Genomic DNA, 57,671 nt, shown 5'->3' on the forward strand with positions numbered 1-57,671 from the left:
AGCCATCCGGCCGCTCCTCGATGCATTTGCCGTCTTCCATGTAGTGCGTCGACACCCCTTGGCGATGCATCTCCAGCACCACTTTTCGCGTCTCCTCGCGGAGCACGCGATTAATTGCTGCGGCAGCAGCAATAAGATCGTCGCGGTTACGTTTCATCATTGCGTGGTTGAGAGGTCAGCTGAAGATTCCGTGGTCAATTCGACCAAGTGCCTGCAATACATTGTTCCGTCGACCTCGAGCGACGGCGCGTAACGGTGATTCCCCGTTGGGCATGACGCGCTTGGGTGTTGCAAACCAGCGTGCGGCCCGATGTCGATCCCCTAAAACACTCACGGCGTGGTTGACGATCTCTGGATCCAGCATTTCTAGGTCAGCAAGAACGCGCTCGAAGTGCGCCTCACGCTGAGCTTCATTGTGGTCAACGAGATCGGCAAGAACTTCCAGACGCGAAGCGCTAGCTTTCGAAGTATGTGATGCCTTCTTACGCTTTAGCTTCTTGGGTGTCGTTGAGGATGACATTGCTTAGTCGTTGGCCAGCTGCGCGTAGGTGAACCGTTGCTCCCGGTGAAGGGATTCGGTCTTGTCGTTCAGCCGGTATTTCGCGGATATGCCGATACGGATACTGCGCGACTTGGCCTGCTCGGCAGTCAATGTTACGGGGACGAGCTCAGCCGTACCTGCTGGCGCTTCCATGACGTCGAACGTTGTTTGACCATTTGGCGGAATGGAGCGACTTGCCGACACACTCCTAATGCTTTGGTTGATATGAACCGCAACCGCTTCGACGTCCACATATCGATTCGTTAAGTTTTGAAGCCGATAGCGAACCGAGGTGCCGTCGATGCTGGCGATCTCGATTTGTAGATTTTGGTCGCCGAAATGCTGCGGTGGATGCAGATCGTGAAGCCGAATCGATCGAATCGTAACGGTCGGCGTCAACGTGACGCCTTCTGGCTTATACGCTACTGGAAAGTATTCGAACTTGTCGACATCGTAGGTAAATGATTGTTCGGCGCTTGACCGCTTGTTGATCGTTACCTGGTACGTCACGTCGCTGAGAGTGGTCGGGCACTGGGAGACGATCTTCTTGGATACTTCGATAAACCCACCCGAGTTCCACCGCTTGTTGAAGCCGCTGCGATCATCGATGCGAGGAACAACGTTCAGCTTATTGCGTAGGAAGTCTTCGGCGGCGGCCAGCGTTGTCTTTGCTTCTTCGGTGTAGCAGGAAGTTAGTGCAATAACGGCGGTGCTTATCTCTCGGGCCTGGAGCTTTACCTGGTAGTCGTTTCCCGGCGAGCTGCCGAAAAGGACTGCGGTCGGTCCTTCATACTTCGCCGGCCCGGTGGGGCGTATATCGACTGCCCATAGCTTCGTATCGCCTTTACGGCACAGGAATTCGCCGAGATAGGGTTCGGCGGCCGGCGCGTAGACCTCAGGAAATCTGGTCTTTGATGTTCGTTCGAGATTGCCGCCTTGGGTTTGGCAGTAGGTCTGCAGTTTGTCTCTCGGCATGGAGAGATTCTTTGGATCGGGGTTGGTGTACCGGACGATCAATACATGGTCCGGCCTGTGTAGATTGGCAGCGATGAAGTCTTCGACCGTTAGCGATTTCGCGGCTTCGCTGCTGTTAACGGTTCCTGATACGCCAGTACATCCATATCCGAGAACCGTGATCGCTATCGATATCCCTGTCACTTTCCAACCGGCCATGGTCGTCCCTCCGACATCGTTATCGTGATCTACGAACGCTTGGTGCGCCGCTTCTTGATCGGGCTGCGGAATACGAGGCGGCGATCGAGTAAGTCGGTCTCTTTGGTATCGAATCCGGAGACGACTAACCGGTTACCGTTCTTGAGCACGTAGACGTAGGCTTTTTGCCAGTTGGCTTGGGGCTCGACGCCTTCCCAGATCTCTGCCAGCGGCTCCATCGTCCAGCGATCTGCACCGGTCATGTGATGGGGCAGTACGATTTGGACTTCCTTAAGTTCGACCCCTTCCTCTTCTTGGAACTGGCGCAGTTGATCGATCTCGCTGAGAAAGGCGGGCTGGCGCAGCCGGACGCTGTCCTCAGCTTGAAATTGGTAAACGAGATGAAACCAGGGGACGTGGAGTCGACGGAAAACGTAGGACCAGGCGCGGTTTCCGTCTTCCCGGAATGCTGCTGGCAGATCTATCTCGGCGTAGTCAGTTGTTTCGAACATTTTTGCGCCCCGACGTTTGTCGGGACCATCTTTTTAAGCTTATGTCTTTTTTGCATTGAGCCGGCATTGCTGGCCGCGCCCGACAAAATGAACACTATAGATTGTACTCCTATAGTGCGCAATGCACTTAATTGGGTGTCCTTTTTAGCTTGGGACATCCTCGTGAAAACAAAACTTGCGCTTGGTCGGGCTCTTAAGGAAATACGAAAGGCGAGGGAGCTAACACAGGAAGACTTTTCAGTCGTGTCCAGCCGGACTTACATGAGCACGCTGGAAAGAGGCATGAAGAGCCCTACGATTGAGAAAATTGAAGCAATAGCGGAAACGATGAAGGTTCACCCGCTTACACTTTTAGCCTTCGCGTATGTAAAAGCAGGCAACTACCGCAACGCCGATGAACTTTTCAAAAAAATTCGGGCAGAGTTGGTTGCCTTTTCGTAGTCGGATCTTGCATCCAATAAAGATGCTTAGATTCGTCTTCCCAGTACACATTTGCCGCTGTAGAACTTATGGAAGTGAAACCCCAATAAGAGCTAGCGCTTCTCTCAACGCGTCATAAGCGGGCCGCATGCTAGCAATGGTCTGAATCGAGGCGCCAATTGCAGATAAGCCTCCTCGTAGTTTTGTGAGGTTGGGTTTTTCCTTACATAGTTCCTCGCGACTTTCATGCACCAGCTCGATAATTTCTGCTTTCGGCATCTCTCCGAAAATCAGTTCGTTTCCTAGATCAACCTGAATCTTTCTCAGTGCCTCATGTAAACGATCCTTGGTGCCCATATCAATACTTTGAATTACGCTGCTGATCGAGCCACTGCCAGTTTGTATAGCGCCAACGGGAGAATAAATATTGAAAATAGTCGATCTCGATTCTGCGCTCTTCTCCTCGCGCTTTTTAAGAGAGTGCACAAATAGATCAATCTCTGTTCCTACTTTTGCAAGTGTCGTGTCACGCGCCGCATCGAGCGATGCTTCGAGCTGAGCCGCCAAACCACCTTCACTCGATCCGCCCAGTTGAGCCGCTTGCTTTACGTGTTCCCTCAACACCGCGAGTTTTTCGGGAACATGGTAAGCGACCAGCTCTTTCAGTTCGCCACCCAAGTTTGAAGAGTAAAGAACGCCAGCGGTACTAATAAAACGGAAATAAATTAGCCAGGCAAGATGCGCTCTGTAATTAACTGCGTCGACACATAGGTCCGTAATACGCATCACTGTATTGCCGGATCGCAGCCGTCCCTGAGCACTCATCTCGGCTTTTACGCGTTCGATTTCGAGTCGCAGCTTGGTGTTCGCCTCGCTGATTTCAAGCTCAACGCGATCTCGTGCAACTTTGACGAGTTCTCTATCGAGCATGGGTCATATCTCTAAATAATCTAAATATGCGAGGCCGATCAGCGCTTCGATAACACGATAAGCAAAACCATCGACACGGCAGCCCAAATCCACGCGGGAATTTTCCGAAGCAGCTTGAGCCAAGGTTGTGACGTCTGACCGCGCGTCCCAACAGGAGCAAACGGGATCTGGATTGGAGCAGCTGGCGAAATATTTTGTTGTTTAATCTTCGCAAGGATAGCGGCATTTGGCGTACTTGCAGTAACGTTTGAGGATGATTTGGCTGATGTCGATGGGGACTGAGTCGAATTTCTAGCAATGCTGGCAAGTATTTCTCTGTTACCCGGTCGCTCTGCCGGTTGCCGCATCTTGGAAGCAACGCTCTCAAGCCGATAACGCGCTTCCTTCTCGCCTATAAAGTTAATCTGACCGCCATCCGTAATTGTAATGCCGACATGGGTGTACCGAACGTTGTAGTGTTGCCCTTGATACGGCGGATCAATAAGACCCACAACACTAACCCACCGGCCTACCCATGCCTCCGATGGTGCTTCGGTCAGTTGCAACAATCCTTCTGACCAAATCGTGATTTTCACAATATTGCTTCGCCACGAACCAAAATTAATAAAGACAAAACGCTTTCCTTTGCCTCTACCGCGCTTTCCGACTCCGTCCTTTATTGAATGAATTTTTCCTATCAACTCGACACGGTTGTGGATCTGGCGGGAAGCGGCTAGATAATCGGTTGCATCAACAACTTCAAAGGCGGGTATATACCCCGCGGGTTTTTGTGTTGTTGATGGTGAAATAACCCGAACAGATGCGAGTCTCGCACTCGGTATATTTTTTCCGGCGAGGAAATCCGATAACGACGGTACATTTTGGATATCAGCACTGCATACGGAAATAAAGCGCTCGACATACAGCCGTAATGACTCCACACCCACCAGACGCTGCAACAGCTGGGAACTTTGGGGATCGGCAAAATCGTTCGCTTTGAATATTATCGTTTCGCCGCCCTCCCGATATTTTTTGTAGAGCGACTTTTCTTCAATTAGCGCCTGAAGACTTAGGTCGATGGCGATAAAGCTGAACCTATCAATCGTTGGCCCGAAATTATTGGTCGCAGCGCGTCCAGGGTGCTGAAAATGTTTGTGGCCAACTTCTGTGCCGGAATTCGGTGAGAGCCCTTCTACATACATCCCATCGTAATCAATCAGCCGAACGACGTTGTTAGAAATAATTACATTGCCGTTCTGAATGTCCCCATGCGCGATGCCGCTAGATTCCAGAAACGCCGAGAGCGCCTGAAAATCACTCCGCAGCTTTCGCAACTTCGACGCATCGCTATAATTTTTATCGAGATATACCCCTAGTGTGTCGCCATCTACCCAATCCATTCGAACGATAGGGTAGGTACCATCCTTTACTCGAATGCCGTTGTGCTGATAGTCGAAAGCAACGAAGTAGTTGCTATTAAGCGCTTTAACTTTCTTTCCAATTAATGCGTACTTGTTTTCTACTCCAGGCACCTGTCTGTGAAAGCATCTGACGGCCGATTTTCCTCGACGAGTGGTGAGCAGGTAAGTAAGGGCAAAACCTCCGCTTAGGACAAGCGGGAGACCTTGGTTGTTTTCCTCGATTTTTCCCTGCTTCAGCTCTTGATCAAGAAATGCGGTGCTCGGATTCTGGATCGCTTCGTTGTATTCAATAGGCGCCGGATAGGACATACGCGTTTCTACCACAATGCCAATAGTGTGGTGTCGTCGTATTTCATGCGCTTTGCAGCACGCTCTGCTTCAACAAAATTTAAAAATTGTTTTTGAGTCTTTTGGGCAACGTCGCGAAGAGTTGCAACCGGCGACAGGCCTGCATTGCGATGCTCGAAAAACCATCGACCGAGAGCATCTATCATACAGAAAACTGTCGGTTTGGAAAAATCGGTTAGCGACAATTCAACGACATGCTCGAATTTAAGATGACCTTCTTCGAAGAAACTATTTTTAGCCGAATTCGTAGAAAGCAGATAGGGATCGAGATCAAATTGTTCCGGTGCGTGATAAGGGAAGGTTGCCTTTATCTCGTCGCCATCGCAAAGAACTGCTATGGAATCTCCGATAGCAGTAATCAATAAATTTTCAGTGTGTTTGTCGTAACGCACGCCTAACAAGGAAGCAAAGCTTCCTCTATCGAAAGCAGATTGCTGTATCCAATCCATGGCGTCGCGGTTGTGCAGCTTGTCGAAATCAGCGATTGCTTGGCTGAGCCATTCCTGATCGATTATTGGAAAACGTGCAAAACGTCGCGTTAGTATCTGCGACCACGACGCCGAGTCGTATGAAATCGATGCGCCGTCGCTCAGTGCATAAACACCACGTCGATCTGAAGATTGAAAACTGTCCTCATTACGATAACGGGAGTCTTTGGCGACAGATAATTCGCATCGCAGCACCAGCTGCAAATCCGTGGCGACTCTTTCCATCGTATCATCTATCGGCTACCAACTTGGGTCGCGTTCCAATCTCGAAGAAATCAACGATTGCCGCCGGGTCGCCATTATAAATAAAACCTCGAGAACCTTCGCTCACGCTATAACCCTTATCGCGGGCCAGCCTCGACAAGTGCGGAGGAAGAATATTCGACATACGAAATAGTATTTTTGAATATTCGTCTGGTGCCTGGCTTTCCATACCAGGAAAGAAAACTTCCTGGCCACCATTTGTTGTGACATGAAGGTTGAATAGGAGGCACTGCCCATCGCGCACTGATATCTGCCGCAACCCATCAGCAATCGATTCGGGGGAACCGTCGGTAGATTGACCGTCTGTGACGTGAAGAATGGTAGGTGGATAGCTATTTGGGTGAGAGTCACACCACTCGACCATGATCTCGGCGGCTTTAGTTAGTGCCGCGCACATTGGGGTGCCCCCCGATGCCTGAGGATCGAACCACACGGGGAACTTGATCTTCTGCTCGACGATACCACCTGCACCGTCGTCGGCCTTCTTCCTTCGCTCTTCGATTCGAGCCGGAGAATCGCTCACCGACTTAATCGAATGCATAATTCGATTTGATAGTGCTCCGCCGAATCCTGTTCCAACACCTGCACCACCGTAACCGATTACGCCAACATCAAAATAACTGCGTACGCCGTCGGATTTCGCGCAACTGATGATCAACGTTTGAAGTGTTTTGTTTAGAACATCCGCAACAATTTGTGCCTTTGAGCGACCACTTTCTGTCGTGTCCTCCATCGATCCCGATTGATCGATTACAAATAAAAAACCGGTAGGATTATCACGACTGATTTCAGCTGAGTACGACATAATTCCTCCATGATTTTTGCTGCTTGGCGCAGCTTTATTAACGATCGTCCCGGTCATCAAAGAATTTTGAAGAATTTATCATGTTGTCGAAACAAAAGTGGGAGGACGTAGCAATACAGCACCAACCAGTTTCTCAAATGGTTGTGTTAGTTAACTGGCATTGAGCCCCAGACAACATGGGATCGTCAAGACGATAGTTGCGGGCGACGTGATCGCAATATCGACACTAACTGTCCGTTGATGATTTTAGTAAGCGGGCTTTAGTTCCGCCGCTTCATTCCACAACCGTTGCCATTCGCCCGCATATTTCGCGGCGAGTGTTGGCACATGCGAAAGCAGTAGTACATTTTCTGCGTTCTTCTCAGCTGCCGCCTTGCTGTAGTTGAAGCTGCCCGTCTCCAATGTGTCGTTGTCGATCACCATGAACTTATGATGAAAGATAGGGTAGTTGCCATTAAGCCGTACCGGTACACCTTGGTTGGCGAGAAATTTCGTCGCCGAATAGTTCCGATTGCTTTTCTCGTCGGCAACCACTTTTACGTCGATCCCACGCCGTTGCGCCTCGAGCAATGCCTCAGCGATCGGCTTACTCGAAAAACTATACGCGGCCACTCGAATAGATCGACGCGCGCTGTGTATTCCGTTTAGCACTAGATCCAGCGCGCCGCCATATGGCGAAAGCCCGACCTCATACGTAGCGCCGGCTGGCAAGGGCTGTGCGTCTTCAGCTCTCGCTGTCACATGGGCGACGTAAAGAGCCAACAGCGCTATCGCGACGCGAGACGGTAAACGGTGTAGGACTTTACCAATGGTACCCAGGGACGGAAACGACGATGGCGATCGATATGTGCACATAAAAATGTAAAACCTTTTTTCGAAAGTCCTAACCATACCTCGTTTTAGTACTTTCATTACCTAGCTTTTTCGCTCGAGTCAGGAACGATCACCATCTCGCGCGCTGCCCGGCAAGCGGAATTTCCGGCGCGCTTTCAGCTGGTGGCGGCGATGAACCCCTGTCCTTGTGGTTATCTCGGCGATACCAGCGGCCGTTGTCGCTGCACCGAAGAACGCGTGCGCCAATACCGTGCACGCATCTCCGGGCCATTACTCGATCGCATCGATATGCATGTCGAGGTACCGGCCGTGCCACGCGAGGTGCTGCTGGCACGCGCGACGGAAGCTGGGGAGACATCGGTAACGGTGCGTCAGCGCGTGCAGGCGGCGCGCGAGCGACAACGGGGCCGTTATAACAGCAACAACCAGATGCTGACGAACAAACAGTTGGAAGAGGTTTGCCAGCTCGATGCTGCCGGTCAAAGCTTGCTGGAGCAGGCAATGAGCCGTTTAGGCCTAAGCGCCCGTGCGTATCATCGAATCTTGAAGGTGGCGCGAACGATTGCGGATTTGGCGATGGCGGAAAACGTGGCAGCCGCTCATTTAGCGGAGGCCATTCAATACCGCACGCTCGATCGACCGATGATGACCCCATAAAAAAAGGGCGACCATTGGCCGCCCTTTTACGACTACTACTCGGACGATTACTTCGCCTTCGACACCATGTAATCGACCGCCGCTTTCACGTCGGCATCGGCCAGACCGGCATTACCACCCTTCGATGGCATAAAGCCGCTCTTACCCTGAAAACCCTTAAGCGCGTGCTCGTACAGCTTGGCGGTACCTTGCGCAATGCGCGGCGCCCAAGCGGCCTTGTCGCCCGCTTTCGGCGCGCCCGCTACACCCGCTCCATGGCAAGCATTGCAAGTACCGTCGAAAACCGATTTGCCTTTGTCGGCACCGGCCGCATTGGCGGTTGCGATCAGGTCGACGCCGGAGCCGATAGTCACTTCGCCAACCGGCTTGATCCGCTCGGCCACCGCGACCATGTCGGCACCCTCGGGAACCACCTTACCCCCGAGGATGTTGGCCAAAACAAAGAGCACTACCGCCAATACGGCGAGCGAGCCCATCAGGCCGGAAAATATCTTTAGAAATTCACGATCACTCATGATCTGCCTTTAAACATTTGCTTGAGTTGAAATTCCCGCCGATCGGCGGCCCAATAATCGCGCGCTAGTATAGCGGCGAAGGCGCTAGGCGAAAATGCCGAAATCCCGTCGTAGACGCTCGACGACACCCCGGGTATCCTTAGCGCCTTCGTATTTCCTCAGTGTTTCGCGCCCTTAGCTCAGCTGGATAGAGCGTCAGCCTCCGACGCTGAAGGTCAGAGGTTCGAATCCTCTAGGGCGCACCATAACTTCTCTTCGCCTGCGGTCTTGGCAAGATGCCGTACCGTACGTCCGTATATGGGCGCAGCGGTATGAATCCCGGCCTCGCTCTCAACATCATAGCCAGCCGGCAAACGTCCGCCGCTCAAAGCTGACGCAGGAACGCGACCAAATCTTTCTTCTCTGGGTCGGCCAGCTTTAACTCCAGGACCAAGTTGAAGAACTCGACGGTATCGTCCAGCGTTAACAGTCTGCCGTCGTGCAAGTACGGCGGCGAGTCTTTGACACCCCGCAGCGGGAAAGTCTTAATCGGGCCATCGGCGCTCGCCATCATCCCGTTGATCAACCGCGGTTGGTAGAAACGTTCCACTTTCAAGTTGTGCATCAGATTGTCAGTGTAATACGGCGCGGTATGGCAGGTGGCGCACTGGCCTTTACCGAAAAACACCGCCTGACCACGCATCTCTGCCGCGGTTGCCTTACGGGCATCGAGCTTGCCGTCGATACCAAGTTTGGCTGCCGGCGGAAAATCCAACAACTCCTGAAATTCCGCCATGGGATGCACTTGGCTACCGCGGTCGAGCACGTTGATGCCTTTTTTGGTAGCAATGACCGGGTCACCGTCGAAATAGGCCGCGCGCTGCTCGAACTCGGTGAAATCTTCGACGGTTTTCAAGGCGCGCTGCGAACCAAACAACCGCTGGATGTTTACACCACGCAAGCTCGGCGTATCGATGCGATGCCGAAATTCCTGTGGGCGAATATCGCCGACTAAATGAGTGGCGCCATTGCTGTGGCCATTCGCGTGACAATCGAAACAGGCGACGCCGCGGCTTGGCCGCGCCGAGCGCCGGTCTTCGGTCATGTTGAATTGTTGTTGCGGGAATGGCGTCAATAAAAGTCGCAAGCCATCGAGCTGCTTCGGATTCAAGATACCGTTGAACAGCTCATAGAAATTATCGATTGTGAGCAACTTGCCTTGCGACACATCGCCGAGATCCGGTCGCGTCGTTAAAAAAATCGGCGCCGGAAATTCTGGCAAGAAGCGATCCGGTAAATCCAACTCGAGATCGAACCGCGTCAGGTCGCGCGTTTCCTGCTTCTTGATTTCATCAATGTGAAATTGCGGGAACAACATTCCGCCTTCGGGATGATTCGGATGCGGCAACGGCAGGAAGCCGGCGGGGAACAGATTCTTCTCTTTAATTTCTTCGGGGTTCATCGACGCGATCTTGCCCCAGTTCGTGCCCGCCGGCAGTTTGACGCGCACACCGTCTTGCACCGGTTTTCCGCGCGTCATGACGACACCGTTCGCCGGACGATCGCTCAAGTCGTAGCGTTCTTCGAGTAAATCCATTTGTCGTTTCATGACGGCTGGCTTGGCGGCTTTCATGCGCGTGATGACCGACGCGAACTCTTCGTCGATCACGACCGGCATGTAGCTCGATTTCTTGCTGGGCTGTTCACTCATGACAACGACGGGGAACATGAGAGTCGTTGCCAATAATAAAAACACTAGATGACGCCTTGCGACTTCCTTGCGCATGATGATCTCCAATGGGTTTATTGGCGCCCCACTATCCTTGGGCGTAGTTGTTAAAGAGCCAAGATTTTGCGCGGCGCTCCTCGACGACGCATCAGCAAAAACACTGATCGTAACCACACAACGGAAGCTCTAATTGGTAGAGCTTCCGTTATTTCTAGGAGGGAATATCAGCAGTGCGGGCCGTACGAGCGACGCGCTGAGCCACATGCAACGGCCGGCCAAGAACCGACAAAGCGGCCTCGTGGAACGATTCTGATAGCGTCGGGTGCGCGAACATTGTCATGGCGATATCTTCGCTCGATGCACCGAACTCCATGGCCATCACACCAAGAGCGATGAGCTCCGCCACTTGCGGGCCAACCATGTGCACACCGAGCACGCGGTCGGTGTGGGCATGCGCCAAAATTTTGATGAAGCCGGCGGCCGCACCAAGCGCCTTGGCGCGACCGTTAGCGGCGAACGGAAAGCTACCCACTTTATATTCAACACCGGCGGCCTTGAGTTGCTCTTCGGTCTTACCCGCCCAAGCGACTTCCGGAAACGTATAAATAACCGAGGGCACGATGTCGTAGTTCACTTCCGCGTGATGGCCGGCAATGGTCTCGGCAACCATGACGCCTTCTTCCATGCCTTTGTGCGCCAGCATCGGTCCGCGCACGACGTCACCGACCGCATAAACGCCCGGCAAATTGGTACGGCAATGGCCATCGACATAGACGAAGCCCCATTCGTCGAGCAGCAACTCGGCCTCGGGAGCGAACAATCCGTCGGTGTTCGGCCGCCGGCCGACAGCGACGATCAAACGATCGAAATCGATGCTGTGCGTTCCGTTCTTGTCTTCATATTCCACCGTCACCTTCTTGCCATTCAGCTTCGCGCTCTTAACACGCGCGCCGAGGCGAACGTCGAGACCTTGAGCGGTGAATTGCTTGAGCGATTCGCGCGCGACTTGCGCATCGGCGATTGCCAAGAAACGCTCTTGCGCTTCGAGCAGCACGACTTCGGAACCGAGCCGGCGCCAGACGCTGCCAAGCTCGAGACCAATGACGCCGGCGCCGATCACACCGAGACGCTCGGGCACGGAATCGAACGACAGCGCGCCGGCGGAATCGACGATACGATCGCCGGCGAGCGGCGCTACTTTCAATTGCACCGGGCTCGAACCGGTCGCGAGGATCACGTGCTCCGCTTGCAGCACGCGCTTGCTGCCGCTGTGCTCGGTGACTTCGACATCGCGGTTAGCGAGCAATTTACCTTTGCCGGCGTAGCTGACAATGCCATGCGATTTGAACAGCGACGCGACACCGCCGGTTAAATCGCCGACGATCTTTTCCTTATGACCCATCATCTTTTTTAAATCGAGCGCGACGCTTTGCACGCGAATACCGAAGTTGGCAAACGCGTGGCTCGCTTCGACATAGCGTTCCGACGCTTCGAGCAATGCCTTCGACGGAATGCAGCCGACATTGAGACAAGTGCCGCCGAGCGCCGGCTTGTTGGCCGGCGTGAGCCAGTCGTCGACGCAAGCGACGCGTAGGCCGAGCTGGGCGGCACGAATGGCGGCGATATAGCCGGCCGGGCCGGCGCCAACAACGATGACATCAAAGCGATCTGACATACGCCGGGTTCCTTAAATAATAACTCCGTCCTAAACCGAGGCGGCGGAGGCGCTTCTTGTGGGGGACGCGAACCGCTTAAACACCGAGCAGCAGACGCGCCGGGTCTTCGAGCATTTCCTTGATCGTGACGAGGAAGCGTACCGCTTCACGGCCGTCGACGATGCGATGATCGTACGACAACGCGAGATACATCATCGGTCGAATCACCACCTGATCGTTCTCTGCGACCGGACGATCTTGGATCTTGTGCATACCCAAGATGGCGCTTTGCGGCGGATTCAAAATCGGCGTCGATACCAGCGAGCCGAAAACACCGCCGTTGGTGATAGTGAACGTGCCGCCGGTGATCTCTTCCAGCGACAGTGCTGCGGTCTTGGCCTTCTCGCCAAAATCTTTGATACGCATTTCGATGTCGGCCATCGATAACCGATCGGCGTCGCGCAGAATCGGTACGACCAAACCGCGCGGCGAGCTGACGGCGATGCCGACGTCTTGATAACCGTGATAAAGAATGTCGTCACCGTCGATCGATGCGTTGACCTCGGGGAAACGCTTCAGCGCTTCGATCGCCGCCTTCACGAAGAACGACATGAAGCCAAGCTTCACCTTGTGCTCGCGCTCGAATGTCTCGCGGTAACGATTGCGCAGATCCATCACCGGCTGCATGTTGACCTCGTTGAACGTGGTCAACATCGCCGCCGTGTGTTGCGCTTCGACTAAACGTTCGGCGATACGCTTACGCAACCGCGTCATCGGTACGCGCTTCTCCGGGCGACCGGCGCTGCCGGCGCTCGGCAATTCAACCACCGCCGGCGTCGGTGCGCCGGCGACTGGCCGTGGTGATGGTGTCGGTGCTTCCGCCTGCTTCACTACGTCTTCTTTCAATACGCGCCCGCCCTTGCCGCTGCCGGCAACCGTAGCGACATCGATGCCGCGCTCGACCGCCGCTTTGCGTGCCGCTGGCATCACTGCCGCGCCGATCTTGGGAGCAGCGGCTGCCGCTGGCGCCGACTTTGGCGCTGTTGCTGGCTTGCCGTTACCAGCGGTGATGCGGCCGATGACCTGGCCAGACATCACGGTCGTGCCTTCTTGCGCAACGATCTCGTCGAGCACGCCGTCTTCGGCCGCCGGCACTTCGAACACGACCTTGTCGGTCTCGACGTCGGCGATGATTTCGCCGCGACTGACGGACTCGCCCGGCTTCTTGCGCCAGGCGGCTAACGTGCCGTCTTTGACCGATTCGGGAAATGCCGGGACCGTGACTTCACCTGCCATGTTGCCTCCTCACTGGTCGCGACTTACGGCGACCCGAGCGCCTCGTTGAGAAATTCTTGAAGTTGTTTTGTGTGCAAATCGGAACTGCCGACGGCCGGCGCCGCCATCGTCGGCCGGCCGACGTATTCGAGTTCAATGCCCGGCGGCAATGCCCGACGGAAACGATGTTGCGTCGTGTACCAAGCGCCCTGGTTCTTCGGTTCTTCCTGGCACCAGATGAACTTCTTCGCCTTCGGATAACGCCGCATCTCGGCCGACAGCTCTTCGTGCGGGAACGGATAAAGCTGCTCGACGCGGATGATCGCCGTATCGGTTTGCTTGCGCTCACGCCGCTTCTCGACCAAGTCGTAGTACACCTTGCCGCTGCAGAGGACCAGACGTGTGACCCCGTTCGGATCGATCGGATCCATATCGGGCAGCACCGGCCGGAAACTTTGCTGCGTTACATCTTCGAGCGTACTGAACGACAGGCGATAGCGCAGCAAGCTCTTCGGCGTCATCACGATCAGCGGCTTGCGACAGTGCCAATGCATTTGTCGACGCAGCATATGGAACATCTGCGCCGGCGTCGTCGGCGCGCACACGATCATGTTGTTCTGCGCACAGAGCTGGAGAAAGCGTTCGGGTCGGCCGGACGAATGCTCCGGGCCTTGGCCTTCGTAGCCGTGCGGCAGGAACAAGGTGATGCCGGCCAGACGGTTCCATTTTTGCTCGCCAGCGCTGATGAACTGATCGATCACCACCTGGGCGCCGTTGACGAAGTCACCGAACTGGCCTTCCCAAATTACTAACGTCCTCGGATCGGTGGTTGCGTAACCGTACTCGAACGCCAACACCGCTTCCTCGGATAACAGCGAGTTGATGATGATGAAGTTCGGCTGACCCTCGTATAGACCACGCAACGGTACATAACCGGCGCCGTCTTTGACGTTGTAGACCACGGCGTGCCGATGACCGAAAGTGCCGCGACCAGAGTCTTGTCCGGAGATGCGCACCGGAAAACCATCCTTGAGCAAGGTCGCATACGCCATGATTTCGGCGAAGCCCCAATCGATTGCCAACGCGCCGGCCGCCATCTTGCGCCGCGCCTCGAGGAGCTTGGCGACTTGCGGGTGCAGCTCAAAACCTTCCGGCAACGAACTCAGCCGTTCACCGAGCTCACGGATCGTGTCGAGCGAAATGCGGGTGTCGACAATCGCCGGGTAATCCTTGCCGACGTAGGGCAACCAGTCGGCGTAATACGAGTAACCCACTTCTTCACGCGGAATGAAGTGCGGCACCACGCAATCGCCCGCATCCAACGCCCTTTGGTACGCGTTGGCGTAACCCCGGGCAATATCGGCATCGACCACGCTTTCAGCGATGAGCCGCTTGGCATATAGCTCGCGCGTCGTCGGTAGCTGGCGGATGTGCTGGTACATGATCGGCTGCGTCATCGCCGGCTCGTCGGCTTCGTTATGGCCATGGCGCCGATAGCAAACGAGATCGATGACGACGTCTTTGCGAAACGTCATGCGGTAGTCGAGCGCGATCTGGGTAACGAACATCACCGCTTCCGGATCGTCGGCATTCACGTGCAAGATCGGCGCGCCGACCATTTTGGCGACATCGGACGCATACATCGTCGAGCGCGCGTCTTGCTGCACGCTGGTAGTGAAGCCAATTTGATTGTTGACGATGATGTGTACCGTGCCGCGCGCGGTGTAGCCGCGCGACTGCGACATGTTGAACGACTCCATTACCACACCTTGGCCAGCGAAAGCGGCATCGCCGTGGATCACGATCGGCATAACGCGGGCGCCGTACTTATCGCGCATGCGCTGTTGGCGCGCGCGCACGGAGCCTTGTACGACCGGGCCGACGATTTCGAGATGCGATGGGTTGAACGCGAGTGCGAGATGCAGCGGGCCACCCGGCGTCTTCACGTCGGACGAGTAGCCGAGGTGGTACTTCACGTCGCCGGTGCCGTCGCCGCTCGACTTAGCCTTGCCGTCGAACTCGGCGAACAGGTCGGACGGTTTCTTGCCCATGACGTTGACCAGTACGTTCAGCCGACCGCGATGGGCCATACCGATGACGACTTCCTTCATGCCGTAGGAGCCACTACGCTGGATCAGCTCGTCCAACATCGGGATCATGCTTTCGCCACCTTCGAGGCCGAAGCGCTTCACACCGACGTATTTGATCGCGAGGTACCGCTCCAATCCTTCCGCCGCCGTCAGCCGTTCGAGCAAATTGCGCTTCACGTCCGCCGGATAATTCGGTACACCGTGCACGCTCTCCAAGCAGCTTTGCAGCCAGCGCTTCTCGGCGGTGTCGGTGATATGCATGTACTCGGCGCCGATGGTGCCGCAGTAGGTGCGCTTCAGCAGATCGAGAATTTCTCGCAGCGTCGCCGTGCGCGGGCCGACCAGTGAGCCGGTATCGAACATGGTATCGAAGTCGTATGGCGTCAGACCGTGGAAATGCAGTTCCAGATCGGGCGCTTCTGGGCGGCGCCACAAGCCAAGCGGGTCGAGGTTGGCACGTTGATGGCCACGGACGCGATAGGCGTCGATGAGCTGTAGGACTTTGACTTGCTTGCGTTCTTTGTCGGTCGGCGCCATCCCGGCAACCGCTGCCGGCGCGTTGACTTGGACGATCCCCGGCGTCCGCGCCAGCCGGCGGAAGGCAGCGCGTACCGGCGAGTGCGGCGTTTCGGCGCTGCTACCGTTGACCCGCGGCAGCTGATCGAAGTAAGCGCGGAAACTGGGATCAACGGAATTGGGGTCTTGCAGGTAAGCTTCGTAGACGTCTTCGAGATAAGCGGAATTGCTGCCCGCTAGCGGCGACGGGGTCAGCGGCGCTAGTGGCCGGCGATTCTTATTAGCAGTGTCTTGCATGATTCCGATTCAGACGCCGCTAAACGGCGATATTCGCGGAAATTTCAGTATATCCGCTCGCTACAGCGCTTTGAAGAATAGGCAACCGCATCGCCGCGGTAGTAGCGGCGGCGACCGGTTTTGTCGTCGGGCGAACCGCTAAAACCCGACGAAACGTGAAAATAGTGGGCTTAACTTCCTTTGCTCGACTTGGTCGCTTTGCTCTTTGGCTTAGCCTTGCTCGCACTCGGACGCTCCTTGGCTACCTTAGCCACGAGTTGATCAACCACTTTTAACGCCGCTTCGCCGCCACCCGCCAATTCCGGCGAGGTGACCCATCGACCGTCGACCAGCAGCGTCGGCACCGAATCGATGCCCGCCGCTTCGGCCAGATGCTTAGCCTTTTCCAGCTTCAGGCGTACGCCAAACGAATTGAACGCCTCGGTAAACTTCGCTGCCGGAATACCGTGCTCGGCGGCGAATTCGGCAATGGCTTCTTCGCTGTCGAGTCGACGTTTCTTTTCGTGGATTTCATAGAACATAGCCGAATGCAGCTTATCGAGCGCATCCAGCGCCTCGAACGCGTAATACGCCTGTGCGTGCAGCGCCCAACGGCCGAAGGTCGCCGGCGTCCGAACGAAAGCAACGTTCGCCGGCTTGTGTTTGAGCCAGTTCTGAATAGTGGGTTCGAGGGCGTTGCAATGCATGCAGCCGTACCAGAAGAACTCGCGTACCTCGACCTTGGGACCGCTGGTTTCGACCTCGATGCGCGCCGGCAACGTCTTGTACTGCGAGGGCGATAATTCTTGCGCCAACACCCCCGTGACCGGGATAAGCAATAACGACAACAACGCGACGAAACGACTCTTCATGCAGTGACTCCCAAGTTAATGAATGCATGCGGCACCTAGCGACCGCACTTCAAAAAATCGTACTTAGTCTCAGCCTATTCAACACACGCTGCGCTGGCAACACTTGCTATGGGCTAACACGCTCCGGCGGCGGCGCCGGAAACAGCTCAGCTAGCACATCGAGCCGACGGTTGATGTCATCGAGCTCGAGCAACGCCTGCTTGAGACCGAGCGGTAGGGGTAACAGTTCCGCTAAGCGGCCACTAACCCAGGCGGCGTCGTCGAGTTGGGGCGGTGCGAAGTACGTCGCCGCGCCGGCTTGCTCGAGCACGCGCTTGAGCGCTTCCAGCAAACGCCCGTGGTGCGCCGGCATTGGCGAGGTCGTCTCCGGCAACGGATCGACTTCGGCCAGCAACAGCTGATCCTTCTGCACGCGCGTACGGCGAATTCGAAAACGGTCGCCACCGCGGACGACCGCGTGCAGGATGCCTGGTTGGTTAATGTCGATATCGAGCAAGTGGGCGAACGTACCGATTTCCTGCGGATCGGCGGCGGTGCCGACTTCGTTGCCGCGCTTGATCAAGCAAATCCCAAACGGCCGGTTGGCCTTGAGGCAGGCGGTGATCATATCGAGGTAGCGCTTCTCGAACACGCGCAGCTCCATACGACCTCCCGGAAACAGTACGGTTGGCAAACAAAATAGCGGCAGCTCGGCCACGGCGCTTATCCGCGTAGGCGTTCGAGCAATCGCAGGTGCAGATTGTCGAAGCTTCCGTTGCTCATGAGGAGGACGTGATCGCCGGGCTTAAGCTCGGTCACGAGGGCTTCCAGCAAATCATTGGTGTTGTCGTACACCGCACCGCGGTTACCCAGCGCACTGGCAACTTCACCGATATCCCACGACAAACCGGTCGGCCGCAGCAGCGCCACGCGATCGGCGCCGGCCAGCGACTCGGCCAAGGTGTCGCGGTGCACGCCCAGCTTCATCGTATTCGAGCGCGGTTCGAGCGCCGCGATGAGCCGGCCGTTGCCGATACGGGCGCGCAATGCCGCCAACGTGACTCGAATCGCCGTCGGATGATGCGCGAAGTCGTCATAGACCGAGATGCCTTTCGCTTCGCCGCGCAACTCCAAGCGCCGGCGCGCATTACGAAACGCTGTCAGCGCCGCCAAGCCACGCTCGATCGGCACGCCGGCGTGGTGCGCCGCCGCCAGCGCCGCCAGGGCGTTCTCGACGTTATGCTCACCATACAAACTCCAACGCACGTCGCCAACATCGCGCCCATGCGCGTGCACGCGGAAATGGGAACCGTCGGCCGCGAGTAACGTCGCCGACCAGTCGCTACCGGCACCGAAACGTTCGACCGGCGACCAGCAGCCGAGGCGCAGCGTATCGGCGATGTTGCCGTCGTTAGCGTTGACGATCAGGCGACCACTGGCGGGGACGATGCGTACCAAGTGATGGAACTGGCGCTTGATGGCATCGAGATCCGGAAAGATATCGGCGTGGTCGTACTCGAGGTTATTGAGCACGGCGGTGCGCGGTCGGTAATGCACGAACTTCGAACGCTTGTCGAAGAACGCGGTGTCGTACTCATCGGCTTCGATGACGAAGTAGCGCGAATCGGTGAAGCGCGCCGACACACCGAAATTCGCCGGTACACCGCCGATGAGAAACCCCGGACGAAGCCCGGCGTATTCGAGAATCCACGCCAGCATCGAGCTGGTCGTGGTCTTGCCGTGAGTGCCGGCGACGGCCAACACCCAGCGATGCTGCAACACGTGCTCGGCGACCCATTGCGCGCCGGAGACATAAGGAATGTCGCGATCGAGCACCGCTTCCACCAGCGGGTTGCCGCGCGATAGCGCGTTACCGATCACAACGACATCCGGCGTCGGCGTTAAATGCGCCGGCTCGTAACCGTTGCGGACATCGATCCCTTGCTCGGCGAGCTGCGTGCTCATCGGCGGATACAAGCCTTGATCCGAGCCGGTCACTTTATGACCGAGCGCACGCGCCAACAGCGCGACACCGGCCATGAACGTTCCACCGATTCCGGCGATATGCAGGTGCATGTTTACAATTCCAAAGCGCGGACACGCATTGTCAGCAATCGAATTTTATAAAGCCGCAAAAGCGGTCGCATTGTAACAGCGGCGATTGCAGCGAAACATCTAGCAGCGACAGATGACGTCCCTGTTGCCAACAAGGAGTCTGGTGTGATCGATAGGTTGCATGGATTGAAAGGGCGAACTTGCGGCGACATGACTGCAAAAGTCCAAGGAAGGACTTTTGCAACATCCTTGTTAGACTGCGCGCCGTGACCTTACTCATCGAAGAACCCCAAGCACTGTCCGACTTTTGCGCGCGCATCCGCGGCAGCGCGTGGATCGCGGTCGATACCGAATTCACGCGTGAACGCACATATTATGCGCGCCTAGGTTTATTACAACTCGCCACCGACGACATCATCGCCTGCATCGATCCGCTCAAGGTCGATCTCTCGCCGTTGCTCGATGTGCTCTACGATCCGTCGATGCTCAAGGTACTGCACGCCGCGCGGCAAGATCTCGAAGTACTCTACGATCAGCGCAAAGCGGTGCCGCAACCGCTGTTCGATACGCAAATCGCCGCCGCCTTGCTCGGCCATCCGGAACAAGTCGGTTACGCGCCATTGGTGGAAACCATCACCGGCGTAAAGCTGCCGAAGCTGCACACGCGCACCGATTGGGAAGCGCGGCCGCTTTCATCCGAGCAACTGCATTACGCCGAAGACGACGTGCGTTATCTGCGCGACGTGTATCGCGCGCTCGACGCGGAACTGCAGCGGCTGGATCGACTATCGTGGTTGGCGGAGGAGTGTGCCGCTTTGACCGATGTCATGCTCTATCGCAACGATCCGGAGCTTGCTTACCAACGCTTAAAAGGCGGCGGCGCGCTGGATATCGAGGCGCAACCGCGCTTGCAGGCATTGGCCGCCTGGCGCGAGCGCACGGCGCAAACGCTCGATCGGCCACGCGGTTGGATCGTGCCGGACAACGCGCTGATGGAGATCGCGCGGCTTGCCCCGGAATCCAGCGCCGTACTCGCGCGCGCACCGGAAATGACGCCGGGACGCGTCGATAGCTTCGGTACTGACATCCTGACGGCGCTAGCGACCACGCGCTCAACCAAGCCGGAACGTTTATGGATCGACTCGCGTCCACCGACGCCGGCGGAGCAGACGCTGGCGCGCAAACTGTTGGCGCGGGTCGGTGAAATTGCCCAAGCCCACAACATCCAACCCGGCATCATCGCCACGCGGCGCGCGATCTTCGCGCTGATTCGCGAGCGCAGCGGACCGTTGACGCACGGCTGGCGGCAGCAGCTGGTCGGCAATGAGCTATTGGCGTTGAACAACGGATGAAATGCCGTGCGTGGACCTTCGTGAAACGATGCTCTTAATCCAAAGAGCACGGCAATGAACCGCATCAAAAAGAATAGGGGCCGGTGATTGACGGCCCCATTTCTTCCAATCAGTTTAGTGAGACTCGATGGGTGCTGTTACTTCGATACACCATCCTGAGGTCGAAGCGTACGCTCCATTTTCTGCGCCGCGGTTTTCTTCTGGAAAGTTGCCCAATACGGCTCGTAAATTTTCTGGTAACGATCCTTTTCCTTATTGAACCAATCTTGCGCTTCCGCATTCGGTCCGATGAGCGTGGTGTCCGCAACCCACTTGGCGAAATCGGCTGACTGCATATTGAATTCACTGGTGCCATCCGCTCTGATGGGCGTGGGTATCATCCCGCCGCTTCCCCAGTTGGGCCGCACGATCGAATAGTACGTTTTTCCGCCCGAGAGATTAGCCAACATAAAGTCAGCGGCCGTCCCGTAGGCCATAAATACTTTGGGTCCGGGCGTCGTTTCATAGACGATTTTCTTGCCCATCGGTAATACCCCGATGAACTTGAGCCGGCCATCGACGACTTCGAACAGATCGGCATTAATAGCGCCGGCGACAAAAGACGTCCGCATGAAGACGACATTCGCCTTGGTGGCGGGCGCCGGACGAATTTCCTGAGACGGAAGCGTCATCATCACGGTGGTGCCGCAACCCGACAGAACCGCCATCACTGCAATCCACGGCAATATCTTTATAAACTTACGCATGTTGTCCTCCAAGTTCGTTTCCTTCAGCATAGTCAACGAACCGGGTAGGGATGGATTACGAACCCGGCGAAGTGGCCGGCAATAAAACGGATAAGCGACCCGGCTGGCGCATGCGCCCGGCCCCGTCTTCGGCGGTGGCCCCATGGCCGAAGAACAGATCGGCCCGCACCGGTCCGCGAATGGCCCCACCGGTGTCCTGAGCAAACACGAGCTGCCGATAGGGGATCGCGGTATCTGCCAGCGTGGTATCGAGCCATACCGGCGCTCCCAGCGGGACGTAGGCCGGATCGACAGCGATCGCCCGTTCGGCCAGCAATGGCACGCCGAGGGCACCGATCGGCCCTAGCTGGTCGGTCTCGCGCACGGTAAAGAAGACGTAGCTTGGGTTGCTCTGCAATACCGCCTGTGCCTGTGCTGGATTAGCGGCTAACCAAGCGCGAATACTCGGTGCGTTCACTTGCTCGGGCGTAAGGCCAGCGCGCTCGATGAGCGTGCGGCCGATGGCTTTGTAGGGATGACCGTTCTGATCGGCGTAGCCGACGTGGAGCGTTTCACCGGTCGGCAGAAGCACACGGCCCGAACCTTGGATCTGCAAGAAAAACAGCGCCACTGGATCGTCGACCCACAAAAGCTCGTTACCCGCGAGCGGCGCGGAGCCGTTGTCGATTTCTGCCCGGCTAAAGTACGGCACAACCCGCCGACCCACTAAGCGGCCGCGCAGACGCTGATTGCGTAATTCCGGATAAAGCTCGCCGAGGTCGAGCGTCAGCAAATCATCGGGTGCGCGGTACAACGGATAACGGAACCGCTCGCTGCGCGTGCGGCTGCCATTCAACAATGGTTCGTAGTAACCGGTGATCAGGCCCTCGGTTTCGCCGGCGGCGCCGTATTGCACATGCGCCGCAAAGTGCGTCTCGAAAAAAACGCGCGCGGCGCTTTCGCTGGGTGCGGGCAATAGCGCGGCGTCTTGGCAAAGGCGCTGCCACGACGGATCGCGTTGCGGGAGCTTAAGGCACGACTGCAACAGCGCCGGCCATGCCGGTGCGAGCGTGGCTTGCGACCAACCGGGGAGCTCGGACCAAGCGACCACCGGACCCGGACCGGGTGGCGGTGGAACGTGGAAGCAAGAAGCCAGCGATAGCGACAACAGCGTCAGTGCGATGACGCGCCGGAAACGGAGGATCGACGAAATTGCTGTAGGCATGACGGGCTAAATTCTTTAACAAGGCTTCGCTCGCTATCGTGCTGCGTTACGCAGCGCGTGTCGATACAGCCGTCGATCGTTTGCGCCCCCTCTCCCCTTGCCCTCTCTCGCGAGGGGAGAGAGAGATCAGGTGCGCTACGCGACTATTTAGGTCGGGGGGGCACCATCGGGCATCGGTCCGTCGTAAGCCTCAACGAAACCGCACTCCTTCTTCGGACACGCCTTCTCGGTACCGCGGCGTTTCGTGACCTTGATGGTCAAGATCGGATGCGCGCATTTCGGGCACGGCTCGTTGATCGGCGGATTCCAGACGGCGTATTTGCAATCCGGATAACGCTCGCACGAATAGAAAATTTTTCCGTAGCGCGATTTGCGCTTAAGCATGCTGCCCTGTTTGCACTCGGGGCAAACGACGCCCATGTCGGTCGGCTTCTCGAGCGGCTCCATGTGCTTGCAATTCGGATAATTGCTGCAACCGATGAACTTGCCGTAGCGACCGCGCTTGATGATCAAATTCGATGTGCACTTCGGGCAGTTGCGACCCTCGACGATCTCGGGCTCGTTGCTCGCGCCGGCCGCGTCGTCGACGTTGCGTGTGTAATCGCACTCGGGATAACCGGTGCAGCCGATAAAGTAACCGTTACGACCGAGACGCTTGGCCAATTGCTTGCTGCACTTTGGACAATTCTCGGTCAGCATCTCGACGCCGGGTCGCTCCACGTTTTCTTTCTCCGCCACTTGCACTTTGAAGTCGCCCCAAAATTCTTTGAGCACCGGCCGCCATTCCTTCTCGCCGCGTGAAATCGCGTCGAGGTCGTCCTCCATGCGCGCCGTGAAATCGTAGTCGACGTACTTCATGAAATGCTCGGACAAAAATTTATTGACCACGCGACCGACGTCGGTCGGCGTGAACCGGCGTTTGTCGAGGTTGACGTACTCGCGTCGTTGCAATGTGTCGATGATCGACGCGTACGTCGATGGCCGGCCGATACCGTAGGCTTCGAGCGCCTTGACCAAACTCGCTTCGCTGAAGCGCGGCGGCGGCTCGGTGAAGTGCTGCTCTTTGCGGATTTGTTTCAGCTCGACCATTTGGTCCTGTTCGAGCGGCGGCAATATTTTTTCGTCTTCGTCTTCCGGCAACGCGTCGTCGCTGCCTTCTTGATAGACCGCCATGAACCCGGGCTTCACCACGTGCGAACCGTTGGCGCGGAACACGTTGCCGGGGTTCGCTTCGAGATCGACCGAAACGGTGTCGAGCAGCGCCGGAATCATTTGGCACGCAACCGTACGTTTCCAGATGAGCTCGTACAGCCGCAACTGTTCCGGCTTCAAAAATTCTTTCACCGTTTCCGGCGCACGCGCCGATGCTGTCGGTCGAATCGCTTCGTGCGCTTCTTGCGCGTTCTTCGATTTGCTTTTGTAAACCTGCGGCTCGTCCGGCAAATTGTCGGCGCCATAGCGCGCCGTAATCACTTCGCGGATCTCGGCGACCGCTTCGGCGGCGAGGTTGACCGAGTCGGTACGCATGTAGCTGATCAGACCGACGACTTCGCCGCCGATTTCGAAACCTTCATACAGCTGTTGCGCTAAGCGCATGGTGCGGCTGGCGGAATAACCGAGTTTACGCGCCGATTCCTGTTGCAAGGTCGAGGTCGTGAACGGTGGCGATGGATTACGGCGGCGCTGCTTTTTCTCAACCGAGGCGACGCGCAACTTTCCTTGGGCGGCAGCGAGCAATGTGGCTTCGACTTCATCGGCGCGCGTGCCGTTACCAACCGAGAATTGATCGAGTTTCTCGCCGGCGAAGTGCGTTAACCGGCCGGTAAAGCCTTTGCTGTGGGCAAATAAATCAGATTCGATCGACCAGTACTCACGCGGCACGAAGCGCTCGATCTCTTCTTCGCGTTCGACGATCAACCGCAGCGCCGGGCTCTGCACACGTCCAGCGGAAAGACCGCGCCGCACTTTTTTCCACAGTAACGGCGACAGATTGAAACCGACGAGGTAATCGAGTGCACGCCGCGCTTGCTGGGCGTTGATCAGATTTATGGAAAGCGCGCGCGGATTTTTGATCGCCGCCTGAATCGCGGTCTTGGTGATTTCGTAGAACTCGACGCGATGCACCGGCTTGCCGTCGATGAGGCCGCGCTCTTTCAGAATTTCATAGAGATGCCACGAGATCGCTTCGCCTTCGCGATCAGGGTCGGTCGCGAGATAGAGCGCTTTCGCGTCCTTCATCGCCTTGGCGATAGAATCGACGTGCTTTTTATTTTTCTCGAGCAGGTCGTACTTCATGGCGAACGAGTTTTCGGTATCGACCGCCCCTTGCTTCGGGATGAGATCGCGCACGTGTCCGTACGAAGCAAGCGCAGCGAATTCCTTGCCCAAATATTTGGCCATGGTCTTCGCCTTTGCCGGCGATTCAACAACGATCAGATTTTTTGACATCTACCGTCCGCTCTTTCAGTAGCAATCGATGGATCGATGCTCGTGGGTTACCGACAAATAAAAAAGCCCTACGGCTGGCGCCACGAGCGAAACCGCCGGCATTGTTGACGATAGACGCCAGGGCTTGTCAAGTCGAGGTGATGGAACTAAGGCGGCAAAAAGAGGTGTCGCACGAAATTTTAAACACTAAAGTATTTGAATTTCGGGGCGAGACGCGATATGTACCGCGGCTCGTGAGTTAAAAAGACGCCGGACAGACTTTTTCAACGATCTCAGTGCAACTGGTCCGACATGGCTTCGAAAACCAAATCTTCGAGTAACGAATGAGCCTGCTCCTGGCCGGGTTGATTGCCGACGACCATCAACACGATCCACTTCAATTGCTCGAGGGTGATCTCTTCTAAATCGAGCGCCATGGCGCGTTCGATCACAAGCTCACGCAGGTGTGGGCTAAGCGCGCCGTTATACTCCATCAGCTGCAAAAAGCCGCGACATTCCACGCCGAGCTTACGACACTCGGCGCTGACGTAGTGACGAATAGCGGTAGGACTACCGGCCAATGCTTCAGTAGCGGTGTCTTTGCGCTGTGCTGATAACCCTTCGAGCCAACGAATTGCCTTGCGGATTTCACCGCGCTGGAACCCCGCCTCGACCAGCTCGAGCGCTAATTGTTTTTGATCGGGATTAAATTCCGGGCCTTCGTGCATGTAATTCTCGAAGAGGTACAACAGTACATCGAAAACAGTTTCTTTCATCATCTCCCGCTTGCAGCCTATAAGGCGTTGGGTGCGCGCTGGTATCCGGCAGGCCCTACCAACACCAATCCGCGCAGCTCAAGTTGCAACAGGATGGAGGAAACGGTATCGGCCGTCAATCCACTGCGGTCGATCACAGCATCCATATGCATGGGGTCGAAACCGATGCAATCGAGCAATTTCGACTCAACCGGCGCAAGCGCCAACGGCTCGGATGCGTTGGTCTTGGCCACGGCCGCACCGGTCGCCGCGAACTGTGCCAGCGGCCGCAGTTCTTCGAGCACATGCTGTGCGGTCTCGACCAACTTCGCGCCTTGACGAATCAACTGATGGCAACCGCGCGCCAGGGGTGAATGAATCGAACCGGGCAAGGCGAATACTTCGCGCCCTTGCTCGCCAGCCAATCGTGCTGTGATCAAGGATCCACTATGCACGGCGGCTTCGATCACCAGCACGCCGAGACTCAAGCCACTGATAATACGATTGCGCCTTGGGAAATTCTCGGCGCGCGCGGTCGTGCCGATGGCGAATTCGGAAATAATCGCGCCGCGTTTAACGATGTCGTGCGCCAGCGCTCGATTGCGCGCCGGATAAATTCTGTCGAGGCCGGTGCCGGCCACGGCGATGGTCGCGCCATTGGCATCAAGCGCACCGCGATGGGCGGCTGCATCGATACCGAGTGCGAGGCCGCTGGTAACGACGAGGCCGGCATGCGCGAGTGCGCCGGCGAAGGCGACGGCGTTTTGGCACCCAAGCGGCGTTGGATTGCGACTACCGACGACCGCGAGCTGCGGTTGCGCGAGCCATGACCGATCGCCGTGCGCATAAAGCACCATCGGCGGATCGGCGATTTCGCGTAACAACGACGGATAGTCGGCATCGGTCCAACAGACGAGGTGGTGTTGATCTTCGGCGAGCCAAGCGAGATCGGCGCTGACGGCGGCAGGATCCGGGCCGTTCAAAATAGCAGCAATGGCACGCGCGGGGTCGCAACGTGCGCCTTCATCGAAGTCAGTGGTAGCGAATACCTCTTTAAGCTGCGTGCGCGACGCGGCGAAAATCGTATCGGCCGAAGTAAAATGATCAAGCAACACCCGGCGCCCGTGCGGACCAAGGCCCGGGAGTCGCGCGAAGGCGAGCCAACAAGATTGGAGTTGCGGGTCTATCGGATTCATTAGCATCCGATGATCCCGCAACTCGAGCGGGAATGAAACGGCGGTTAGGGCGTAGAAACGGTATCGCCAATATGCACGGGTCGGGTCGCGTCCAGTATCAAACCGTAACTGACCTTCTCGAAAGTACGGAACACCAGCACCAGCGCTGATTCCTCGTCGGGCAGCTTGTACGTCTTACGCGTAACCGGGTCCTTATGCGTGCCGACGTGGCGCAACACGCGCAAGACATGGCCGTCTTCGACGCCTTCACGTTGGCCGACACTCAGCGCAACGATGGAATGCGAACCAATTTCGGCGACCGCGTTTAGCGCCGAGATGACTCGACCTTTTACTTGGCCGCTTGGGGCATGTGGGAAGTAATACGGCAATGATGCCCGTTGCGGCGCCGCCATCAACCGATCGGTCGGCAAAATCTCTTGCGTCGCCGAGGTCACGACCAGCTTGGTTGGATCGCCGTTTTCCAGCCGTTGAGCATCGCCAAGGTAAGTCGCCTCGTAGGCCAGCACTTCGCCGCTATCGGGGTTTTTAAGGGCCGGGCCCTTGCGGAAAATGTGGAAATATTCCGCCTCCGTATTACCCAGACCCCGCGCGTAGAATTCACTGCCATTACCGAGCGCAATGCGATCGTCAAGGCCAGTAGTCACATAACCCGCCTGCTCCAGCTCCTTCGGGCCCACCACTAGCGGTTTGCTCAAGAACGGAACGATGATCTCCGGTGAAATCGTCGGAATAGCGCTATCGAGCGACTCGTTGTAAATTTTTGGATCGATTTTGACGGTCGCCAACGTCGGATGCGGCGGGACGCCAGCGGCGGGTGTAGGCGTTTCTTCGCCGACGGTGCCCGGCGCTGTTTCCTCAGGAACGGCATCGTTGGCCGGCAGCTTTTCGTTGCGCAGCACCGTCAATTCCGGCTTGCCATCGACATAGCGCAACAGAATGACGTCGCCGGGGTAAATCAAATGGGGGTTCTTGATCGATTCGTTGATCTTCCAGATGCGCGGCCAAAGCCACGGCGTCTTGAGAAAGCGCGAGGCGATGTCCCACAAGGTATCGCCTTTGACGACGATGTAGCGCTCGGGATGATCCGGCTTAATCTGCACATCATCCGCGGACGACAGTGCCGGAAGGAGAGCGAACAATATTATGATAAGTACATTAAAAAAATGACGGGGCCGCTGAGCGCGCACGGGGCGGTTGCTCCCTAGTTGGTATAATCTTGGCCTGAGTGTAGTTCATGGTTTCTCGGAACGCCAAACCGGCGCTGCCGTCAAAGTTGTTGCGATTCAGTGGCATCGAAGCCGATTATTCATCCCGTTTCTATTGATGGGTAGAGCAGAGTTTTTTCATCATGTTGCGCCAAATTTTGCATTTTCCCGACCCGCTGCTGCGGCGGACGGCCGAGCCGGTCGGCGAAGTCACCGCCGAAATCCGTACGCTGATCGACGACATGGCGGAGACCATGTATCACGCGCCGGGTATCGGCTTGGCCGCGACGCAAGTCAGCGTGACTCAGCGGGTGGTCGTGATCGATCTATCGGAGACGCGCGATCAACTCCAGATATTCGTTAACCCAGAGATCTATTTCAGCGAAGGCGAACAGGTCATGGAGGAGGGCTGCCTGTCAGTACCCGGGATTTTCGAGTCGGTAGCACGTGCCGGGCATGTGCGCGTGCGGGCACTCGATCGCGACGGACGGCCGTTCGAGACCGAGGCCAGTGGTTTGCTCGCTACCTGTATTCAGCACGAAATCGACCATTTAGATGGCAAAGTGTTCGTCGATCATTTGTCGAAGCTGAAGCAGCAGCGGATCCGCAAAAAGCTCGAAAAGCACCAGCGGTTAGCAATGTAAATGCGCCTTGTTTTCGCCGGCACTCCGGCGTTTGCCCTGCCGACGCTCAGCGCCCTGCACACCGCCGGCCACACGGTCGTTGCCGTCTATACCCAGCCGGATCGGCCGGCCGGCCGCGGTCGCAAGCTGACGCCGAGCCCCATTAAGCAATACGCCCTGGACCATCAATTGCCGGTACGCCAGCCCCTCAACCTGCGCGCGGACGAAGAACAGACCACGCTGGCGGCGCTCGCACCGGAGGTAATGATTGTGGTCGCTTATGGGTTGTTGCTGCCGCCAGCGGTGTTGTCGATTCCGCGCAATGGCTGTCTCAATGTGCACGCCTCGTTGCTCCCGCGCTGGCGCGGTGCGGCGCCGGTGGCGCGGGCGATCGAGGCCGGCGATCGCGAAACCGGTATCACTCTCATGCAAATGGCGGCCGGTCTCGATACCGGACCGATGCTGCTGCAACAACGGGTACCGATCGACGATACCGATACGGCCGAGCGGCTTGAGCAACGATTGGCCGCACTGGGCGCGGAAATGATGACGGCGGCGTTGCCGCGGCTCGATCGGCTGACGCCGGAAATCCAAGAGGATCAACGAGCGTGTTACGCCGCTAAGCTGCAAAAAAGCGAAGCAATAATCGATTGGTCGCAGCCGGCGCCGGTACTGCATCGCAAAATTCGCGCGCTCAATCCGCGGCCGGTCGCGAGCACGACATTGCATGGCAACGTATTGCGTTTGTGGGACGTCGGCACGATTACCGCGCGCGCCGGGAATGCCGCCGCCGGAACGATTGTCGCCGCCGACGCCAACGGCGTGCTGGTACAAACCGGCGACGGTGTGTTGGCACTGACACAATTGCAGGCCGCCGGCGGACGGACACTGCCGGCGCGCGATTTTTTGAACGGCGTGCGGCTCAACGTCGGCGACCGTCTCGGCTCGTGACTTCAACCACTAACGCTGCTCAAGCGCGCGCGGCGGCGGCCCAAGTGGTCGCTCAAGTCGTTGCCGGACGTTACCTCGATCGCGCGCTCGAAGAACAACGCGCGCAATGCCGCAGCGAAGACGCCGCGCTAATCCAAGAGTTGGCTTACGGCACACTGCGTTGGTATCACCGGCTTTCCGGCATCGCCAAGCTTTTTCTCACACGACCACTTAAATCCAAAGATGCCGATATTCACGCCCTACTTCTGATCGGGCTCTATCAACTGCGCCACATGCGTGTGGCTAACCACGCCGCCGTCGACGTTACTGTCGGCGCCACCGAAGTACTCAATAAGGGTTGGGCCAAGGGATTAATCAATGCTTGCTTACGCGCTGCGCTGCGCGAGTCAGCCCGCATCGAGGAAACGATCGCCACCAACGACAACCTGCGCTACAGCCATCCGGCATGGTTGATCGCCGCCGTGCGGCAAGACCATCCGCAGACTTGGCAACGTATTCTCGACGCCAACAACGAACGCCCACCGTTGACGTTGCGTGTGAATACGCAGCGTACGACGCGTGCCGATTACCTGGCGCAACTGACGGCACAAGGATTGGCGGCGCACGCGCATCCCTGGGTGGAATCGGCGTTGGTCGTGGAAACGCCAGTGCCAGTCGAAAAATTACCCGGCTTCAGTGCCGGGCTCGTGTCGGTGCAGGATGCCGCGGCGCAACTCGCCGCCATTTGGCTCGACGCGCAACCCGGCGAACGCGTGCTTGATGCCTGCGCCGCACCCGGCGGCAAAAGCGCGCACATTCTCGAACGTACACCGGCAATCGCGGAACTCACGGCACTCGACGTCGACGCCGATCGCGTCGAACGGTTGCGCGCCGGCCTAGCGCGATTGCAGCTCAACGCGCGCACATTGGTCGGCGACGCCGTCGAGCCATCGGCATGGTGGGACGGCACACCGTACGATCGCATTTTGGTCGACGCTCCGTGTTCCGCCACCGGTGTCGTGCGGCGCCATCCAGATATAAAGGTACGCCGGCAAGCGGACGAACTGGCGCAACTGACGGATACCCAGGCACGCATCCTCGACGGCGTGTGGCCCTGCCTCAAACCTGGCGGTAAGCTGTTGTATGTAACCTGCTCGTTGTTGCGCGCCGAGAACGAACGATTAATTCAGGACTTCATGCAGCGCCACCCCGACGCTGTCAGCGAGGCATTGGTTTCCGGCGAGAGCGATAGCGCGGAACGACAACTATTGCCGGGCGAGGATGAAATGGATGGGTTCTACTATGCCGGCCTACGCAAAACGTGAGCGCTTAATGCCCATGCGCCGCTCGTTTCTGCGCCTCGGTTGTGCCGCTATTCTGCTCTGCGGCACCGCCCTCGCCAGTGACGACGACTTCCATGTCGATACGATGCAGGCACGCATGGTCAGCCAGTCGTTACAGCTCACCGGCAACGTCGATCTCGAATTAACCCCCGAGGTAAAAGAGGCGATTGCCAACGGCATCACGATGGAGTTCGTGTTCGATGTGCGGCTCTATCGTTATCGCGCCTGGCTGTGGAACCAAACACTGGAAAACTGGCGACTGCGACGACAGCTGCATTACCACGCGTTGTCCGGCCAATATCTCGTCGGTAGCGAAGTGAACCGACCGCACAACCGCGATGCCTACAGCTCGTTGGCGGAAGCGTTACGTCACATCGGTACGATCGACGAAGTGCTGCCGTTGAATGCCACGCTCGTGCCCCAACACGACTACCGCGTCGGCGTGCGCACAGCGCTCGATCTCGAGGCACTACCACCGTTGTTACGGCCGGTGGCATACACCTCGCGGGCGTGGGACCTCAATAGCGGCTGGACGACGTGGCCGTTGCAGCGCTAAAAAAATATCTCACCGGCATTGTGCCGCTGACGACGCTGTCGGTGCTGCTGTTGGCGTCGCTGTTGATGATGAACGCCGCCGCCCAGGACTCGGCGATCTTCGGCCGCATGTATCCGATACTGCTCGCCGTCAACGTGCTCGGCATCGTGCTGTTGTCGGCACTCATCATCATCAATCTCTATTACTTGATCGTGCAGCATCGGGCGCGCGTGATGGGCTCGCGACTGACGATACGGCTGCTGCTGATGTTCGTCGCGCTCGCCGTCGCGCCAGTATCGATGGTGTTCTTCTTCTCGATCCAAACCCTGCACCGCGGCATCGACAACTGGTTCGACGTGAAGATCGAACGCGCGCTCGACGATGCGCTCGCGCTTGGACGCGCGTCGCTCGACACGATCAAGCAAGAGCTGATCAAGACCGCCAACGAAATGGCGGCGGAGCTCGAGAACACCAGCGAGGCGACGACACTCTCGACGCTCAACTCGCTGCGCGAAGCGCATGGCGTGATCGAGGCAACGCTGTTCGCACAAGACGGACGCATCATCGCCGCCAGCAGCCAGGAAGGTCCGGAGATCGGCGATCTGTTGCCGGATCGGCCGGACGAAACGATCGTTGCCCGCATTCGCCAAGGTCAGACGTATGCCAACGTCGATGCCAGCGGCAGCACCGGTCTGCGGCTACGTGTGGTCGTGCCGGTGTACTCACCCGATATCAACGCGCCGATCCGGGTACTACAAGTGTTGCAAGCAGTGCCATCGCGCTACGGCAAGCTCGGCGAAAGCGTGCAAACGGCGTACGCCGAGTACGAAAAGCTGGTGTATTTGCGTGGGCCACTCAAGTTTAGTTTTACGTTGACGCTGTCGCTGGTCGCGTTGCTCACTATGTTGATTGCGGTGTGGGCGGCGATCTTCTCGGCGCGGCGCGTGGTCGAACCGATCCGCGAACTCGCCGAAGGCACGCGCGCGGTCGCGCTCGGCGATTACAAAAAACGTATTCCGGTGCCGAGCCACGACGAGATCGGAATTTTGGTCGAGTCGTTCAACGAGATGACACGCCAGATCGCGCGCGCAGTCGCAGCTAAAGCGCAGCCAACGCGAAGCCGAGCTGCAACGCACCTATCTACAAACGATCCTGACGCACTTATCGTCCGGTGTGTTATCGGTCGATCACCGGCACATCCTGCGTGCGCACAACGCGTCGGCGGTGCAGGTACTGGAAGCCGATATCAGCGCCGGTAACGGCCGGCCGCTGTCTTGGTTGGGCGAAACTTACGAGCACTTGAAGCCGTTCACCGAGGCAGTCGACAACGCCGTCAGCGCCGGTCGCCGTGAGTGGCAAGTGGAAGTGGCGTTGATAACGCCGAGCACGCGGCGCGCGCTGATTTTGCGCGGCACCTTGTTGCCGGGATTGAAAGGACGATTGGGCGGCTACGTCATCGTGTTCGACGATGTCACCGCGTTGATCCAAGCACAACGCGCCGCCGCCTGGGGTGAGGTCGCGCGGCGCATGGCGCACGAAATTAAAAATCCGTTGACGCCGATTCAACTGTCGGCCGAGCGCATTCGCCATAAATATTTGCGCATGTTGCCGGAAGAAGAACGGGCGACGCTCGATCGCGCAACGCACACGATCGTCGAGCAAGTCGAATCGTTGAAGACCCAGGTCAACGCCTTCGCCGAGTACGCACGCCCAAGTCAGATTCAAACGAAGCCGATTCATTTGAACGACTTGATTCGCGATGTCGTCGAGCTCTATCGCGCCGAGCGCGGTCCGAGCAGCAACGACACGGTGCAGCTGCGCGCCGCCGAGGGTCATGCAGAAGCGAGCCAAGTAACGCTGCGTTTGGAGCTGACCGATCTGCCGCCGATCGTCGCCGACCCCGGCCGGCTGCGCCAAGTGCTGCACAATTTGTTACTCAACGCGCGCGACGCACTCACTCAACAAACCAAACCGCTACTGCGAATCGGTACTCGCGTGCTCAGCGAGGGCACACAACAATTCGTGGAGCTGAGTATGCGCGACAACGGCCCGGGCTTTCCGCCAGAGCTAATGGAACGGCTGTTTGAGCCTTATATCACCAGTAAGAGCAAGGGCACAGGGCTCGGCTTGGCCGTCGTCAAGCGTATCATCGAGGAACACAGCGGCAGTATCTTCGCGGAGAACTTGCAAGCCGGCGGCGCCGGCATCACGATCCGGTTACCCGTAGGGGGTACAGCACGCGAGCGAGATAGCGCAACCTTGGTGGCGGCGCTGCCGCGTGTACGCGGAGAACACAACAGATGAATTCAGGCTATATCCTCATCGTCGACGACGAACCGGAAATTTGTCGGCTCGTGCGCGAGATTTTAGAAGACGAACATTACCGCGTGGCGACAGCCGCGAACGCCGACCTCGCGCGCGAGCTTTATCGTAAGCAACGACCCGATATGGTGTTGCTCGACATTTGGATGCCGGGTACCGACGGCATCACCTTGTTGAAAGAATGGTGCGCCGGCGGCCGACCGGAAGTACCGGTAGTGATGATGTCGGGTCACGGCACGGTCGAGACCGCGGTCGAAGCGACACGTCTCGGTGCCTACGACTTCATCGAAAAACCGGTGTCGATGGGCAAGTTGTTAGTGACGGTCGAACACGTACTCGCTGCCGAGCGCTTGCGGCGTGAGAACTTGCAACTCAAACGCGCCGCCGAGCCGGATACTTTTTTAGTCGGTAAGAGCGTGGTGATGCAGCAGTTGCGCAAGGATCTGCAGGCGGTCGCCGCCGCCGATACTTGGGCGTTGATTCTCGGCGAGCCGGGCAGCGGCCGCATCATGGCAGCGCGCTATCTGCATCTACACAGCGCGCGCCAAAACCAACCGCTGATTGAAGTCAGCCTCGGCGCCGTCGCCGCTGCCAACGTCGCCATCAAATTGTTCGGCGCCGAACAGAACGACAACATCAGCGCTGGCAGCTTCGAGCAGGCGGCTGACGGCACGCTGGTGCTGAACGACATCGGCGAGCTGACGTCGGCGACACAATTGCAGCTGTTGCATGCGTTGCAAGAGAAGCGCTTCATGCGCGTCGGCGGTCGCGAGCCGTTGCCGATGCAAGCACGCATCATTGCCATCAGCGATCCGTCACTGCCTGATGCGGTTGCCGACGGTCGTTTCCGCGAAGATTTGTACTATCGACTCAATGTCGTGCCGTTACGCATTCCACCGTTGCGCGATCATCGCGAGGACGTGCCTGACTTGGTGAACGTCTACCTCGATTGGTTAGTCGATAGCCAACGTTTGGCCTACCGCCGTTTCACCACCGGCGCATTGAACGCGCTGCGCAATTATCCGTGGCCCGGCAACATTCGCGAGCTGATGAACGTCGTGCAGCGTTTGCTGATCTTGAACCGTGGCGACGAAGTCGTCGAAACCGAAGTCGAGCAAGCGTTGGGCGGACCGCCGCGCGCGGACAACGATGCGCTGCCGTATGCGTTGTTCAATTTGCCGCTACGCACGGCGCGCGATCAATTTGAGAAGGCCTATCTCGAACATCATTTGACGCGCACACATGGTAACGTCGCCGAGGTTGCGCGGCTGTCGGAGATGGAGCGTACGCATCTGTATCGCAAGCTGAAGAATCTCGGCATCAATCCGAAATCGATCAAAGAGTGATCGATAGATCGCTCAATAAAATTTCGGCTCGCCCTCTGGTCGCGTTTTAAAGCGTTTGTGCAACCAAAAATACTGCGACGGCGCTTGTCGCACCGTGTGTTCGACCGCGGCATTCATGCGCATCGTATCTTGTTGCGGATCGCCGCTCGGAAAATCGGTGAGCGGCGCTTCGAAGACAACTTCGTAACCCTTGCCCCACGGCAGTTGCCGAGTCCAACACGGAATCACCACTGCATCGGCTAATGCCGCCAGCCGGCCGAGCACGGCGAAGGTGGCGGTGGGAATACCAAAAAATGGCGCGAACACGGAGTTGCGCCGGCCGGCGTCTTGATCAGGCAAATAATAAAGTGGCTTTCCGGCTTTCACTTGGCGAATGAGCGTGGTCAACGGCTTGTTGTGCTCGATCAGCACCGCGCCGTGACGTTGACGGGCGCGATACATGAGCGCGCTGATGAGTCTGCTTTTCGGATGACGGAACACGGTCACGATCGGCCGCTCCTGGCTAACACGCATGCCGCCGAGCTCGAGCCCAAGAAAATGGGGTGCCAGTAAAATCACGTTGCGGCCGGCGGCAAGCGCGGTGTCGTAATGTTCGCGACCGCGGACGCCGACCAGCCGACGCAGTCGCGCCGGCGAACCCCACCAAGCAATGCCCGCGTCAAAAAGCGCCTGACCGAAACCTCGGTAGTGCGCGCGGACGAGCGCCTCGTGCTGCTTAGCGGATAACTCTGGAAAACAACGCGAGATGTTGCGCCGCGCGACTCGGCGGCGGATACCCAAGCCATAGGCGAGCCAACCGATAGTGGAACCAAGCCCGGCGAGCAACGGCAGCGGCAAACGACTCAACAGAAACAAGCAGCCGATGCCGATCCAGCTTAGCCAATAGCGAGGATGGACGAAGTTATCACCCACTTCAGTGTTAGCCATAGGGCGAGGGCGCCCCTTTTGGGCGGGTTTTGAAAAGTTTGAATGTCCACAAGTACTGCTCGGGCATCGCCCGAATGCCTACTTCGAGCGCCTGGTTCATGTGCGTCGCATCTTCGAGCGCGTTACCGGTCGGGAAGTCGGCGAGCGGCGGATAAAGCACCACCTCATAGCCACGCCCCCACGGCAACAACCGTGCGAAGCAAGGAATCACGACGGCATCGGTCATGCCCGTCAGCCGGCCTAATGTCGGTAAGGTGGCGGTCGATACCCCGAAAAACGGTGCGAACACCGAGTGCTTGGGACCGAAATCTTCATCCGGCAGATAGTAAAAAACGCGCCCCTGCTGCAAACCGTGCACGACTGGCCGTAAGCCCTGCTGACGCCCCAACAACTCAGCGCCAAACCGCATGCGGCCGCGATTGATGAACCAATTGACGACGGCATTGCGTTGCGGCTTGTACATCGAGAACGTCGCATGCTCGGCCGACAACACTGCGCCGCCTAAATTCATACCGACGCAGTGCGGAACTAACAGAATAACGTGGCGTCCTTGGCGAAGCTGATCCCGGTAATGCTGAATCCCACGAAAGCGCACCATGCGTTTCAGTCGCTTACGCGAATTCCAGGCTAAATGACCGAGATCGGTAAAGCTCTGGCCGTAAACGCGGTAGTGCCGGCGCAACAGGCGTCGGCGCTGACGCTCGGATTTTTCGGGAAAGCACAAACGCAAATTGACGCGGGCGATACGCCGGCGCTTGGCGTTCGCCAGGTACATCAGCCAACCGAACAGCGCGCCAAGTGCGCGCGAGACTATCAGCGGCAATAACGCGATCCCCCCGAGAAATAACACGACCAGCCACATGCCCCAGTGACGCGGCGCGAAGTGGGCGCGACGTAAACGGAGGCGATGAAACGCGATCGCACGGCCAGCGGCGGTTTTGCGGATAACAGAATTCACGTTAACTAGCGTCGCCCCTGGCGGTGCATCGGTGTCTAATCCGTGGAAAAAACAGGGCTAAACCGGCCAAAACATATAGTCATGCCGTAAGTATGCCCGAAGCCCGTCGTAGTCAGGAGACGGCTGCGTTGCAAAATACTTCTTGCTAGACTGCCCGCCTTCTCGGCGAACAACTATTTGGCGGAGTCCCATTAATGGCTGATACCTACCTCTTTACTTCGGAATCTGTTTCCGAAGGGCACCCGGATAAGGTGTGCGATCAAATTTCCGATGCGGTGCTCGACACTATCATCGCTAAAGAACCACACGCACGCGTTGCCTGCGAAACACTCGTTAAGAACAACCTCGTCGTCCTCGGCGGTGAAATCACGACGAATGTCGTCGTTGATTTCGATCGCGTCGTGCGCGATGTCATTAAGCGCATCGGTTACACCAGCGAGATGGGTTTCGACCCGGAAACGGCAACCGTGCTCGCCGTCATTGGCAAGCAATCGTCCGACATCGCTCAAGGCGTGGACGAAGGCACGGGCCTCGATCTCGAGCAAGGCGCCGGCGACCAAGGCTTGATGTTCGGTTATGCCACGAATGAAACCGACGTGCTGATGCCGATGCCGATCACGCTGTCACACCGCCTGGTCAAGCGCCAGTCGGAGCTGCGCCACAACGGCAAGCTCAAGTGGCTGCGTCCCGATGCGAAGTCGCAAGTGACGGTGAAGTACGTCGATGGTAAGCCAGCTGGCATCGATGCCGTCGTACTGTCGACGCAACACGCGCCAGATATTAAGTACGAAACGCTCAAAGAAGCGATCATCGAAGAAGTGGTGAAACCGGTGTTGCCGAAAGAATGGCTCAACAAGGACACCAAGTACTTCATTAACCCGACCGGCAACTTCGTTATCGGTGGCCCCGTCGGCGACGCCGGCGTTACTGGCCGTAAGATTATCGTCGACACCTACGGCGGCTATGCCCGTCATGGCGGCGGCGCGTTCTCCGGTAAGGATCCGTCGAAGGTCGACCGTTCGGCCGCTTATGCCGGTCGCTATGTCGCGAAAAATATCGTCGCTGCCGGCCTGGCCGAGCGTTGCGAAATCCAAATCGCTTATGCCATCGGTATTGCCAAGCCGGTATCGATCCATGTCGACACTTTCGGCACCGGCGCCATCCCCGACAGCCGCATCGTCGAGCTGGTGCGCGCGCACTTCGACTTACGGCCGAAGGGCATCGTACAAATGCTCGATCTGCTACGACCGATCTATCAGGCAACCGCTGCTTACGGCCACTTCGGCCGGACCGAAGCGGCATTCACGTGGGAGCGCACCGACAAAGCTGCCGCGCTGCGCGACGCTGCCGGTTTAAAGGCACGGGCCGCCATTAGCGCATAACAATCAGCAGGACACCGCCGCACAGTGCGGCGGCCGCGGCCCACCGAGGAGCGTTGCAGCAGGATCCTCTCCTGTCAGGCTCGGTGGGCAGTCGGTTCAATCGCAACGGCGCTCGCTCATTCATTTATATGAGGAGCTAGCAGTGAACGCTATCGTTAATCAGAAGTTCGAAGACTACAAAGTTGCTGACCTGTCGTTGGCCGATTGGGGCCGCAAAGAAATCCGTATCGCCGAAAGCGAGATGCCGGCGTTGATGGCGATCCGCGAGGAATACGCCAAGAAGCAACCGCTCAAGGGCGCGCGCGTCACCGGTTCGTTGCACATGACGATCCAGACCGCGGTGCTGATTGAAACGCTGAAAGCGCTCGGTGCGGAAGTGCGCTGGGCCTCGTGCAATATTTTCTCCACCCAAGATCATGCCGCCGCGGCCATCGCTGCCAGCGGCACGCCGGTGTTTGCTTACAAGGGCGAAACGCTCGACGAGTATTGGGATTACACCCACCGCATCTTCGAGTTCGGCGACAGCCAAGGCCCGAACATGATCCTCGACGACGGCGGCGATGCCACGTTGTTGCTGCATCTGGGCATCAAGGCCGAGAAAGATCAATCGGTATTGGCCAAGCCGGGCAGCGAAGAAGAGAAGTGCTTGTTCGCCTCGATTAAGCGGACGCTGGCGTCGAAACCGAATTGGTATTCGACGATGGCGAAAGAAGTGAAGGGTGTCACCGAAGAGACGACGACCGGCGTGCATCGGTTGTACCAGATGCACAAAGAAGGTCGTTTGTTATTCCCGGCAATCAACGTCAACGACTCGGTGACGAAGTCGAAGTTCGACAACATCTACGGTTGTCGTGAATCACTGGTCGACGGTATCAAACGCGCCACCGACGTGATGGTCGCTGGTAAGGTCGCTGTCGTTGCCGGCTTCGGCGAAGTCGGCAAGGGCTCGGCGCAAGCGCTGCGCGGTTTGCAAGCACAGGTGTGGGTCACCGAAATCGATCCTATCTGCGCACTGCAGGCGGCAATGGAAGGCTATCGCGTCGTGACGATGGAATATGCGGCCGACAAGGCCGACATTTTCGTGAGCGCCACCGGCAACTTCAATGTCATCACTCATGAACACATGAAGCGCATGAAGAACAATGCGATCGTGTGCAACATCGGTCACTTCGACAACGAGATCGAAATTGCGGCGCTGAAGCAGTACAAATGGGAAAACATCAAGCCGCAGGTCGATCACATCATCTTCCCGGATAACAAGCGCATCATCTTGTTGGCCGAGGGCCGCTTGGTGAATTTGGGTTGCGGCACTGGACACCCGAGCTACGTCATGAGCTCGTCGTTTGCCAACCAAACGCTGGCGCAGATCGAGCTCTACAGCAACACCGCCAAGTATCCGCTCGGCGTGTACATCCTGCCAAAGGCGCTCGACGAGAAAGTTGCACGGCTACAGCTGAAGACGCTGAACGCCCAGTTGACGCAATTGACCGAAGAGCAGGCCAATTACATCGGTGTGGCGAAGGACGGTCCGTACAAGACCGACCATTACCGGTATTAATCGGCGCGCCGAACGGACTTTCTCTTTCGGGCGATAGGATCGCCTCCCTCTCCCTTTGGGGAGAGGGAACGAGGAAGAGGAGGGTTGGTGTAAATCTTCGACTCGATCATCATGGATTCCCAGAAAAAGCGTCCCCGTACTTTCAGCTTTGAATTCTTCCCCGCCCGCGACGATGCCACCCGCGCCAAGCTGCGCGAAGCCACCGCGCAACTCGCGCAACTCAAGCCCAAATATTTTTCTGTTACCTACGGTGCCGGCGGCTCCACGCGCGAGTGGACTCTCGATACGGTGCGTGACATCAAAAATCACGGGCTGGCGGTCGCGCCGCATTTCACCTGCGTTAGTGCGTCGCGCGCGAGCCTGGCGGAACAACTGCACGCCTATAAGGCGCTCGGGTTGCGTCACATCGTCGCTCTTGGCGGCGATATGCCGGCGGGACAAATATGGCCGGGAGAGTTTCGTTATGCCTATCAACTGGTGGAGTTGATTCGACAAGAGACCGGCGATCACTTTCACATCGAGGTTGCCGCTTACCCAGAAGTTCATCCACGTGCCACCCGTTCGGAAGACGACTTAAAAAATTTCAAACGCAAAGTCGATTGCGGCGCCAACTCCGCGCTGACGCAATACTTTTACAACATCGATGCTTACTTCCGCTTCATCGATGACTGCGAGACGATTGGTATCGATTTGCCGATCGTGCCCGGCATTATGCCGATCATGAATTACAAACAGCTCGCGCGTTTTTCTGATGCTTGCGGTGCCGAGATACCGCGCTGGATTCGCAAGCGGTTGGAAAGCTACGGTGACGATCTCGATTCGATCCGTGCGTTCGGACTCGATGTCACTACCGAGTTGTGCGATAAGCTGCTCATGGCCGGTGCACCGGGACTACACTTCTACACCATGAACCGCGCCGGTCCGACCTGCACAATTTGGGAACGCTTGGGGTTATCGTGAGTCTCTTTCCGGAAATTGAACCTTATAAAACACATCGTTTAGCTGTTGATCCGCCGCACGAGCTTTATATCGAAGAGTGCGGTAACCCAAAGGGTCTACCGATTTTGTTTGTCCACGGTGGCCCCGGCGCCGGTTGTGAAGCCTCGCATCGACAGTACTTCAATCCATCGCGTTATCGCATTGTGCTATTCGATCAGCGCGGTGCTGGGCGCTCGACGCCGCATGCTTGTTTAGAACGCAACACCACCAGCGACTTGGTTAATGATATAGAGCACATTCGCCAGCATCTTGGCATCGAGCGCTGGGTTGTCTTCGGCGGCTCGTGGGGTTCCACGCTGAGTTTGGTTTATGCCGAAACCTATCCAGAGCGAGTACTCGCTCTCATTCTTCGCGGCATTTTTCTGTGTCAACCGTGGGAAATTCGCTGGTTTTATCAAGAAGGCGCCAATCGACTTTTCCCGGATTATTGGGAAGATTTTATTGCGCCGATTCCACAAAACGAGCGCCATGATTTCTTACAAGCGCACTACCAACGCCTGATCAGCAACGACGAAGCCGCGCGACTGGCCAGCGCTCGTGCCTGGTCGGTTTGGGAAGGGCGGACCGCGACACTAACGCCGAATCAAAAGGTGGTCGATTTTTTCAGCAGCACGCACACAGCGCTGTCTCTCGCACGCATCGAAGCGCACTATTTCGTGAACCATATTTTTCTACCGCCGGATTACATCCTGCGAGAGGCGCATCGGCTGCGAAATATTCCGGGCGTCATCGTCCATGGGCGCTATGACGTCGTTTGCCCATACAGCAATGCCTTTGAGCTGAAACGGGTATGGCCCCAGGCGCGTTTACAACTAATTCCGGATGCCGGTCATTCTGCATCTGAGCCGGGCATTCGCGCGGCGCTAGTGCAGGCCACCGAAGAAATGGCAGTACAGTTCGGTTAATGGCGCTCTATGCCATTGGTGATGTGCAAGGGTGTTACGACCCTCTGCAACGATTGCTCGAAAAGATTTCGTTCGATCCACAACGCGATCAAGTCTGGTTCACGGGAGATCTAGTCAACCGCGGGCCGCAGTCGGCCGACGTACTGCGCTTTGTTGCCGGCCTGGGCGATAGTGCCATTACGGTGCTCGGCAATCACGATCTACATCTGCTTGCTGTCGCTGCCGGGGTTGAGTCCCACCGAAAGCGCGACACCCTGGATGGTGTTTTGTCCGCACCCGATCGGACGGAACTCCTTTCTTGGTTGAAGACCCGGCCGCTGTTACACCATGACCCGAAGATTGGTGTAACACTGGTTCATGCCGGACTGCTTCCCGATTGGGATTTAGCGCTTGCGCAAGAATGTGCCCAGGAAGCGGAAACCGTTATAGGGGGGGCCAAAGCTACTGATTTTTTTCGCATAATGTACGGCAATCTACCGGATCGTTGGTCACCCGAATTAAGCGGCTGGGAACGACTGCGTCTGATCGTGAATGCGTTTACACGTTTACGATTCTGTACCGCCGATGGACGCATGGATTATGCGCATAAAGGAGCCATTGGTTCGCAGCCCGCTGAATTAATGCCATGGTTTCAGGTACCCGGCCGCCGTTCGTGCGATCAACGCATCGTTTTCGGCCATTGGTCCACGTTGGGTCAATGGTCGAACGATGGGGTTATGGGTATCGATACCGGCTGTCTATGGGGCGGGGCGCTGACAGCGGTTCATCTAACAAAAAATCCTCTGGAGTTCACCCGTGTCGATTGTTGCAGACAAGCAACTCATTAACGTGCAAAAGCAGTCCTGGCAGTGCACAATTCAAGATAAACGTACGTTCCCTCTCTATGACTGACTCCCTGAAACATGCCATCGAAGTGACGGTTAAGACGTCTTATGTCCCGTCCCAGTCTGCACCCGACAGTAACCGTTACGTTTTTGCTTATACCGTGACTATTACTAATTCAGGCGCTGTGCCAGCTCGGCTGCTGACACGACACTGGGTTATTACTGATGCAAATGATAAGACCCAAGAAGTTCGAGGGGAGGGTGTCGTTGGCGAGCAGCCCTATCTCGTGCCAGGAATGAGCTTCGAGTACACCAGCGGGACCATCCTTGAAACACCGGTCGGTGTTATGCACGGCAGTTATCAGATGGAAGCGGACGACGGTACTCGTTTTGATGCCGAGATACCGGCATTCACGCTCAGCGTACCGCGGACGCTGCACTAAGCCGACGTTTTACACGTCGAGATTACTAACTAGCAGCGCGTTCTTCTCAATGAATTCGCGCCGCGGTTCCACCTGATCACCCATTAACATACTGAAGATTTCGCCGGCAGCAACATCGTCGTCGGCGTTCACCTTTAGCAAACGGCGGACCTGTGGATCCATGGTTGTTTCCCACAGCTGATCGGGGTTCATTTCGCCGAGACCCTTATAACGCTGTATGGTTTGACCCCGCCGTGCCTCAGCCATTAACCATTCGAGCGCCGAATCGAACCCGGTAACGATTTCACTGCGCTCGCCCCGCTGTACGCTGACTTCGCTGCTGAAATATTGACCTAAAGTCTCGCCTAGCGAGCGAATTGCGGCGTAGTCCGACGTACTGAAAAATTCCATATCAATTTTCGATTGGGTAATGCTGCCGTGCTCGTATCGATTGACCTGGACTTCGTGAAGCTGCGTACGGCTATTTAGAGTAAGGCTGGTCTCAAATCGTAAAGCGCCACTAGGATCGTTGTTAACACGATCTTGCAACTCCACCACGAACCGACGCATTTGCTCAGCATCTTTAGCCATGGCTGCATCGACCGTTGGCAGATAACCCAGCTTTTGCAGAATCTTAGCGTCGTAACGACGTGACAGGCGACGGATACTTTCTTGCATCGCAAGATAACGGCGCGAGAGCTCGGCAAGCTCGCTGCCAACTAGGGTTCGGTCACCTTTTAACACCAAGGCTGCGTCGTCAAGGGCAGCTGTCAGTAGATGTTCCTGGAGTTCCGCATCATCTTTGAGATAGCGTTCCTGTTTACCTTGCTTGATTTTGTAGAGTGGCGGCTGCGCGATGTAGATGTGGCCACGGGTTATCAGGTCGCCCATCTGCCGGAAAAAGAACGTCAACAACAAAGTACGGATATGCGATCCGTCGACATCAGCGTCCGTCATGATGATGATACGGTGATAACGCAACTTGCTGATATTGAAATCATTAGCACCAATGCCAGTACCGAGCGCCGTAATCAGGGTCGCCACTTCTTGGGATGACAACATCCGATCAAAGCGCGCCCGCTCGACATTGAGGATTTTACCTTTGAGCGGAAGCACCGCCTGAAAGCGCCGGTCGCGCGCTTGTTTGGCAGACCCACCGGCGGAATCGCCCTCGACGATGTAGAGCTCGCATAACGCCGGATCACGTTCCTGACAGTCGGCCAATTTACCGGGTAACCCAGCCAGATCGAGGGCGCCCTTACGCCGCGTCATTTCGCGAGCTTTACGAGCCGCCTCGCGGGCGCGCGCCGCTTCGATAATCTTCAGCGCAATAGCGCGGGCTTCCGTTGGATTCTCGAGTAAAAACTCTTCTAATTTCTCGTTAACGACCGATTCAACGATGCCCTTCACTTCGGACGATACGAGCTTGTCTTTGGTCTGCGACGAGAACTTAGGATCTGGAACCTTAACCGACAACACCGCCGTAAGGCCTTCGCGAGCATCATCTCCGGTAGTGGCGATCTTCTCTTTCTTCGAGACACCGGAGTTCTCGATATATTGATTGAGCGTGCGCGTCATCGCCGCGCGCAAACCCGCGAGGTGTGTTCCACCATCGCGCTGGGGGATGTTATTCGTGTAGCAAAAAATCGTTTCCTGGTATGAGTCGTTCCATTGCATGCTGAGCTCAACCGTCGTCCGTCCGCGTTCGGCGGAGATATGGATCGGCTTCGGATGCAATGTGGTTTTGCTGCGGTTTAGGTGCTCGACAAAGGCGGCAATGCCACCTTTGTATTCGAAAATATCTTCTTTTGCCGTGCGTTCGTCTCGCAGGGTTATGCGGACACCTGGATTGAGAAACGAAAGCTCTCTTAATCGCTTTGCAAGAATATCGTACTGAAACACGATATTCGTGAAGATCTGTGAGCTCGGCTTAAACCGAACGTCGGTCCCTGTTTCGAGGGTTTCGCCGACAACAGCGAGAGGAGCCTTAGGCTCACCAAGCAAATAGGTCTGATGGTGAATCTTCCCTTCCCTGCGTATTGTCAGCTCCAAGACGTCGGAAAGCGCATTGACGACCGAGATGCCGACGCCATGTAGGCCGCCAGAAACCTTATATGAGTTTTGGTCGAATTTTCCGCCGGCATGTAGCACCGTCATGATCACTTCAGCGGCCGATCGCCCCTCTTCCGGGATAATTCCGGTAGGAATGCCACGACCGTTGTCTGAGACGGTGATCGCACCATCCGAATGGATGGTGATTTTGGTATCCGTGCAATAACCCGCTAATGCTTCGTCGATCGAGTTATCGACCGCCTCAAAAACCATGTGGTGTAACCCACTGCCGTCATCGGTATCACCAATGTACATTCCTGGCCGCTTACGAACAGCGTCTAGCCCTTTGAGGACTTGAATGCTGCTGGAATCGTAAGTAGGAGCGTTTTGAGGGGTAGCTGGATCCATGCGGTTCGTATTGTACCAGTTAGGGTTAATAGAAACTGCTGGGATTAATGCTTTTAAACCATGCGGGCGCCGTTAGCGCTGTTCCACGTGGAACTAGTAAATCCGGTTCCACGTGGAACAGCTATTACAAGCGCATCGGCATAACGATGTATCGGGTATTTTCGTTGTCTATCGCTCGAAGCGTACAGCTGCTGTTGGGGTCGTTTAGCCCCAAGATGATCTCTGGAGAGCTGATCGCGCTAGCAGCCTCGATGAGATAATTAACATTGAAACCAATCTCCAACGATTCTCCGCTGTAAGTGGTTTCGAGTTCCTCAAGGGCCTCCTCCTGCTCCGGGTTATGAGCACTGATGCTCAAGCGCCCAGTTTCTAAACTTAATCGAACCCCTCGATACTTTTCGTTTGCCAAGATCGAAACGCGGCTGAGGGCTTCCCGAAATGCATGGCGATCCAATTTAATAGACTTATTTTGGTTTGCGGGAATGACTTTGGTGTAATCCGGGAACCGCCCGTCAATCAGCTTCGACGTAAAAATGAGATCGGAGAATGTTAGCCGTATATGGTTAGCGCCAATGTCGACGCGAACGTTCTCGTCAGAATTAGTAAGTAACCGAGCAATTTCCTGTATACCTTTCCGCGGAACGATAATATCGACACCGCTAGAAAGGTCTGAAGGCGACTCAATATCGGTCATTGCCATCCGATGTCCGTCCGTTGCGACCGCGCGCAATCGTTTTCCAGAAATCTCCAAAAAGAGGCCATTGAGGTAATAACGGACGTCTTGTTGCGCCATACAAAAAGAGGCGCGGTCTAGCACATTTTTTAGTGCCGATTGACTAATAGTGAGTGCTTGCTCAAAGGCGCCGCTAGCGATCACGGGGAAATCGGTGGGCGGTAGGGTAGAGAGGCTGAATCGGCTTTTTCCCGCCTTCAGTGCGATTTTTTCACCGTTTTTCAAGAGAGTAATAACCGCACCTTCCGGTAGAGCACGGCAAATATCGAACAACTTTCTAGCCGGTACCGTGAATTCACCAGCTCCTTCAACTTTTCCTTCCGCCGTAGCAACAACTTCCACTTCCAGGTCTGTTCCTGTCAGCGTTATTTTCCCGTCTTCAACTCGGAAAAGAATGTAGGAAAGGATCGGTAGTGTTTGTCGTCGCTCAACAACGCCAGCAACTACTGAAACTGGCTTTAACAGATTTTCCCGTTGAAGTTGAATTTGCATAGTGATCGCGAATTGTCGATTTGTTAAAAGTAATTAAGTTAAGTAGATAAGTTAATAGTGGTTACTATTAAGGCCGGCAAATCTGTTGATAAGTTCGACAATCGGGCTCGACACTCGGCGTATTTCCAAATTTCTGCTGTAGATAAAACACGCTGAGTCTGTGTATAACGTCCTATATCCTGTGATCATAACCCGGCTTTCTCCACAGATGAAAACCGATAAAAATCTATCCACAACTCATCCACAGCTTATGTCGTAAGTATCCGCAGCAAATTATTGTAATCCTCATGCACACGCGGATCTTTGGACGCCAGCTCTTCAATCTTGCGGCAAGCGTGCAACACGGTAGTGTGATCACGACCCCCAAATGCCTCGCCAATCTCCGGCAAACTGTGATCGGTTAGCTCCTTTGCTAACGCCATAGCAACCTGCCGCGGCCGAGCGACTTGCCGCGACCGATCCTTAGCGTGCAGATCGGCGATGCGAATCTTGAAGTACTCAGCGACCGTTTTCTGAATATTATTAATCGTAACAAGACGTTCTTGGAAACTAAGAAGGTCCTTCAGGCTATCGCTAGCAAGCTCGATATCGACCGGCCGGCCCATAAAGAAGGCGCTCGCCAATACGCGCCGTAAGGCGCCCTCAAGCTCGCGCACGTTTGACCGCACCCGCTTGGCGATAAAAAAAGCCACCTCTTCTGTGAGCTCAATACCTTCTTGCTTTGCTTTGTTGATGAGGATCGCAACTCGCGTTTCCAGTTCTGGCGGCTCAATAGAAACCGTTAGGCCGGATCCGAATCGAGAAATTAGTCGTTCTTCGACCCCCGTAAGTTCTCGGGGAAAGCGATCAGATGTGATGATGATTTGGTGCTTGGCCTCAACTAAGGCATTGAAAGTATGGAAAAATTCTTCCTGCGAACGTTCTTTGCCAACGAAAAATTGAATGTCGTCAATCAACAGCGCGTCGAGGTTGCGATAGGTTCGTTTGAACTCGTTGATGGAATTATGCTGTAGCGCTTTGACCATATCGGCCACAAACCGCTCGGAATGCACGTAGGCGATATTGGCATCGGGGTTTCGTTGCAGCACTAAATTGCCGGCTGCCTGCATCAGGTGGGTTTTTCCTAACCCCACACCGCCATAAATAAAAAGTGGGTTGTAGGCGCCACCAGGGTTTTCGCCCACTTGTTTGGCCGCGGCTCGAGCTACTTGGTTCGACTTACCCTCAACGTGACTTTCGAAGGTGAAGTCAGTGTTGAGACGCCCGAGCGCTGGGCCGCGTCGCTTGTTGTCTTCATTGGCGATACGGGGAGCATTGTTACTAACGCTGCTCGCATCGCTCGACCGGCGAATTTGACTACTACCGACCTCAATTAAGACTTTGGGTTCGGCGATATTGCTGTATTCCGCTACCAGTTCGCCAATGCGGACCACAAACCGTTCCCGCACCCATTCCATGACAAATCGATTGGGCGCGAGCAGACGTACACCGTCGCCTTCATACACTGGCTGAAGCGGCCGTATCCACGTATTAAATTGTTGCGGGGACAATTCCTCTTCAAGTCGCTCGAGGCATTTGTCCCATACGGTCGTCTGTGTAGTCACTGCGCTCACGAGATGAGTACGAACGGGGAGGGGACGGCAGTCTAGCGGGTAACGCCAAGGCGTTCCAGAGCGGTTGAGCGCGTCAAAATGAACGCGCATCGTGTCGCTGATATTGCGACGATTTTCACACCGTTTTGGTTGACAAGGATGTCGCGATCCAAGTAACGTTGCCCGCCCTAAAAGGGGTGGCACATCGGCTGTGCCCCACAACTGAGAGAACACGACCATGCAACGCACTTATCAACCCAGCGTCCGCAAACGCAAGCGTACCCACGGCTTCCGCGCCCGCATGCGCACTGCCGGTGGCCGCAACGTTATCAACAGGCGTCGCGCCAAGGGCCGCGCTCGACTGAGCGCCTAGTCGTTTGCGGCGCGCGCCCGCAGCGCCCGCGTTGGGCCTGCCGCGCAGCCGCCGACTGCGCCGATCGGTAGAATTCCAGGCGACCGCGCGCAACGGTTTCAAAGGCCGTGATGCGCTTTTTATCGTTACCGCCGCACCCAACGACAACGGACCTCGCATCGGTGTAGCCGTTTCTCGGCGAGTCTCCACCAAGGCGGTAACGCGCAATCGGATCAAACGCCAGATCAAGGAATCCTTCCGTTTACATCAACAGGTACTCCCGCGTTTTGATATCGTCGTCGTTGCGCAAACGGCGGCAGCGGCTACCGCTAACGTTGAGCTTGCGCGCTCCCTACATTCCCACTGGCAACGGTTAATACGCAGATGCGCCGCTTCTTGATCGGGCTTATTAAGCTTTACCGTTACTTGCTGAGCCCATTGCTCGGCCGCCATTGCCGTTTTCATCCGACGTGCTCGGCATACGCCATTGAAGCCATCGACACTCATGGCGCGTTGCGCGGCAGCGGATATACCCTGTGGCGCTTAGCGCGCTGCCATCCCGGACACTCCGGCGGCCTCGACCCTGTTCCGCCGCCCAAACAATCGACACCAAACTATGGATAATTTCCGTCTCGCTCTATTTCTCGCACTGGCTGTTATCTTGGGATTGCTTTGGCAGGCCTGGCAACAAGAACATCCGTCAGCTCCACCGGTCGCCACGTCGACCGCGACCAGCGTTTCCGATGCCACTATTCCTAGCGCGCCGACCACGGCCGCTGCACCCGCTGCTGCTGCACCCAAGGTAGAAGAGTTGTTGCACGGCCAACGGATCGAAGTTGTCACCGACATGGTTCGGGCAGAGATCGATACTCACGGCGGTGATCTACGCCAGCTTTTGTTGCTAAAGCATCCGGTATCGGTCGATAAGCCCCACGAACCGTTTGCGCTATTGCAAGAAACGCCGTCGCAGGAAATGTTCATCGCCCAATCTGGATTGATTGGCCGCAGCGAGGACTATCCGACCCATAAGACGTCGTTCACCGCTGAAGCTACCAATTACACACTCGCGGCGGATCAAAATGAGTTACGCGTGCCGTTGTCATGGCGCGGCGCTGACGGCGTGCAGTACAGCAAGGGTTATGTGTTCCACCGCGGAAGTTATGTCGTCGATGTTGAGTTCGTCGTCCATAACACGACCAAGAAAGAATGGGCTGGTTTCTTCTATGGCCAGTTCGAGCGCGCCCATGTGGATCAACGGGGAATGTTCTCGTTGCCGATTTACGTCGGCGGTGCGATCTACACGCCCGAGAACAAGTATCAGAAAATTCCGTTCGCCGACATGGCGTCCAAACCGCTGAAGCGCGAATCCATCGACGGCTGGGTCGCAATGCTGCAGCATTATTTCGTCGGCGCTTGGATTGCCGGACCGACCGATCGCAATGAGCTCTACAGCGCGGTACTGCCGAATCAGAACCATGCCATCGGCTTAAAGAATCTCACACCGACCCAAGTCGCACCCGGCCAGACCGGCAAGTTACACGCCCGTCTTTATGTGGGTCCAAAAGCGCAGGATCAGCTGAAGGATGTCGCACCCGGCCTTCAGCTCACCGTGGATTACGGTTGGTTAACGATCATCTCGGCGCCGCTTTTCTGGTTGCTCAAGTGGATTCATCACTGGATCGGCAATTGGGGTTGGTCGATCATTTTGCTGACGATAACGATCAAGCTCGCGTTCTATCCGCTATCGGCGACAAGCTACAAATCGATGGCGCAGATGAAGAAACTGCAGCCGAAGATGCAGAGCCTGAAGGAGCGTCACGGCGACGATCGTCAGAAATACAGTCAGGCGATGATGGAGCTTTATAAGACCGAGAAGATCAATCCGCTCGGTGGTTGTTTGCCCATCGTGATTCAGATCCCGGTGTTCCTTGCGCTCTATTGGGTACTGCTCGAAAGCGTCGAGATGCGACACGCGCCGTTCGTGTTATGGGTGCGCGATCTATCGAGTCCGGACCCGTATTTTGTGTTGCCGATTCTCATGGGCATCACTATGTATGCGCAGCAGTTGCTCAATCCGCAACCGCCCGACGCCATGCAGCGCCGCGTCTTCATGATCATGCCGATTGCGTTCACGGCGATGTTCTTGTTCTTCCCCGCCGGCTTAGTGCTGTACTGGGCGGTGAACAATCTTCTATCGATCTTGCAGCAGTGGCGCATCAACTCCGTGATCGGCGCCAAGAACAGCTGACGCAACTCGTGTGAGCGCCACCGCAACCATCGTCGCCCTGGCCACTCCGCCGGGGTTCGGTGGAATCGCGGTGGTACGCGTCTCCGGCCCGGCGACGCGTACGCTCACGCAATCCTTGCTCAACGAATTGCCACCGCCGCGGCAAGCACTCACCCGATCGTTTCGCGGCGCCGACGGCGTTGTACTCGACCAAGGGCTAGCGCTGTTTTTCCCAGCGCCGCATTCGTTCACCGGTGAAGACGTCCTCGAGCTTCATGCTCACGGCGCGCCGGTGGTCGTCGATATGTTGCTCCAGCGATTGCTGGTACTGGGCGCACGACTGGCACGGCCGGGCGAATTTTCCGAACGCGCATTTCTCAACGGCAAGATGGACTTGGCACAAGCGGAGGCGGTCGCCGATCTGATCAGTGCCGGTTCGGAAACCGCGGCCCGCGCCGCATTGCGTTCACTTCAAGGCGAGTTTTCGCGCCGCGTGCGCGCGCGCGTCGAGCAACTCACTCGGTTGCGCATGTATGTCGAGGCGGCGATCGATTTTCCCGAAGAAGAGATCGATTTTCTCGCCGACGCGCGCATCGTCGCCGAGCTGATAATGGTCGAAGACGGCTTGACCGAGCTGCTGCAGGCAACACAACAAGGGACATTACTGCATGACGGTATGACAGTGGTGCTTGCCGGAGCGCCAAATGCCGGCAAATCGTCATTGCTAAATGCATTGGCGGAACAGGAAACGGCGATCGTCAGCTCCATCCCCGGCACTACGCGCGACGTGCTGCGCGAACGCATTCATATCGACGGTATGCCGCTGCATGTCGTCGACACCGCCGGGTTGCGCGCAACCGACGATGAAATCGAAAACGAAGGTATCCGCCGGGCACGCGCACAAATGGAACGTGCCGATCGTATTTTATTGTTGGTCGACGATGCTGCCGGCGACACAAAAGCGCTCGACGAAGCGCAACAACGATTGCCACCGCACATTCCACGCACACTCATCCGCAATAAGATCGACCTTTCGCATCGAGCCGCCGGCGTCGTTGAAGCGTCCACCGGCAGCGAGATTGCGTTGTCGACAAAAACCGGCGCCGGCCTCGATACGCTACGTGCACATCTCAAGGCGGTCATGGGCTACCAAAGTGCCGGCGAGGGCACATTCATCGCCCGCCGCCGACATCTCGACGCGGTTGAACGCGCCTTAGTTCATGTTACTCAAGGCCGCACCGCGCTGACCGAGGCGCGCGCCGGCGAGCTTCTCGCCGAAGAGCTACGGCAAGCGCAACAAGCGCTTGGCGAGATCACCGGCGAATTTACCAGTGATGACTTACTCGGCCGAATTTTTTCCAGTTTCTGCATCGGCAAGTAGTGATATTCGGATGTAACGCGGAAGCGCGTCGAGATTATTCAATCAGCCGATAACAAGACATTTTGTATTTTTATCGATGTTGTTACCGCCATCGCCAGCATCCATCAAGCAATCGGCGGCGGCGACCGCAAAAAGTAAATCGAAGTAACACACCCCGGCGGTCCTTGGCACCGTCTATAATGGCGGGGCTTTTTAAGACGCCGACGCGTAGAGGAATTAATGTGAAAGTACGTGAGTTGAAAATCCTGGTAGAAAAGTTAGATGACGACGCGGAAGTCATAATTACGATGAACAGTGACGGCGGCGCTGCCTATATGACGCAATCCGCGTCGCCGACGGACGAAGGCGACCTAGCGATCGACATTATTCACTATTGTCGCGACTGAAAGAGCAGCGCACCGCCAGCATCTGCATGATTATTGAAGTAGCGCCTGATTTATGCCCCGTCGTCTGACGACAGGGCATTTCCTTTGCCGGCCGTAGCAAATAGCCGCCATGCGTAATTAGTTCGATGCACAAATGCCAGCATCACGGTAGCCGCCGAAAGTGGTGTCGACGCACTTTATTAGTCCTTGCGTAACACAGTTCCCGCATCAGAAAATACGATGGCAGTGCCATTTACCTAACCGAAGTTCACGTATTGGTGAACACCGGATGAGGTTTAGAACGTCGGCGCATTTCGCCGGATGATCGGGCGCTGCTTGCAAGGCCGTGCGAAAAGTTCGCAGGTAGAATTGCGCTAACGTAACAAAAAATCGGCTATCAGGGAGGAAGTCATGGTACGCCGCATTAAAACTGTCTTACCCCACCTAGCCCGCACTCTCAGCACTTCCTCGGATACGCCCGCTTGCGTTCAAACAATGCGGCGCATGATCCGTTCATAAGTCGCCGTCTTAAACAAATAATTAAAGGGAGTTGATCCGTGTCCGCATTCCTAAGCTACGAAGGCATTAAAGGCGAATCCTCCGACAAAGGTCACAAAGAGTGGATCGACGTTGAAACCTGGAAATGGGGCACCCACCGTCAAATCACTTCCGCCAGTTCTACGCAGGGCGACCGCGAATCGAGTAATGCGCGAATCGTCGACTTGATCATCACCAAAAAGATGGACAGCGCCACGCCGAAACTGTTTTTAGAATCGTGCTGCGGCACCGGCAAGACCGTTGTACTGCGCTTAACGAAGACCGGCAGCGGCGACGGCGCCGACGTGTTTATGGAATACACGCTGAAGAACGCCCTAATTAGCGAATATAAAGTGGGTGGAAGTCGGCGGCTCTTTGCCGGAAGACCGCAGGAAATCATTACCATCAGTTTTGTCGATCTTGAAACGCGATACACGTGTGTGTTTGGTCTGAGCGGCCCCCTACGGCCTGATTTTATCAGGTGCGAACGATTCGACATCGGCGTGATTCAGGGGGGAATGAAAACGGATTTATTAAAAATCGGTGGAATGCCGCCCACACTGCTGGATCATTGGATTTTTTATGTCGATGTGCCTAAGTGCTTTGTGAAACTCGATGTGCGAAAAAAGAACTTCAGACTCAATGACAAACTTGTCGAAACTACGGAAATGGACTGGACCACTAAGGAGCTTAAAAAAGGTGTCATTTGGCCAACCCCCGAAATTAAATTCCTTAACCGGTTCGTGATGGTGACCGAATATATTTACGGTCCGAAACCCGGTGACGATTCTTGTAAAGGAAAAGAGAATTGGAATGGTTATTTGCACGAAGAAAACCCAGAGAACTTTGCACAGAAGGTCAAAGACTGGCTTTCGTTTAGTTGGATGTTTTCCAAATGAGTAAAACTAAAATGTTCAAATCGGTCGCCGTCGTGCTCGCGGCGCTGCTAAGCGTCTGCTTAATTTCGTCTTGCAGTGTTGAAGCTAAATTAGCGAAGTATCCGGGGCTTAAAGAAAGAGTCGCCGAGTATTATGCGGCAGAACAGCGTAACGATTGGGAGCAATCATATGTATTACGCACGCCGGCTTTTCAAAAAGAAACGCCAAAGGAAACGTATATCGCTGTAATGCGTAGAGATACTACCGGATGGAAATTGAAAGGATATGAAATCAATGCGGTGAAAGAAAAAAATGGCGAGGTCGTTTTATTCATGACCTTTTACCAGGAAGGGCCGCCGAATAATTTCTACAACGAACTCGCACGCTCAAATATTCCGCCGAATACGCCGCCCATTACAACTCTAGAACTGCAAAGCGAAAGCAGTTGGGCTCAACTTGATGGTAAGTGGTACGTCCACGTGTCTGGGCAGCGACTACATTTAACATTTGATGGGCCTTTAGGAATCAATTATTAACACAAACCCGGTCGGCAAACCAAAAATAAAATGTTGAAATTCACCATTACCGCCATTGCGGTACTACTAAGCGCCTGCTTAATTTCCTCTTGCACCGTTGAGGCTCGATTAGTGAAATATCCGGGACTCAAAGAAAGGGTCGTCGAATATTACACAGCACAACAAAAAAATGACTGGGAGAAGGCATACGCGATGCACGCCCCGGAATTTAGGAAAATCAAGTCTAAAGACGAATACACCACGTCAATGAGTAAATACAACATTGGCTGGCGCTTGAAGGAATATGAAATTGAATCCGTAAAAGAAATTGACGGGAAGGTCGTTTTATCAATGAAATTTGAGAGGGAGGCGCCCATCAGTCACTTTCTCCCTGAAATGTCTGCTAAAGGACTTCCGCCTAACATACCACCCGTTAAAGATCTTCAAACGAGTAAGATCGTTTGGATTCAAAGTGACGGCGAATGGTATTTCTACACCGCTGTGAATTGAAACAAATTTTAAGTGAGTTCACTTATCGGCTTGTTTTAAATTGTGGGACCACTTCTGTGTTACCGATACCGGTATTGGCTCGGGTCATCGATCCCACCCACGCCGAGAAATCGATGAGGCCCCACGATCCACTGCCGGCGTTTTCCACCAGCATTCGGCTCACGATGTTATTGCTTGACTGATCGCGGAACGCGACGGCGCTATCCGATATGCCACCGCCGTCGACCGCCAGGCGGTGCAGAATCCAATAATTTTTTGCTTGGACGATGATCCGCTTAAGACGCGCGCGGTCGGCGCTGGTCACGCGCCACGGGTCGTCGCACGCCGTGCCGTCGGTTTTCGCACAACGCAGAACTTTGCGGTTAGTGCTGGCGCCATTGCTGCCGCCGAAGGTCAGCGGCCCGCGCGCGGTGTAATCGCCGGGCTGCAAACAAATCACGACAAAGCCGTCGCCGTTGACATCGCGATCGGGCGATAGCGCGCTCCAGTTGTAGATAGGGCCGGTACTCGGCGTGAGGATCTGATCGCACGCACGCGCGGTGTAGGTCGCGACGTCGACGTTACATTGCGGCCCGCCCGCGCGGCATTCATACGCCGCCGAATAGCCGTTGGCATCCGCCGCGTCGACGGTCCGGCAGAAGGAAATAAGCGTTAGCGCAAAAGCGCAGATAGCTAATCGAGCAACACAATTTTTCGCGTCCATGGCGGTTCAAAATTTCCATTTGAAGGGTATTGAAAAGGTAGGAAGAACCCATTAACGCAACACGACGCCGCGATCACCGGCGCGGATGTGCCGATAATGAGGAGGGAGCTGTGTTAGCAATGCGCAACGCGAAGCGCATTTGCTAATGCAAATGGTCGTTTCGCAAAATGTTTTTGTTGATGAGTGAAGAGGCCGGTGCTTTCGGACGCGTGGGTGGTTCTACGGGATCACATGCATTGCATCGGTCAGCGGACGTGAAATTCGTTTACCGCGCGTTTGAATTCCCGCAAGTCGTCGTTACCGGCGGTCTTGCCGTAGCGCAACATCAAATAGCGCGCGGTAACCGCATTCAGCGTTTGCCCAAGATCCGGGCGCACGCCGCCGGCGCGCTCGGCAAAATCGGCCGGTCCTTCATGCGCCGCGCGGGCGATACCGGCACGCGCTAGCTTGCGACAGAAGCGCAGATAAATACGTTGCACGCGATCCGGCGGCGGCAAGCGTCGCGACCAGGCAGCGTAACCGAGCAACACCGCAAGACAGGTTCCGCCAAGTATCGTCATTACCTGCGTCCAGTCGATGGTTTCAAAGCCGAGTCGACGCAACAAACTTTCTTGTCGATCCTTTTGATAATCGATCACCCAGCGATACCAGGCGATGTTGGTGTAGTCCCAATACAGACGAACCCGCCGGGCGACGTATTCGAACCAAGGTAGCTCGAGCGCTTTAGCTAACAGTGCACTGCCCATGGCGCCCGGCACCAGTCCTTGCGCTTCCAACCGTCGAATTGCATCGAGCCCGAGCTCGACCCGCTCCGGTGCCACCGCGGCGGTCGGATCGACCCGTACCCAGCCGCGTTCGGCTAACCACACCTCGGTCCAGGCATGCGCGTCCGACTCACGAACGATTAAATAATTGCCCGCCGGGTTTAGTTCGCCCCCTTGATAACCGACCACCACGCGCGCCGGCACCCCGACGGCGCGCATCAGAGTGGCGAATGCACTGGCGTAGTGTTCGCAAAAGCCGCGACGTGTGTCGAATAAAAATTGATCGACCGGATCGTTGCCGAGTAACGGCGGTGCTAGCGTGTACACGAAATTTTCGCGACGAAAATGCATCAACACCGCTCGCACGAGCTCCGCCGGGTCGTGGTATTGGCGGCGCAACTCATCGGCGAACGCACGCACGCGCGGTGATAATCGTGGTAAGCGCAGCGCTGCCTGCTGTTCCAGCGGTCGCAACTCGCCGGTGCTGTAGCGCGTGCTCGAGGTGAGTGTATAGCTCGTGCGTTCGCGTATCGGCTCGAGGCTGATTAGCGTCAGCCCCGCGCGCAGCCGGACGTCCTTGCTGGCGACTATCGGCATATCGAGCGCATACAGCCACTCGTTGTTGCTTGGTTCTTGTGTCACTCGATATTGCACCGGTGTGCCGAGTGATCGTACTTTTTCCGGTGTCGCGGTCGATGTGCCGCGGCGCCAGCTGCGGCCGTCGGTTTCCCATAACACCATTCCGCGCCAATACAGCTCACGCGTTGGCGGCGGTGTGTCGGTTAAAAAATCGACTCGCAGCGCAATTTCACTCGATTGCGTGAGCGCATTGATCGAGCCCGGACGCATCTCTTCCGACATACCGGTTTGGCCGGCGTGCACTTCGGTCGGCATACCCCACAAGGTACTAC

The 57,671-nt window shown here is 56.4% G+C and carries 54 protein-coding genes, 1 tRNA gene, 1 pseudogene and 1 riboswitch (1 of these 57 running past the window's edge); of the genes and pseudogenes, 26 read left to right on the top strand and 30 right to left on the bottom strand.

The genetic code is table 11. The features are described from left to right. The 4 genes from HY308_04320 to HY308_04335 form a co-directional block, all read right to left on the bottom strand. Window positions 1-160, bottom strand: a 160-nt coding sequence (locus HY308_04320; GenBank protein MBI3897507.1) for a hypothetical protein, incomplete at its 3' end; no start/stop codon positions are given. Window positions 161-175: 15 nt separating this feature from the next. Continuing rightward, a complete protein-coding gene (locus HY308_04325; protein MBI3897508.1) occupies window positions 176-520 on the bottom strand; it encodes a DUF2384 domain-containing protein in 345 nt (114 codons plus the stop codon). Between the two features lie 3 nt (window positions 521-523). After that, window positions 524-1,714, bottom strand: coding sequence for a hypothetical protein (locus HY308_04330; GenBank protein ID MBI3897509.1), 1,191 nt, complete (start codon window positions 1,712-1,714; stop codon window positions 524-526). A gap of 29 nt (window positions 1,715-1,743) precedes the next feature. Continuing rightward, on the bottom strand, window positions 1,744-1,956 hold the full coding sequence (locus HY308_04335; GenBank protein MBI3897510.1) for a hypothetical protein: 213 nt from the start codon (window positions 1,954-1,956) through the stop codon (window positions 1,744-1,746). Between the two features lie 411 nt (window positions 1,957-2,367). On the opposite strand from HY308_04335, the gene HY308_04340 reads away from it, so the two are divergent. Then, window positions 2,368-2,646 (top strand): helix-turn-helix transcriptional regulator, encoded by a 279-nt coding sequence (locus HY308_04340; GenBank protein MBI3897511.1) that lies wholly within the window; start codon window positions 2,368-2,370, stop codon window positions 2,644-2,646. 66 nt (window positions 2,647-2,712) lie between these two features. Here HY308_04340 and HY308_04345 read toward each other — a convergent pair whose 3' ends face one another. The 5 genes from HY308_04345 to HY308_04365 form a co-directional block, all read right to left on the bottom strand. Next, a complete protein-coding gene (locus HY308_04345; protein MBI3897512.1) occupies window positions 2,713-3,555 on the bottom strand; it encodes a hypothetical protein in 843 nt (280 codons plus the stop codon). 38 nt (window positions 3,556-3,593) lie between these two features. Next, window positions 3,594-5,264 carry a serine/threonine protein kinase gene (locus tag HY308_04350; protein MBI3897513.1) on the bottom strand — a complete coding sequence of 557 codons (1,671 nt, stop codon included), beginning with the start codon at window positions 5,262-5,264 and terminating at the stop codon, window positions 3,594-3,596. Window positions 5,265-5,272: 8 nt separating this feature from the next. After that, on the bottom strand, window positions 5,273-6,016 hold the full coding sequence (locus HY308_04355) for a hypothetical protein (GenBank protein ID MBI3897514.1): 744 nt from the start codon (window positions 6,014-6,016) through the stop codon (window positions 5,273-5,275). Between the two features lie 4 nt (window positions 6,017-6,020). Beyond that, window positions 6,021-6,860: a VWA domain-containing protein gene (locus HY308_04360; protein ID MBI3897515.1), complete on the bottom strand. Its 840-nt coding sequence runs from the start codon at window positions 6,858-6,860 to the stop codon at window positions 6,021-6,023. A 246-nt stretch (window positions 6,861-7,106) separates the two neighbouring features. Then, window positions 7,107-7,715 (bottom strand): phospholipase D family protein, encoded by a 609-nt coding sequence (locus tag HY308_04365; protein MBI3897516.1) that lies wholly within the window; start codon window positions 7,713-7,715, stop codon window positions 7,107-7,109. Window positions 7,716-7,787: 72 nt separating this feature from the next. Between HY308_04365 and HY308_04370 the strand changes: the two are divergent. Further along, a pseudogene (locus HY308_04370) lies at window positions 7,788-8,351 on the top strand (ATP-binding protein). Between the two features lie 47 nt (window positions 8,352-8,398). Here the strand turns inward: HY308_04370 and HY308_04375 are convergent. Then, window positions 8,399-8,866: a cytochrome c5 family protein gene (locus tag HY308_04375; GenBank protein ID MBI3897517.1), complete on the bottom strand. Its 468-nt coding sequence runs from the start codon at window positions 8,864-8,866 to the stop codon at window positions 8,399-8,401. A 168-nt stretch (window positions 8,867-9,034) separates the two neighbouring features. Between HY308_04375 and HY308_04380 the strand changes: the two genes are divergently transcribed. Then, a tRNA-Arg gene (locus HY308_04380) sits at window positions 9,035-9,111 on the top strand. 119 nt (window positions 9,112-9,230) lie between these two features. Here the strand turns inward: HY308_04380 and HY308_04385 are convergent. From HY308_04385 to mpl, 7 genes are all read right to left on the bottom strand, one after another. Then, window positions 9,231-10,631 carry a cytochrome B6 gene (locus HY308_04385; protein MBI3897518.1) on the bottom strand — a complete coding sequence of 467 codons (1,401 nt, stop codon included), beginning with the start codon at window positions 10,629-10,631 and terminating at the stop codon, window positions 9,231-9,233. A gap of 154 nt (window positions 10,632-10,785) precedes the next feature. After that, window positions 10,786-12,249, bottom strand: coding sequence for a dihydrolipoyl dehydrogenase (lpdA, locus tag HY308_04390; protein ID MBI3897519.1), 1,464 nt, complete (start codon window positions 12,247-12,249; stop codon window positions 10,786-10,788). Window positions 12,250-12,325: 76 nt separating this feature from the next. After that, window positions 12,326-13,525, bottom strand: coding sequence for a 2-oxoglutarate dehydrogenase complex dihydrolipoyllysine-residue succinyltransferase (gene odhB, locus HY308_04395; GenBank protein ID MBI3897520.1), 1,200 nt, complete (start codon window positions 13,523-13,525; stop codon window positions 12,326-12,328). A 23-nt stretch (window positions 13,526-13,548) separates the two neighbouring features. Next, complete coding sequence (locus HY308_04400) at window positions 13,549-16,407, bottom strand: 2-oxoglutarate dehydrogenase E1 component (protein ID MBI3897521.1); 2,859 nt, start codon at window positions 16,405-16,407, stop codon at window positions 13,549-13,551. A 170-nt stretch (window positions 16,408-16,577) separates the two neighbouring features. After that, window positions 16,578-17,258 carry a thiol:disulfide interchange protein DsbA/DsbL gene (locus HY308_04405; protein ID MBI3897522.1) on the bottom strand — a complete coding sequence of 227 codons (681 nt, stop codon included), beginning with the start codon at window positions 17,256-17,258 and terminating at the stop codon, window positions 16,578-16,580. A gap of 106 nt (window positions 17,259-17,364) precedes the next feature. Beyond that, on the bottom strand, window positions 17,365-17,964 hold the full coding sequence (locus HY308_04410) for an LON peptidase substrate-binding domain-containing protein (protein MBI3897523.1): 600 nt from the start codon (window positions 17,962-17,964) through the stop codon (window positions 17,365-17,367). Next, window positions 17,961-19,313 carry a UDP-N-acetylmuramate:L-alanyl-gamma-D-glutamyl-meso-diaminopimelate ligase gene (mpl, locus tag HY308_04415; GenBank protein MBI3897524.1) on the bottom strand — a complete coding sequence of 451 codons (1,353 nt, stop codon included), beginning with the start codon at window positions 19,311-19,313 and terminating at the stop codon, window positions 17,961-17,963. Before mpl ends, HY308_04410 begins: the two co-directional genes overlap by 4 nt. 245 nt (window positions 19,314-19,558) lie before the next feature. Here mpl and rnd point away from each other — a divergent pair, with 245 nt between their 5' ends. Beyond that, window positions 19,559-20,644, top strand: coding sequence for a ribonuclease D (gene rnd / locus HY308_04420; GenBank protein ID MBI3897525.1), 1,086 nt, complete (start codon window positions 19,559-19,561; stop codon window positions 20,642-20,644). Between the two features lie 137 nt (window positions 20,645-20,781). On the opposite strand, the gene HY308_04425 is transcribed toward rnd, so the two are convergent. From HY308_04425 to HY308_04450, 6 genes are all read right to left on the bottom strand, one after another. Further along, the gene (locus HY308_04425; GenBank protein ID MBI3897526.1) at window positions 20,782-21,390 is read right to left on the bottom strand and encodes a hypothetical protein; all 609 of its coding nucleotides are present in this window, start codon (window positions 21,388-21,390) and stop codon (window positions 20,782-20,784) included. Window positions 21,391-21,445: 55 nt separating this feature from the next. Beyond that, window positions 21,446-22,594 (bottom strand): murein transglycosylase A, encoded by a 1,149-nt coding sequence (locus HY308_04430; protein ID MBI3897527.1) that lies wholly within the window; start codon window positions 22,592-22,594, stop codon window positions 21,446-21,448. A gap of 147 nt (window positions 22,595-22,741) precedes the next feature. Continuing rightward, complete coding sequence (gene topA / locus HY308_04435) at window positions 22,742-25,042, bottom strand: type I DNA topoisomerase (GenBank protein MBI3897528.1); 2,301 nt, start codon at window positions 25,040-25,042, stop codon at window positions 22,742-22,744. Window positions 25,043-25,314: 272 nt separating this feature from the next. Further along, the gene (locus HY308_04440) at window positions 25,315-25,797 is read right to left on the bottom strand and encodes a DUF494 domain-containing protein (protein MBI3897529.1); all 483 of its coding nucleotides are present in this window, start codon (window positions 25,795-25,797) and stop codon (window positions 25,315-25,317) included. Window positions 25,798-25,814: 17 nt separating this feature from the next. Then, window positions 25,815-26,972 (bottom strand): DNA-protecting protein DprA, encoded by a 1,158-nt coding sequence (gene dprA, locus HY308_04445; GenBank protein MBI3897530.1) that lies wholly within the window; start codon window positions 26,970-26,972, stop codon window positions 25,815-25,817. Between the two features lie 44 nt (window positions 26,973-27,016). Continuing rightward, window positions 27,017-28,072, bottom strand: coding sequence for a LysM peptidoglycan-binding domain-containing protein (locus HY308_04450; GenBank protein MBI3897531.1), 1,056 nt, complete (start codon window positions 28,070-28,072; stop codon window positions 27,017-27,019). 245 nt (window positions 28,073-28,317) lie between these two features. Between HY308_04450 and HY308_04455 the strand changes: the two genes are divergently transcribed. Genes HY308_04455 through HY308_04485 form a run of 7 tightly spaced genes read left to right on the top strand, consistent with a single transcriptional unit; the run spans window position 28,318 to window position 35,276 of the window. Continuing rightward, window positions 28,318-28,821, top strand: coding sequence for a peptide deformylase (locus HY308_04455; protein ID MBI3897532.1), 504 nt, complete (start codon window positions 28,318-28,320; stop codon window positions 28,819-28,821). Next, a complete protein-coding gene (locus tag HY308_04460; protein MBI3897533.1) occupies window positions 28,822-29,751 on the top strand; it encodes a methionyl-tRNA formyltransferase in 930 nt (309 codons plus the stop codon). Continuing rightward, the gene (gene rsmB, locus HY308_04465; GenBank protein MBI3897534.1) at window positions 29,748-31,055 is read left to right on the top strand and encodes a 16S rRNA (cytosine(967)-C(5))-methyltransferase RsmB; all 1,308 of its coding nucleotides are present in this window, start codon (window positions 29,748-29,750) and stop codon (window positions 31,053-31,055) included. The genes HY308_04460 and rsmB overlap by 4 nt, the downstream gene beginning before the upstream one ends. Window positions 31,056-31,062: 7 nt before the next feature. Then, entirely contained in the window at window positions 31,063-31,629 is a 567-nt protein-coding gene (locus HY308_04470; protein ID MBI3897535.1) for a DUF4390 domain-containing protein, read from the top strand. Further along, the gene (locus tag HY308_04475) at window positions 31,611-32,867 is read left to right on the top strand and encodes a HAMP domain-containing protein (GenBank protein MBI3897536.1); all 1,257 of its coding nucleotides are present in this window, start codon (window positions 31,611-31,613) and stop codon (window positions 32,865-32,867) included. Before HY308_04470 ends, HY308_04475 begins: the two co-directional genes overlap by 19 nt. After that, window positions 32,833-33,912, top strand: coding sequence for a hypothetical protein (locus tag HY308_04480; GenBank protein MBI3897537.1), 1,080 nt, complete (start codon window positions 32,833-32,835; stop codon window positions 33,910-33,912). Before HY308_04475 ends, HY308_04480 begins: the two co-directional genes overlap by 35 nt. After that, window positions 33,909-35,276 carry a sigma-54-dependent Fis family transcriptional regulator gene (locus tag HY308_04485; protein MBI3897538.1) on the top strand — a complete coding sequence of 456 codons (1,368 nt, stop codon included), beginning with the start codon at window positions 33,909-33,911 and terminating at the stop codon, window positions 35,274-35,276. The genes HY308_04480 and HY308_04485 overlap by 4 nt, the downstream gene beginning before the upstream one ends. A gap of 12 nt (window positions 35,277-35,288) precedes the next feature. Here the strand turns inward: HY308_04485 and HY308_04490 are convergent, their stop codons facing one another. Continuing rightward, a complete protein-coding gene (locus tag HY308_04490; GenBank protein MBI3897539.1) occupies window positions 35,289-36,203 on the bottom strand; it encodes a lysophospholipid acyltransferase family protein in 915 nt (304 codons plus the stop codon). Continuing rightward, the gene (locus tag HY308_04495) at window positions 36,196-37,161 is read right to left on the bottom strand and encodes a lipid A biosynthesis acyltransferase (protein MBI3897540.1); all 966 of its coding nucleotides are present in this window, start codon (window positions 37,159-37,161) and stop codon (window positions 36,196-36,198) included. Before HY308_04495 ends, HY308_04490 begins: the two co-directional genes overlap by 8 nt. Before the next feature lie 194 nt (window positions 37,162-37,355). On the opposite strand from HY308_04495, the gene HY308_04500 reads away from it, so the two are divergent. From HY308_04500 to apaG, 6 genes are all read left to right on the top strand, one after another. Then, window positions 37,356-38,543: a methionine adenosyltransferase gene (locus tag HY308_04500; GenBank protein ID MBI3897541.1), complete on the top strand. Its 1,188-nt coding sequence runs from the start codon at window positions 37,356-37,358 to the stop codon at window positions 38,541-38,543. Window positions 38,544-38,582: 39 nt separating this feature from the next. Further along, a riboswitch (S-adenosyl-L-homocysteine riboswitch) is annotated at window positions 38,583-38,664 on the top strand. Window positions 38,665-38,685: 21 nt separating this feature from the next. Further along, entirely contained in the window at window positions 38,686-40,101 is a 1,416-nt protein-coding gene (locus HY308_04505; protein ID MBI3897542.1) for an adenosylhomocysteinase, read from the top strand. Between the two features lie 111 nt (window positions 40,102-40,212). Continuing rightward, a complete protein-coding gene (gene metF / locus HY308_04510; GenBank protein ID MBI3897543.1) occupies window positions 40,213-41,061 on the top strand; it encodes a methylenetetrahydrofolate reductase [NAD(P)H] in 849 nt (282 codons plus the stop codon). Continuing rightward, a complete protein-coding gene (gene pip, locus HY308_04515) occupies window positions 41,055-42,005 on the top strand; it encodes a prolyl aminopeptidase (protein ID MBI3897544.1) in 951 nt (316 codons plus the stop codon). The genes metF and pip overlap by 7 nt, the downstream gene beginning before the upstream one ends. Beyond that, on the top strand, window positions 42,005-42,832 hold the full coding sequence (locus HY308_04520; protein ID MBI3897545.1) for a symmetrical bis(5'-nucleosyl)-tetraphosphatase: 828 nt from the start codon (window positions 42,005-42,007) through the stop codon (window positions 42,830-42,832). The genes pip and HY308_04520 overlap by 1 nt, the downstream gene beginning before the upstream one ends. A gap of 56 nt (window positions 42,833-42,888) precedes the next feature. Beyond that, a complete protein-coding gene (gene apaG, locus HY308_04525) occupies window positions 42,889-43,272 on the top strand; it encodes a Co2+/Mg2+ efflux protein ApaG (protein MBI3897546.1) in 384 nt (127 codons plus the stop codon). Between the two features lie 9 nt (window positions 43,273-43,281). Here the strand turns inward: apaG and gyrB are convergent, their stop codons facing one another. The 3 genes from gyrB to dnaA all read right to left on the bottom strand — a co-directional run bounded on the left by gyrB (window position 43,282) and on the right by dnaA (window position 48,639). Continuing rightward, window positions 43,282-45,711 (bottom strand): DNA topoisomerase (ATP-hydrolyzing) subunit B, encoded by a 2,430-nt coding sequence (gene gyrB / locus HY308_04530; GenBank protein MBI3897547.1) that lies wholly within the window; start codon window positions 45,709-45,711, stop codon window positions 43,282-43,284. A 124-nt stretch (window positions 45,712-45,835) separates the two neighbouring features. Next, window positions 45,836-46,936, bottom strand: coding sequence for a DNA polymerase III subunit beta (gene dnaN, locus HY308_04535; GenBank protein MBI3897548.1), 1,101 nt, complete (start codon window positions 46,934-46,936; stop codon window positions 45,836-45,838). Between the two features lie 248 nt (window positions 46,937-47,184). Next, window positions 47,185-48,639 (bottom strand): chromosomal replication initiator protein DnaA, encoded by a 1,455-nt coding sequence (gene dnaA / locus HY308_04540; GenBank protein MBI3897549.1) that lies wholly within the window; start codon window positions 48,637-48,639, stop codon window positions 47,185-47,187. Window positions 48,640-48,766: 127 nt separating this feature from the next. On the opposite strand from dnaA, the gene rpmH reads away from it, so the two are divergent. From rpmH to HY308_04585, 9 genes are all read left to right on the top strand, one after another. Continuing rightward, the gene (gene rpmH, locus HY308_04545) at window positions 48,767-48,901 is read left to right on the top strand and encodes a 50S ribosomal protein L34 (GenBank protein ID MBI3897550.1); all 135 of its coding nucleotides are present in this window, start codon (window positions 48,767-48,769) and stop codon (window positions 48,899-48,901) included. Between the two features lie 4 nt (window positions 48,902-48,905). Next, entirely contained in the window at window positions 48,906-49,280 is a 375-nt protein-coding gene (gene rnpA, locus HY308_04550; protein MBI3897551.1) for a ribonuclease P protein component, read from the top strand. Further along, on the top strand, window positions 49,265-49,504 hold the full coding sequence (yidD, locus tag HY308_04555) for a membrane protein insertion efficiency factor YidD (GenBank protein MBI3897552.1): 240 nt from the start codon (window positions 49,265-49,267) through the stop codon (window positions 49,502-49,504). Before rnpA ends, yidD begins: the two co-directional genes overlap by 16 nt. Continuing rightward, entirely contained in the window at window positions 49,497-51,128 is a 1,632-nt protein-coding gene (gene yidC / locus HY308_04560; protein ID MBI3897553.1) for a membrane protein insertase YidC, read from the top strand. The genes yidD and yidC overlap by 8 nt, the downstream gene beginning before the upstream one ends. A 10-nt stretch (window positions 51,129-51,138) precedes the next feature. Continuing rightward, complete coding sequence (mnmE, locus tag HY308_04565; GenBank protein ID MBI3897554.1) at window positions 51,139-52,488, top strand: tRNA uridine-5-carboxymethylaminomethyl(34) synthesis GTPase MnmE; 1,350 nt, start codon at window positions 51,139-51,141, stop codon at window positions 52,486-52,488. 221 nt (window positions 52,489-52,709) lie between these two features. After that, on the top strand, window positions 52,710-52,874 hold the full coding sequence (locus HY308_04570; protein ID MBI3897555.1) for a hypothetical protein: 165 nt from the start codon (window positions 52,710-52,712) through the stop codon (window positions 52,872-52,874). A 536-nt stretch (window positions 52,875-53,410) separates the two neighbouring features. After that, complete coding sequence (locus tag HY308_04575) at window positions 53,411-54,289, top strand: type VI secretion system tube protein Hcp (GenBank protein MBI3897556.1); 879 nt, start codon at window positions 53,411-53,413, stop codon at window positions 54,287-54,289. Further along, a complete protein-coding gene (locus HY308_04580; GenBank protein ID MBI3897557.1) occupies window positions 54,286-54,804 on the top strand; it encodes a hypothetical protein in 519 nt (172 codons plus the stop codon). The genes HY308_04575 and HY308_04580 overlap by 4 nt, the downstream gene beginning before the upstream one ends. 30 nt (window positions 54,805-54,834) lie before the next feature. Next, a complete protein-coding gene (locus HY308_04585; protein ID MBI3897558.1) occupies window positions 54,835-55,293 on the top strand; it encodes a hypothetical protein in 459 nt (152 codons plus the stop codon). A 22-nt stretch (window positions 55,294-55,315) separates the two neighbouring features. Here the strand turns inward: HY308_04585 and HY308_04590 are convergent, their stop codons facing one another. Then, window positions 55,316-55,996 carry a hypothetical protein gene (locus HY308_04590; GenBank protein MBI3897559.1) on the bottom strand — a complete coding sequence of 227 codons (681 nt, stop codon included), beginning with the start codon at window positions 55,994-55,996 and terminating at the stop codon, window positions 55,316-55,318. A gap of 245 nt (window positions 55,997-56,241) precedes the next feature. Continuing rightward, a protein-coding gene (locus HY308_04595; GenBank protein ID MBI3897560.1) for a DUF3488 domain-containing transglutaminase family protein crosses the window boundary here: on the bottom strand, window positions 56,242-57,671 show its 3' portion. 550 nt of this gene lie beyond the right edge of the window; the window shows 1,430 of its 1,980 coding nt (coding positions 551-1,980); the start codon falls outside the window, past its right edge; its stop codon occupies window positions 56,242-56,244.

This window comes from Gammaproteobacteria bacterium, assembly GCA_016199745.1.
Lineage (GTDB): Bacteria > Pseudomonadota > Gammaproteobacteria > Acidiferrobacterales > Sulfurifustaceae > JACQFZ01.

Excerpts from the sequence above, each read along its gene's own strand:
- HY308_04375 (MBI3897517.1), bottom strand. The coding sequence starts at position 8,866 with ATGAGTGATCGTGAATTTCTAAAGATATTTTCCGGCCTGATGGGCTCG.
- lpdA (MBI3897519.1), bottom strand. The coding sequence starts at position 12,249 with ATGTCAGATCGCTTTGATGTCATCGTTGTTGGCGCCGGCCCGGCCGGC.
- HY308_04485 (MBI3897538.1), top strand. The coding sequence starts at position 33,909 with ATGAATTCAGGCTATATCCTCATCGTCGACGACGAACCGGAAATTTGT.
- dnaA (MBI3897549.1), bottom strand. The coding sequence starts at position 48,639 with ATGCGCGTTCATTTTGACGCGCTCAACCGCTCTGGAACGCCTTGGCGT.
- HY308_04590 (MBI3897559.1), bottom strand. The coding sequence starts at position 55,996 with ATGGACGCGAAAAATTGTGTTGCTCGATTAGCTATCTGCGCTTTTGCG.
- HY308_04425 (MBI3897526.1), bottom strand. The coding sequence starts at position 21,390 with ATGCGTAAGTTTATAAAGATATTGCCGTGGATTGCAGTGATGGCGGTT.
- HY308_04330 (MBI3897509.1), bottom strand. The coding sequence starts at position 1,714 with ATGGCCGGTTGGAAAGTGACAGGGATATCGATAGCGATCACGGTTCTC.
- HY308_04400 (MBI3897521.1), bottom strand. The coding sequence starts at position 16,407 with ATGCAAGACACTGCTAATAAGAATCGCCGGCCACTAGCGCCGCTGACC.
- dnaN (MBI3897548.1), bottom strand. The coding sequence starts at position 46,936 with ATGCAAATTCAACTTCAACGGGAAAATCTGTTAAAGCCAGTTTCAGTA.
- odhB (MBI3897520.1), bottom strand. The coding sequence starts at position 13,525 with ATGGCAGGTGAAGTCACGGTCCCGGCATTTCCCGAATCGGTCAAAGAC.
- HY308_04585 (MBI3897558.1), top strand. The coding sequence starts at position 54,835 with ATGTTGAAATTCACCATTACCGCCATTGCGGTACTACTAAGCGCCTGC.
- HY308_04335 (MBI3897510.1), bottom strand. The coding sequence starts at position 1,956 with ATGACCGGTGCAGATCGCTGGACGATGGAGCCGCTGGCAGAGATCTGG.
- HY308_04345 (MBI3897512.1), bottom strand. The coding sequence starts at position 3,555 with ATGCTCGATAGAGAACTCGTCAAAGTTGCACGAGATCGCGTTGAGCTT.
- HY308_04355 (MBI3897514.1), bottom strand. The coding sequence starts at position 6,016 with ATGGAAAGAGTCGCCACGGATTTGCAGCTGGTGCTGCGATGCGAATTA.
- HY308_04580 (MBI3897557.1), top strand. The coding sequence starts at position 54,286 with ATGAGTAAAACTAAAATGTTCAAATCGGTCGCCGTCGTGCTCGCGGCG.
- HY308_04405 (MBI3897522.1), bottom strand. The coding sequence starts at position 17,258 with ATGAAGAGTCGTTTCGTCGCGTTGTTGTCGTTATTGCTTATCCCGGTC.
- HY308_04520 (MBI3897545.1), top strand. The coding sequence starts at position 42,005 with ATGGCGCTCTATGCCATTGGTGATGTGCAAGGGTGTTACGACCCTCTG.
- HY308_04440 (MBI3897529.1), bottom strand. The coding sequence starts at position 25,797 with ATGAAAGAAACTGTTTTCGATGTACTGTTGTACCTCTTCGAGAATTAC.
- HY308_04470 (MBI3897535.1), top strand. The coding sequence starts at position 31,063 with ATGCCCATGCGCCGCTCGTTTCTGCGCCTCGGTTGTGCCGCTATTCTG.
- HY308_04365 (MBI3897516.1), bottom strand. The coding sequence starts at position 7,715 with ATGTGCACATATCGATCGCCATCGTCGTTTCCGTCCCTGGGTACCATT.
- HY308_04430 (MBI3897527.1), bottom strand. The coding sequence starts at position 22,594 with ATGCCTACAGCAATTTCGTCGATCCTCCGTTTCCGGCGCGTCATCGCA.
- HY308_04490 (MBI3897539.1), bottom strand. The coding sequence starts at position 36,203 with ATGGCTAACACTGAAGTGGGTGATAACTTCGTCCATCCTCGCTATTGG.
- apaG (MBI3897546.1), top strand. The coding sequence starts at position 42,889 with ATGACTGACTCCCTGAAACATGCCATCGAAGTGACGGTTAAGACGTCT.
- metF (MBI3897543.1), top strand. The coding sequence starts at position 40,213 with ATGGATTCCCAGAAAAAGCGTCCCCGTACTTTCAGCTTTGAATTCTTC.
- HY308_04500 (MBI3897541.1), top strand. The coding sequence starts at position 37,356 with ATGGCTGATACCTACCTCTTTACTTCGGAATCTGTTTCCGAAGGGCAC.
- gyrB (MBI3897547.1), bottom strand. The coding sequence starts at position 45,711 with ATGGATCCAGCTACCCCTCAAAACGCTCCTACTTACGATTCCAGCAGC.
- mpl (MBI3897524.1), bottom strand. The coding sequence starts at position 19,313 with ATGCACCTGCATATCGCCGGAATCGGTGGAACGTTCATGGCCGGTGTC.
- rpmH (MBI3897550.1), top strand. The coding sequence starts at position 48,767 with ATGCAACGCACTTATCAACCCAGCGTCCGCAAACGCAAGCGTACCCAC.
- yidC (MBI3897553.1), top strand. The coding sequence starts at position 49,497 with ATGGATAATTTCCGTCTCGCTCTATTTCTCGCACTGGCTGTTATCTTG.
- dprA (MBI3897530.1), bottom strand. The coding sequence starts at position 26,972 with ATGAATCCGATAGACCCGCAACTCCAATCTTGTTGGCTCGCCTTCGCG.
- HY308_04385 (MBI3897518.1), bottom strand. The coding sequence starts at position 10,631 with ATGCGCAAGGAAGTCGCAAGGCGTCATCTAGTGTTTTTATTATTGGCA.
- HY308_04460 (MBI3897533.1), top strand. The coding sequence starts at position 28,822 with ATGCGCCTTGTTTTCGCCGGCACTCCGGCGTTTGCCCTGCCGACGCTC.
- HY308_04360 (MBI3897515.1), bottom strand. The coding sequence starts at position 6,860 with ATGTCGTACTCAGCTGAAATCAGTCGTGATAATCCTACCGGTTTTTTA.
- topA (MBI3897528.1), bottom strand. The coding sequence starts at position 25,042 with ATGTCAAAAAATCTGATCGTTGTTGAATCGCCGGCAAAGGCGAAGACC.
- HY308_04325 (MBI3897508.1), bottom strand. The coding sequence starts at position 520 with ATGTCATCCTCAACGACACCCAAGAAGCTAAAGCGTAAGAAGGCATCA.
- yidD (MBI3897552.1), top strand. The coding sequence starts at position 49,265 with ATGCGCCGCTTCTTGATCGGGCTTATTAAGCTTTACCGTTACTTGCTG.
- HY308_04350 (MBI3897513.1), bottom strand. The coding sequence starts at position 5,264 with ATGTCCTATCCGGCGCCTATTGAATACAACGAAGCGATCCAGAATCCG.